The sequence below is a fragment of the Streptomyces sp. NBC_01506 genome (assembly GCF_045040295.1).
GTDB lineage: Bacteria > Actinomycetota > Actinomycetes > Streptomycetales > Streptomycetaceae > Streptomyces.
In genome coordinates this window covers 5,563,300-5,618,730 of the sequence record NZ_CP109422.1, presented here as the reverse complement: position 1 = coordinate 5,618,730, position 55,431 = coordinate 5,563,300, and the positions used below count along the sequence as shown (strand labels likewise).

Here is a 55,431-nt window from a genome sequence, read left to right as displayed (position 1 = left end):
AGATCGCAGCGTGCGCGCTTTTCATCGGCCCTCTCCAAGTAGCCGTCTCGACAACCACCAGGCTGATGCTGTCCAGGCGACTTGGTAGCCACCGGAAGAGGAAAACAGCAGCGTGTGGTGTCAGAGGCATCAGATGCACAGGAATTCCCTCCGCGATCGTGGAACGCCCAGCCCTGGCCGGGAACGGGGCTCGCGTTCCTCTGATACCGCCGATTACGCGCCTACCTAAAGGAAGGAAGGCATGGCCGCTTCGACGGCTGCGGCGTCAACTCCGTTAGGCAGGAAGGACCCTGGCTGATTCCGCTTCTTGACCGTACGGTCGGCGCAGATGGAGTAGGACTGACTGTGGGTACGCGTTAGTTAACCGAACGCATCGGGGAGCCTCATGACCAACAAGGCGCCTGCACGGCACAGGGCGGCCACCGGCATCGTCGCCGGGTTCGTGCTGCGCCTGGCCAGGGAGAGCATTCCTCGGACCCAGACCGACTTGGCCGAGGCCCTGAGGGTCGACCTGGCTACCGTCCAAGGGCGTGAGTCCGGACGTCGCCCTCTGGCCCACATGAAGGCAGGTGCGTTCCTGGACCTGCGTCGCCGGCTATTGGCGTTGGGCTCGGACCCCACCCTTCTCGGGCTTCTGGACGCTGCCATGGACGCGGATCGCATCCTTGGCGCAACGCTGGTGGCGTCAGCCGACACGCAGCGTCACCCCCTCGCCGACTGGGTACACACCCGAGACACCGCGCACATGATCGCGTGGGCACTGAACGGCACCCTTCCGCCCGCCCTTTCGGGCCGTCCGGCCAAAGCTCGCCGGGGGCCCGTGGCTCCCGCACCCCTCCTTCGCGCGCCGGATCGCAGTCTGTTCTTCTCACGCCTCCGGGACTCGGCCGAGTCCGCCGCACTTGCCGGCGGAGATGGACTACTGCTGCACCGACAGGCGCTCTACCTCAGTTCCTACGACAGGACTTCAGAAGCGACCTCGTGGACTGCGAATGCCGTGCACACGCGCCGTGACCTCCTTGGCGCACGTGGTTGGACACCCCACTGGGCGGCGGCCAGGTCCACCGCCACGGCATTAGCTCGCTTGGGTGACCGCCAGCCACTTCTTGACTTCATCGATCGAGCGGTGATCGATGACGACACAGCGGAGACCGCGAATCTCAACTACTGGGCCTACTGGTTCGGAGCATTGCGTCAACCGCAAGCGAACGACGCGTTCATGCGTCGCTGCGGCCCATCCGAATGGGAGCCGGTCGCTCTGCTGCGCAGCCTCGTGGATGGGCTTCATCGAGCCCCCGGCTACGTCGATCTTTATGCACACTCGCTGTGGGCCTTGCTGTCAGCTCATCCCTGGCTTCCGCTCGCGTCTCCCGATCTGGCCAACAGGCTCAGCGAGCGGACCGGACAACTCCTCGATGATCGCCTGATCTCCCCGCGATCACGGCAGGAACTGGCCGCCGTGTATTACGTTTTGCGAGGGAACCACACGTGACAGACCGGAGGACACACCACATGGCCGATGACACAGGGCAGGCGAAAGGCACCGCAGGCTTCCTGCTGGAAATGGGAATGCTCAAGCGGGCCAAGCGAAGCGGGTGGTGGATCACCGGAGTCAAGGACCCCGAGACGATCGCCGAACACAGCTTCCGCGTCGCCCTCATCGGCTCGGTGCTCGCCATGATGGAGGGGGCCGACCCGGCGAAGACTGCTCTCCTCGGCCTGTGGCACGACACCCAGGAGACCCGCATCAGCGATATCCCACACATCGGCCGCCGCTACCTGGACGCCGCCTCCAACGAAAAGGTCACAGCAGACCAGGTCTCCGCAGCCCACCCGGCAGTACGAGAAGGCGCCCAGCGCATCGTCGAGGAGTACGAAAACGGCGACTCGCTCGAAGTGATCTGCGCGCACGACGCCGACAAGCTCGAATGCCTCATCCAAGCCGTCGAGTACCGCGAGCAGGGCTACTCGAACGTCCAAGGCTGGATCGACAGCAGCCTCCAGAAACTCAAGACCGCATCCGCTCAAGCACTCGCCGAGGCCGCGTTGGACATGACGTCGGTGGAATGGCAGAACACCTACCTCCGCTGACGCAACCGCCGTCCCGCCCTGGACGCCTACGCGAAGCAGTCATGCCAGGCCACTCCGCGCGGCATGAGCCTCCAGACATCAGACCGCCGTTACAGGCCAAAGGCTCTGGAACTCGCAGACGCAGCCGCGGAGGCACGCACATCGGCGGGTACGACCAGGCTGCCTACCGGTTCCATGTCGCCCACGTGCTGTACGAGACCCACGACCTACCGGGCTCGATCGCGGCCCTGAAGACGGCGCTGCGGGCACAGCCGAAACAGGAACGCCAGGGGCGGGTGCACTTCAACGCGGTCATGGCCCAACGCCAGCACATCGCTCCGTACCAGAAGGTGCGAGCGGTACGGGAACTTGGCGCGCGGGCTCAGCGGGTCGCAGCGCAGGGGGGATGACGTGGCAGCGTGCCCACTTGCTGGCCGGTCGGGCGCGTTACAGACGGGGCGTTCCGCTCCCCCACCGACCGCACCCCGCCCCCGGCGACCTGGTTCGCCGGGGGCGGGGAGGGGATCGGGGGGAGTTACGGCGTGAGCACCTGGCCGATGCGCAGGCCCGCAGGGGCGCCCAGCGCCGTCGTGCCGTAGTAGAGGCCGGAGCTGGGGACGATGCCGCTCGTGCTGCTGTTGTCCAACTGGAGGATCGTGCCGTTGTTCGCGTCCTCGCCGTCCGCGCCGATCGCCAGGTCGGCCCGGCTGTAGCCCGACAGGTCGGTCAGTGAGACCGACGAGCCGAGGCGGTCGTCGGTCTCGGTGGCGCCCGGGACACCCGTGGTGTCCTGGTGGTACGCGGCCGAGCCGGTGGCCGTCGGGCCGGTTGACGAGCCGCGCAGGAGGATGACCTGGCCCGCGTTGGTGCGGGCGACCGCGCTGCGGGTGATGTCCTCGCCCGGCAGGCCGGTGAGGATGTCGTCGTAGCCGTCGAGGTTGACGTCGCCCACCGAGACGGACGCGCCCATGTCGTCGCCGGTCTCGCCGGTGTCCGGGACGCCGGTGGTGTCCTGGCCGAAGCTCTTGCGTCCGGTCGAGGTCAGGCCGGTCGACGAGCCGAAGACGGCCGTGACCGCGCCGCCCTTGAGGGTGTGCCCGGACTCCGTGGTGCTCGGCTGGCCGACCGCGAGGTCGGTGTAGCCGTCGCCGTTGAGGTCGCCCGCCGCGAGCGAGCGCCCGCCGCGAGCGTCCAGGACGCCGGCGCGCTGGAGCCCGGTCGCCGAGCCCTTGAGCCACAGCAGCCGGCCGACACCGCCCGGGTCGCGGAAGTTGATGGCGGCGTCCGCGTAGCCGTCCTTGTTGAAGTCACCGCTGACGGCCGAGGCGTAGCTGGTGGCGGCGGTGTACGCCGTGGAGTTCAGGTAACCGGACTTGGCCGCACCGGACTTGCCGTCCCACGCCCACCAGCGGCCCGGCTTGCCCGGGGCGACGGAGAGGATGTCCGCGTTGCCGTCGGCGTTGAAGTCACCGGAGGTGACGGTGGCGCCCAGCTTCTCACCGGCGGTACGGGTCGCGGCATCGGTCCAGTACCCCTTGCCGCTATTCAGGCCGGGGCCGTTGAGCACCGCCACCGTGCCGGTGTCGGTCTGGCCGGTCGTGCCGTTCTCGCCGGGCGAGCCGACGATCAGGTCGGCGTATCCGTCGCCGTTGACGTCGCCCCACGCGTTGGCGGAGCCGAAGAGGTCGCCGGCCTCGGAGTTGCCGGGGACGCCGGGGCTGCCCTGGTTGAGGGTCTTGCGCGCCGCCGAGCCCGGTCCGTCCGTCGTACCCGGCAGGATCGTGACGCTTCCGTCGCTGCTCGCGGCCCGGGGCAGTCCGGCCACCAGGTCGTTGATGCCGTCCCTGTTGAAGTCGGCGCTCGGGACGGCGGAGTTACGGCCCGGACCGGCGGCGAAATCGCGGATCGCGGGGAGCTTCGCGTACAGGTTCTTGCCCGGACACGCGGTCGCGAAGGCGTCGCGGTGGCCGGAGATCACGCTCATCGTGGCCTGCTGGCCCTCGGTGTACTTGCCGGTGTCGCCCTGCGCGACGAGTGTCACGGAACCCTTCGGGTTACCGCCGTACTGGCCCAGCTTCCAGGCCGCGAGGCGCGCGGCGGACTGCTGGGCGGCGGTGGTCGGCCGGCCCGCGGCCTTGCCGGTGGCGGTGTCGCCCTCGAAGTCGCCGAGCAGCGCGATGCCGGTGGAGTAGCTGTTGAAGCCGAAGGTGTGCGCGCCCTTGACCGGCAGGTCGACGCCGCCGCCGCGGCCCTCGAAGATCCGGCCGCACTTGTCGACCAGGAAGTTGTAGCCGAGGTCGTTCCAGCCCTCCGTCTTGACGTGGTACGTCATGATGCCGCGGATCACGGCTGCGGATTCGGCGCAACTGTAGTTGTTGGAGCCGACGGTGTGATGGATGTAGACCGCCTGCACCTTGTCGATGTACTCCGCCGGGTCGGCGACCATCGACTCGTCCGCGCCCCACTGGGCACGCTCGATGATCGGCGGGCGCTTCACCGTCGACGGCGGCGCGGTCGGCTTCGTGGGTGTCGGCGTGGGGTCCGGGCCGGGCGTCGCCGTGTCCGTCGGGGTGGGAGGGCCGGTGTCGGTCGGGGTCGGGGTCGGGCTGCTGGTCTCGGTCGACGTCGGCGTCGGCGAATCCGTCGGCTCCGCGAACGCGGCGTTGTCCAGGACCGGGTCCGCCGGGTTCTTGGCCTCCGCCGCGCTCACTCCGGGGTCGACTATGTGCAGCTTCAGGTTCTTGGGCAGCGTCCTGCCCGACTCCACCCGTACCCGCACCGCCGTGGACGGCCCGACCCACAGCGGCTCGGAGGCGCCGCGTGCCTTGCCCTCCGGGGTGTCCGGTCCGTGCGAGTCCAGTTCCAGGGTCTGCCAGGGGGACCACTTGCCGGACTTGGCCTCCCGGGTACGCACCTGAGCCGTGCCCTTGATGTCGGCCGTGGCGCTGTCCCAGCCGATACCCACCAGCGAGAACGGCTCCGTGCTGGTGCTCGGCAGCTCCCGCTCCGTGGCCCCGCCCTCGGACAGCGGGACCGTGTGAACCTCCGCCGCCCGCTTCTGGGGGCCGGACTTACCCGGGCTCTCGGGCGGATTGGCTATGGCGACCGTGACCACTCCGGCGCCCCCGAGGACGACGGCTCCGACGGTCAGCCACACCCGGCGTTTCATGCTCAGACTTCGGTACGCGTGCGACGTACGCGGGCTCAATTGCCCCACCCCTCTGGAAGTTCACTTGAGGCGCACCCGTCACATGAGCGGCCTGACCTACCCAGCGCACCCCACCCCCCAAACGTCACTCCCTCGAAATGTCATATGGTCACGAACCTGGGGTGAGAGACGGACCTGTGAGTGAAGGCGCTGTGACGCTTCACAGCCCGCGCACGCAGACGTAGGTGCTGGGCGGTACGGAATTGGCACTGAGAGGGAAGTGTGGGGGCGTACGACGCGGAACTCGGTGCTGCCGTCGAGCGGGCTCAGCAGGGGGACGCGGAAGGGTTCACGATCGCGTACCGACTGGTGCAGCCGGGCCTGATCGCGTACGTCCGGGGCCTCGTCGGGGACGATGCCGAGGACGTGGCCTCGGACTCCTGGCTGGAGATCTCGCGCGACCTGGGCCGCTTCCGGGGCGACGGCGCGGGATTCCGGGGCTGGACGGCGACCATCGCCCGGCACCGCGCCCTGGACCATCTGCGCAGGCAGAAGCGGCGTCCGCGTACCTCACTGCTGGAACAGGACATGCTGGAACTGCCCGGCGGCCACGACACCGCCGACGCCGCTCTCGAAACACTCTCCACCGAGCAGGCGCTCGAACTGATCGGCGGGCTGCCGCGCGACCAGGCGGAAGCCGTGCTGCTGCGCGTGGTCGTGGGGCTCGACGGGCCCGCGACCGCGCGGGTGCTGGGCAAGCGCCCCGGCGCCGTACGCACCGCCGCGCACCGGGGGCTGAAGGCACTGGCGGGTCGTCTCACCAGGGCCGGAGCGGACGGTGTGACGCCTGGGGCGGAGCGCACGCTGAAGGATGAGACATGAATCCCGAACGGGAAGACCCCCGTCCCCCCGAGCTTGAGGCGCTGCTCGAAGCGGCGCGCCGCCCCGGCGCGCTCGACGCGACCGCCGAGGAGCGGGCGCTCCGGTCCTTCCGTACGGTGCGCGACAGCGGCGAGCACCTGGCGCCGCCGCGCTGGCGGCGCCGGACGCGGGACGACTGGCGGCCCGCCGGTGAGCTTCGGCGGGCCCGGTCGCTCAAGGCCGTGCTGGCGGGTGTCCTCGCGGCGGCGGCGCTCGGCGGGGTCGCGGTGGCGGCGGGGAAGGGTGTCATCCCGTCGCCGTTCGGGAGCGGCGAAGCGGAGCCGAAGCCGGGGCGCAGCGCGCCCGAAGTACCCGGCGGGGGCGGGCGATCGGCCGATGACGGGCGTGGGGAGGGCACACCACGGCGTACGGCGGGGCCCGCCCCATCGGCCTCGAACGAGTACGACTCCGAGCACGAGTCCCCGAAGCAACGCCCGGGAACGGCGCGGGACACCGTCGCGCACTGCCGCGTCTACCTGAAGGCGGTGGAGCGGCGCGGCGAGGCGCCCGCGAGCGTGGCCATGGCCCGTATCGAGGAAGCGGCGGGCGGCCCGGAGGCCGTACCGGCCTACTGCGAGCGGCTGTTGGCCGCCGGGAGTGGGAAGGGGCCAGGCTCGAACCCGGCCTCGAAACCGGCCTCCACCCCGAATCCGGCCTCCACCTCGGCGGGGAAGACAAGCCCGGCGGATCGCGGAAAACCGGCGAAGAAGGACGCGCCGACGCAGGCCGCCCACCCGAGCGCGGCGCGAAACGCGTCGCGCGGCGCCTCTTGACTGTTTGCTATAGCAGGCGCATGGTTACGGCCATGAGTAAGGACGCTCTCGGCCCGATGGAGTCGACGTCGCTGGCCGACCAGGCCTACCGGCGGCTGCGCGACGCCATCCAGGCCGGCACCCTGCGGCCGGGCGAGAAGATCACCGAGCGCGATCTCGCCGGCCGTCTCGGCGTCAGCCCCACCCCGATCCGGGAGGCGCTGCGCCAGCTCGTCCACGACCGGGTGGTCGAGCGCGTCGGACCGCGCTCGCTGCGGATCGCGGACCACTCGGCGAGCGCCCGCTCGGAGATCGTGGAGGCCGAGATCCGGCTGTCCGCGCTCATGGCCCGCCTCGCGGCCCGCAACGCCACCGCCGCCCAGCTCACCGAACTCGTCAAGATCCTCGACCGGGGGGACCGGTTGGTCGGGGAGATCGAGCGGAGCGTGGCGGATCAGGGACTCGCCGCCGCGACACCGGAGCAGTTGACCGCCGTGTTCCGGGTGATGCGCGAGTTCCATCATCACGTCGAGGGCTGCGTCACCAATCCCGTACTGGAAGGGCTCCTGGAACAGGCCCGCGCCTTCAGTGACGAGGAGCGGCTGGACCTCACCATGAGGCTGGTCCCCGAGCGGGCCGAGGCGTTCCGGCGCCGCTATCACGAACACCGCGAGATCCTGGACGCCCTGCTCGAACGGGACGAGGAGCGCGCCGAGCGGTTGGCGATGCGGCACCACCGCGAAGCGCTCGCCCAACTGTCCGCCGGCTGAGCCCACTTCGGCCAGGTCCGCCTTGGCCGGGTCCGCCTCGGCCGAGTCCGCCTCGGCCGAGTCCGCCTCGGCCGAGTCCGCTTCATCCGCCCACCGGTGGCGGGTAGCCATCACCCCATTGCTATAGCATATGGCACAGGAGCCGCCATGCAGCAGCCCGAGCCCGACAACGCAGCCCTGCCCTCAGCACCCCGGCGGATGAACGGCGGCACCGTGCTGTGGGTGACACTCGCCGTCTTCGCCCAGGAGTCGGTCTGGAACTTCTACGACGCCCAAGTCCCCGCCCAGTTGCGCACGTACCTCACCTCCGCCGGACTGGTCGGCCTGCTCATGGGTATGGACAACGCCCTGGGCGTACTGGTCCAGCCGTGGACGGGCTACTTCTCCGACCGTCTCGTCGGCGGGCGCCGGGGCCGCTGGCCGATCATCCTCATCGGCGCGTGCGCGGCGACCGTGCCGTTCGCCCTGATCCCGTGGGCGGGCAGTCTCCCCGCACTCATCGCGTGCGTCGTCTGCTTCGCCCTGATCGCCAACGCGTTCAAGGGCGTCACCGAGACCCTGGTGTCCGACTACGTCGAGGCGGGCGACCGGGGGAAGGCACAGGGGTTCATCAAGGCCGGTGTCAGCCTCACCATCGTCGTGTCCTCCCTGGTCAGTCTGCTGGTGGTCGACCGCAGTCTGACGATCGCCTTCGCCATACCCCCGGTCCTGATGCTCCTCATGCTCGGTCTGTCCTGGACCTTCCTCGGACGCCACCACAGCCGGACCGCCCTGCCCATGCACACCCTGCCCGCGCACACCGCGCACACCGCGCCCGCGCCCGCGCACACCGGCACCCGACGCGAGTTCTCCTCACCCTGGGCCGTCGTCAAGGACCTTGTCGGTGATCCGACAGGGGCGCGCATGCTCCTGATGCTCGGCATCTTCTGCTTCGCCGGCATGTGGTCCGCGCTGCGCTCGCTGATGACCCCGTACGGCGGCGAAGTCCTCGGCCTCAGCCGTGGGCAGGCCGGCGGAATCGCCCTGCCCGGTGCCATCGCCTTCCTGATAGCCGTGGTGCCGATCGCGTACGCCTCCCGCCGTCTCGGCCAAGTGCGGGCCATCCGCTACGGCGTGGCCCTGTTCGTCGTCGGACTGCTGCTCGGCTTCGCCGCGCCCACCCCGTTCATGACGGTGGTGTCGATGGTGCTGACCTCGATCGGTTACGCGGTGTTCGCCGTCAACGCGCTGGTGGCGCTCTGGAATCTCGCCCCGCACGACGGTGTCCTCGGTACGTACACGGGCCTCTACACGGTCGCCTCCGCCTCCGGGATGGCGCTCGGTCCCGCCCTGCTCGGCTTCACCGTCGATCTGACCGGCTGGCGCTTCATGTTCTTCAACGCGGCGGTCTTCGGCGCGCTCACGTTCGCCGTCTTCACCCGCCTCGCGCGCCGCGCCACCGACCACCCCAGCGACCACCCCACTGACCATCCCACCGACAAGACCCCCGACCCGGCCCCCGACCAAGCCGCCGACTCGGCCCCCGCTTAACGAAAGAAAAAACTTCATGGAATTCCGCATCCTCGCCCCCACCGGGGCTCTCGGCGCCGGCTTCGACGCGGAGGCGTTCTGGCGCGGCGTCGCCGCCCGCCCCGACGTCATCGCCTGTGACGCCGGGTCCACCGACAGCGGCCCCGCCGCGCTCGGTTCCGGCATCCCCAAGCTCTCCGCCCAGGCCGTCACCCGCGATCTGCGCCTCATGCTCAGGGCCCGCGACGAACTCGGCGTACCGCTGATCATCGGTTCCTGCGGCACCAGCGGCCGGGACGTCGGCGTCGACCGGGTGGCCGGGCTCGTACGCGCCGTGGCGGCCGAGGAGAACCTGCGCCTCACGCTCGGTCTGATCTACGCCGACCAGCCGGCCGACCGTCTTCGGGCCCTGTACGACGAGGGCCGCGTCCGCGCCCTGCCCAACGCCCCGGCCATCGACCGCGATCTGTTCGCCGCCGGTCACACGGTGGCGATGATGGGCGTCGAGCCCATCCAGGAGGCCCTGTCGGCGGGCTGCCAGGTCATCCTCGCCGGGCGGGCCAGCGACACCGCCCTGTTCGCGGCCCTGCCTCATCTGCGCGGCGCCGACCCCGGTCTGACCTGGCACATGGCCAAGACCGTGGAATGCGGCGCCGCCTGCGCGATCCCGCCCTCCGCCAACGGACTGCTTGTCCATCTGCGCGAGGACCACTTCGACGTGACCACCCTGGCCACGGGCAGCCGTCTCACCCCGCGCTCGGTCGCGGCCCACACCCTGTACGAGAACGCCGACCCGTTCCACATCCTGGAGCCCTCCGGCACCCTGGACACAACAGACGCCACCTACACGGCCGTTGACGAGCGGACCGTACGGGTCGCCGGCGCCCGCTATCTGCCCGCCGAGGGATACACCAACAAGCTCGAAGGCGCCCAACTCGTCGGCTACCAGACCGTCATCATCGGCGGCGTCCGCGACAAGGTCGTCATCGAACGCCTCCCCGACCTGCTCCCGCTCGCGAAGAAGTACTTCGAGGCGAAGATCCTCGACGTCTTCGACGGCACGGTCGACCCGGCGGCCGTCGACATCGACTACCGCCTGTACGGGGCCGGAGCCGTACTCGCGGGCGGCGAACCCGCCCCCCTGCACCCGCAGGAAGTCGGAGTGCTGATCACCGTCACGGCGCCGGACCAGTCAACTGCCCACGCCGTGGCGACCTTTGTCGCGCACGCCTCCTCGCATCTGCCGATCCCCGAGTACGACGGACTGGTCTCCACCCTCGCCTACCCCTACTCGCCACCGGAGTTGGACCGCGGCCCCCTCTACCGCTTCACCCTCAATCACGTGGTCACCGGCGTCAGCCCCACCGAACTTTTCCGCACCACCATCGAGGAGCTGTAAGCACATGGCCACCCTGCTCGACTACTGCTCCCTGGTCCGCTCAAAGAACGCCGGACCCTTCACCCTCACCTTCGACTTCATGTGCCACGACGAGCGCACGTACCGGGCCCTCGTCGACACGCGGGTCCTGACCCCCGGACTCTTCGCGGGTCTCTTCGGCACCGACGAGAAGCGGATCCTCGTCGTCAACCACCCCCGCGCGCTCGCCGTCAAGGTCTCCCTCCCCCGCCCCACCGTCCAGGGCGACCTGCGCGACAGCGACTGCTACGGCGGCCAGCAGTACGCCCCGCTGATGACTCTGGAGCTGCCCGAACTGCCCGAGCCGCCCGAGCTGCCCGAGCCGCCCACCTGACCGGCCGGGCGTCGCTTCGTCGCCCTCACGCACCGTCCGGGGCTTCGATGCCCAGGGTGTGGCTGAAGATGTTCTTCGGGTCCCAGGTGGCCTTGACCCTTTGCAGACGTGGGTAGTTGCCCTTGTAGTAGAGGGTCGACCAGGGGACGCCCGAGGTGTTGACGGCGGGGTCCGCCATGTCGTCGTCCGGGTAGTTGATGTAGGCCCCGTCGCGCGGATCCGGCACACCCCGCGTGCCGGCGTAGATCTCGCGGTAGAGCCTTCGGAGCCAGTCGACGTAGCGGCCGTCCAGAGTGGGATCGGCCCACGCCGCCGTGTACTGGATCCGCATCACGGCGTCGCGATGCGGGAAGGCGGTCGCGTCGGTGGCCACGGTGTTGATCCGGCCGCCGTAACTGGCGAAGCCGACCGAGCCGAAAAGCAGGTCCGGGGCTGACGCCCGCTTCACGGCGCGCGGGCGAAATGAGTCCGGACACCGGCGGGCGCGGACCGTGGTCGCGCGCCCCAGCAGAATCGGTGTCGCGCCTGCGGCGACGGACAGTGACGCGATCGGACAGCGATGCGAATGGACAACGACAACGATGCGACAACAGTGATGGGAACTGCTACTGCGCCACGGACCCCAGTACCTGGACAGCAAGCCACTCACCCGCGATCGCCGAACACGACGTCAGCACTCGACACTCGCCCGGCCGCCACGGCATCGATCACAGCTTCTCTCGTCAACTTGTTCCACGAACAGTGAATTTCGGCCATACGTCGCGCGTATCCTCGCGGTTGCGCACGAGGACGCCGGGGTAATGTGCGGCAAGCAGGGGCGTGTCCCCCAGGCTCCTCACGAGGCTCCCGGCGGACGGCGCATCCACCTCGGGAAGGGACGTGCATGACCATCGACCGGCGCGGCCAGGGCGGTCTTCCGGCCGCTTTCATGGCCTCGGAAACCTCTTCCTTCCTGGACTTCCTGTCGGCACAGGCCCCGGATCTGCTGCCCGCCAATCGACGCCTGCCCGCCCTCCAGGGCCCGTTCGAGGCGCCGCACGGCACCACGATCGTGGCGGTCGAGTACGCGGACGGTGTGCTGCTGGCCGGGGACCGGCGGGTCACGATGGGCAACGTCATCGCCAACCGTGAGTACGAGAAAGTCTTCCCGGCCGACGAACACTCCGCCATCGGCATCGCCGGCACCGCGGGGCTCGCGGTGGAGCTGGTCAGGCTGTTCCAGTTGGAGCTGGAGCACTACGAGAAGATCGAGGGCACGGCCCTTTCCCTGGACGGCAAGGCGAACCGCCTCACCACGATGGTGCGGGGCAGCCTCGCCATGGCCATGCAGGGCCTCGCGGTGGTTCCGCTTTTCGCGGGTTACGACCTGGACAAGGGCGTGGGCCGCATCTACTCGTACGACGTCACGGGCGGCCGGACGAAGGAGAGCGGGTTCACCTCCATCGGCTCCGGTTCGGTCTTCGCCCGGGGCTCCCTGAAGAAGCTCTACCGGGACGGCATGTCGCAGCGCGAGGTCGTCACCGTGGCCGTACAGGCGCTGTACGACGCGGCGGACGACGACTCCGCCACGGGCGGTCCCGACCTGACCCGGCGGCTGTTCCCGCTCATCGCGCTCGTCACCGAAGAGGGCTATCAGCGGGTCCCCGACAGCGAAGTGGCCGAAATTGCTCAGTCGGTGGTCGACCAACGCTTCCAGATCCCCAACGGCCCGCAGGCGCCTCTCCTCTAACGGGTTCTAACGACTGCCCCACGGCGGCGCGAGATCCGTATCGCGCGTTACGGATAGCCGAACTACGCCGGGACCGACACCGGGCTGCCGGGTGCGGGGCACCGGGCTGCCGGGTGCCGGGTGCCGGGTGCCGGGTGGTGCGGCGGCTCGCAGCGCCGGTCAGTTCAGCCGACGTGCGCGAGTTCCAGGAACTCGTGCAGGTCGTAAGCGGCTTGCAGCGCGCACACGCCGCTCACCGCGACGAGTACGCCCGCAGCCAGCAGGAGATGGGCCGGGCTGTGCGGGGCGGGTTCGAGCAGCGCGGCGACCCGCCGGGGTACGACACCGGGGCCCGGCCCCCGGCCGCGGACACGCCCGAGGACACCGAGCGCGGCGTCGGGCAGGCGCCGGGCGCGGGTGCGGGTGCGTTTGCCGGCCACGGCGGCTCTGGCCACGGTTTCGGCGACGGCGCGGCGATCGCCGGTGCGCCGGGCGGCGTCCTCGTCGGCCCATCGCTCGACGGTGAACGCGACCGCCGTGGCCAGCGGCCGTAGCAGCGGGTTGGCGGCGGCGGACATCTGCGCGAGCGTGACGAACGCGTAGTGGTGGTGGTTCAGATGCGCCTTCTCGTGGGCCAGGATGATGTCGTGGCCGGCGGGGTCGAGTGCGTCGAGCATGCCGTGCGAGATCACGATGCGGCCGGGCAGGCCGGGCACCGTATAGGCGTCGGCGCTCCGGTCGTCGGTGACGACGACGGCGTCCGCCCCCGGCAGACATGCCGCGTCGAGTGCCGCCGACCACAGCGCCCCGGCCCGGCGTGCGGTGAAGCGGATGGTGGCCGAAGCCGCGAGGACCAGGAGAATCGCCCCCGCCACGGCCGCCGGCCAGGCTGCCGGATCCTCGTGGGCGATCACCTCCGGTGAGTAGCCCTTGAGACTGGAGACCAGCGGGACGCGTACCAGCCCCGCCAGTGCGAGCAGCCCCAGAACGACCGTGCTGGACATGGCGAGCACCAGTCCGGCGACGGTCAGCAGCCAGGTCGCCAGCCGCGGTTCCAGCCGGCGGGCCAGCGGGCCGGCGCTCACCGCGGCCAGCACGGGAAGCAGCAACGGCAGGTAGAGGGCCAGACGCATCGGTACGCGTCCCGCTACTCGTCGCTGCCGAGCAGGCGGCGCAGCAGGTCCTCGTCCGCGTCGGACAGATCGTCGACGAAACGGGTCAGGACCGAGGCGCGGTCGTTGCCGCCCTCCATCACCTGGTGCATCTGTCTGGCGGTCAGTCCCGACTCGTCGGTGACGGGGGTGTAGGCGTAGCCACGGCCCTGCGGTGTGCGGTTCAGCACACCACGGCTGTGCAGCCTGGCGAGCGTGGTGGACACGGTGGTGTGCGCGAGCGGGGTGGCCAGGCGTACGGCCACGTCCGCGGGCGTCAGGGCAGCGTCCGCGGCGTGCAGCAGAGCGAGGATCTCGGCCTCCAGCGCCCCGTTGGCCCGGCGTCCGCCGCCGCCGAGGCCGCCGACGCCGGCGCCCGGTGTCTGTGGCTCAGCGCCCACAGCCTGTCTCCTGCCTTCGTGGTCTACAGTCAGCAGTAGCTTCTATTCACGAATAGAAGCTACTGTGTCCGCCTGCCCCCGGCGGCCCCTGCTCACAGGATGCCTGATGTTCTCCTCGACCGGCCACAGCCCTCCTCGACGCACCATCGGGCAGCGCCGAACGGCTACTCGCGCCGTCATCCCCGCCGTCACCCCCGCCGTCACCCCACCCCCACCCCCGTCCCCGGACGAAAGGCGGCGCCCGTGAGTGCCATCAGCGTCGGCCAGGCCGCGATCCTCGGAGTGGTGGAGGGAGTGACGGAGTTCCTGCCCGTCTCCTCCACGGGCCATCTGAAGATCACGGAAGGGCTGATGCACATCCCGGTGGACGACCCGTCCGTCGTCGCGTTCACCGCGGTGATCCAGGTGGGGGCCATCGCCGCCGTTCTCCTCTACTTCGCCAAGGACATCGGCCGCATCATGGGTGCCTGGGGGCGCGGGCTGCGGCACCGGGACGAGCGTGCTCACCACGACTACAAATTCGCCTGGTGGGTCATCTACGCGACCATTCCCGTCGTCGTCGTGGGGCTGGCCGCCAAGCCCCTGATCGACGGCCCTCTCGGCTCGCTCTGGGTCGTCGCCGGTTCGCTCGTCGTCGGCAGCGGCCTGATGTGGGCCGCCGACCAGGTGGGCCGGCACCGGCGCGGCGAGGACGACACGACCCTCAAGGACGCCATGCTCGTGGGCTCCTCGCAGATCCTGGCTCTCCTCTTCCCCGGTTTCTCGCGGTCCGGCGCCACCATGTCCACCGGGCTCATCCTCGATCTGGACCGCGTCGCCGCCACCCGGCTCTCCTTCTTCCTCGGCATCCCGGCCCTGACCGGCGCGGGCGTGTACGAACTCAAGGACGCCGTCGGGGCCGGTACGGACACCGCCCCGCTGATCGTGGGCACGGCGGTGTCGTTCGCCGTCGCGTACGCCTCCATCGCCTGGCTGCTGAAGTTCATCGCCCGGCACAGCTTCAACGTGTTCGTCGTCTACCGGGTCGTCGTCGGTGTGCTCCTGTTCGCCCTGCTGGCGACCGGAACCCTTACCGCCTGACCCTCTCCCTCTCGCCCGCCTGACCCGCTCGCCCCGCCTGACCCGCTCGCCCCGCCCGCGCACAGGAGCATGACCATGAACCTGGCCCTCGGCCCGCAGTGGCTCGACCCCGACCATCTGATCTCGACGTTCGGCCTGATCGGCATCCTCGTCATCGTCTTCGCCGAATCCGGTCTCCTGATCGGTTTCTTCCTGCCCGGAGACTCCCTGCTGTTCACCACCGGACTTCTCGTCGCGGGGCACAAGTACCTCACCCAACCCCTGTGGCTGGTCTGCCTGCTCATCGTCCTGGCCGCCGTCCTGGGCGACCAGACCGGCTATCTCATCGGCCGAAAAGCAGGGCCCGCCCTTTTCCGGCGACCGAATTCGCGTCTGTTCAAACAGGAGAATGTGGAGAAGGCCAACGAGTTCTTCGAGAAGTACGGCCCGCGCTCGATCGTCCTGGCCCGCTTCGTTCCGATCGTGCGCACCTTCACACCGGTCATCGCCGGGGTCAGCGCCATGCACTACCGCACCTTTGTCGTGTTCAACGTCATCGGCGGAACGCTCTGGGGAGTGGGCGTCACCGTGCTCGGTTACTTCCTCGGCCAGATCGAGTTCGTCAAGGCGAACATCGAACTCATCCTGATCGGCATCGTCGTGGTGTCGGTGCTGCCGATCGCCTTCGAGTACGTCCGTGCCCGGCGTACACGAAGGCGATGACCGCGTCGTTCGGATCGGGCCGATCAGCCCGCGGTGGCGGGAAGCGCGGCGACTTCCCGGCGGCCGAGCGAGTGCGTGTAGCGGCGCAGGAGCAGGACGGCGGTGGTGGCGAGGCCGGTGAGCAGGCCGAGCCAGATGCCGAGGGTGTCGAGTCCGAAGGTGTGGGCGAGGAGCCAGGAGGCGGGCAGTCCGACGGCCCAGTAGCCGATGAGGGTGATACGGAAGCCGCTCCTGGTGTCGTCGAGACCGCGCAGCAGGCCGACGCCGATGTTCTGGGCGCAGTCGAAGAACTGGAGGATGGCGGTGACGACGAGGAGTTGGGTGGCGATGGCGAGGGCCCGGTCGGAGCCGGTGTCGAGGAACGGGGCGAGGATCAGGCGCGGAATGGTCACGTAGAGGACGCCGACGACGGCCATGACGGCGGCGGCGCAGGCCAGCGCGGTGTTCTTGATACGGCGGGCGGCGTCGAGGTCACCGAGGGCGAGTTCGCGGCTGACGTTGATGGACGCGGCGTGCGAGAGGCCCACGGCGACCTGGAAGACGATGTAGACGAGCTGGTTGACGGCGGTGTGCGCGGCGAGTGCGTCGGGGCCGAAGGAGCCCGCCATGAGGGCGGTGAGGGAGAAGAAGCCGGCCTCGGAGCCGTACGTCGCCGCGATCGGTATGCCGAGGCCGACCAGGCGCTTGACGACCTGCGGATCGGCCTTGGCGATGTTCAGGCTGAGCAGGGGCGCGAGTTCCTTGTCCCTCTTCGCCGAGAGGTAGAGGGCCGCGCAGGTCAGCAGGTAGACGGTGGAGGTGGCGGTACCGATGCCGAGCAGACCGAGCTCGGGCAGTCCGAAGGTGCCGTGGATGAGCACCCAGTTCAGGCCGGCGTTGACGGCGACCGAGGCGATGGTGATCCGCAGGAGGGCTTGCGGGCGGCGCATGCCGACGGTGAACTGCCGCAGCGCCTGGAACCACAGGCAGGGCAGCAGCCCGGGGGCGAGGACGTAGAGCAGGGTCCGTGCGAGGTCGACGACGGCCGGGTCCTGGCCCAGCCAGGGCAGTGCCTGGCCGATGAGGATCATCAGGACGGCGCCGACGACGCCCGCGAGGGTGGCCACGGCGAGAGCGGCCCGGACGATGGCCCGTACGTCGTCGTCCGGGCCGGTGGTGGTCTCCTTGGCCGCCCGCTGCTCGGCGCGGGCCGCGGCGGCGGCCGTCTGGTTGCCGACGGAGGTCACGAGCCCGACGCCCATGGTGCGTACCTGGTTGAAGATCACGATCGCCAGGCCGCCGGCGGCGAGTTCGGTGGTGCCGAGCAGACCCATCATCACCGTGTCGGTGGTGGTCAGGGCGACCTGGGCGAGCTGGGTGAGGACCAGGGGTACGGCGAGAACGCCGAGGGCCCGGCTGTCGCGCAGCAGGGTGGACGGCATGGGTCTGTCGGCTTCCGCGGGGTTCGGTGAGGAGCGCATCGATCTCCTGCTCGGTCAGGGCGACCATAGTGCCGCCCGGGTGCGGGGCGGACAGGCGGGTCGGTCGTCCGCCGCCCACGGATGTGTCGTCGATCACTCCTTTGACAGCTACGCGCTGCCGCGTAATCTCACCTCCCCACGCCGGTAGGCGAGTTGAGGACCCTTCGAAAGCGGCGGCCCGCCTTGATGCCTACGCCGGGCGGGTTGTGAAAGCGCGGAAAATTAGGATAGGTAAACCTAAGTAAATTCTCTGCTTCCGGAAACGAGGACGACGTGGGCGTCACCAGACGACAGTTGCTGTGGGCCGGAGCCGGGATCGGTGCGGCCGGTACGCTCGCGGCCTGCGGTGGTGGATCGGACGGCTCGAAGGGCGGCGGCGCCTCCGGTGCCTCCCAACAACCCCGCAGCGGCGGCACGTTGAAGGTCGGCGCGCTGGGCAAGGCGTCCTCGGTCACCCGTGACCCGCACGGCACGCAGTCCAACGAGAGCGACTACCTGATCCTCAGCCTCGTCCACGACACCCTGACGGTGCCCGGCGACAAGACCAACACCGCGCCGAGGCTCGCCGCGAGCTGGACGTCCTCCGAAGACCTCAAGACCTGGCGTTTCGTCATAGCCGACGGCGCGAAGTTCCACGACGGCACCCCGGTCACCGCCGAGGACGTCGTCTGGTCGCTGAAACGGCTGCGGGCCACCCCCGCCGGCGCCTCCCGCCTGCCGGGCATCAAGCCCGAGGGCATCACCGCCGATGACGCCAGGACGGTGGTCCTGGTCTCCGACTACGCCAACGCCGAACTGCCGCTGCTCACCCGGCTGACCACCTTCGTACTGAAGAAGGACACCAAGGACGACCAGCTCGCCGACGCACCGGGCACCGGCCCCTTCACACTCGACTGGTTCCGCGACGGCAACGCCCGTCTGGTCCGCAACGACGACTGGTACGGCGGCAAGGTGCTGCTGGACGCCATCGAGGTACTCATCTTCGAGAGCCCGCAGGCGATGTCGAACGCCCTGCTGGCCGGCCAGATCGACGTCGCCTCCAACGTGGGCGCCGTCGCGGCCCGTACCGCCGAGAACCGCGAGGACATCCAGATCCTGCGCAGGCCCAACGACATGGCGATGCCCATCGTCATGCGCACCGCCGACGGCCCGTTCGCGGACGAGCGGGTACGCGAGGCCCTGCGGCTCGCGGTGGACCGCGACGCCATGGTCAAGCAGGTCCTGTCCGGCTACGGCACCGTCGCCAACGACATCCTGGGGACCGGCGACCCGAAGTTCGCCAAGGACATCCCGCAGCGCGGGCGCGACCTCGCCAAGGCCAAGGAACTGCTCGCCGAGGCCGGGTTCGACACAGCCAAGACGTACGACCTGCTCACCAGCGAGGACATCTCCGGTCTCGCGGAGTCCGCGACGCTGTTCGCCACCCAGGTCCGCGAAGCCGGGGTGAAGATCAAGGTCGTGAAGCAGGACTCGAAGGTCTTCTGGGACGACACCTGGCTCAAGGCACCGCTGTACACCTCGTACTGGGGCACCAACGACTCCGTGATCTTCTTCGCCTCCAAGACCATGGTCTCCGAGGCCGGGCAGAACGAGGCGGGCTGGCAGGAGCCCACGTTCGACGCGGCCTACCGCGAGGCGATCGGGCACGCCGAGGAGTCCGGGCGGAGCGAGGCGCTGCACCGGTTGCAGGAGATCGAGTTCGCCAAGTCCGGGTATCTGCTGTGGGGCATGGCCGACGGCATCGACCTCGCGGGGACCGCCGTACGCGATCTGCCCAAGCTGCCCGGTTACGGTCGCGTCCAGCTTGAGAAGACCTGGCTGGCCCGTTGATCCCGGCCGCCGCCGACGACGACGACGTTACGAAGGACCGCTCCGGCCCGCCCGGTCCGCCTCGCCCGGCCCGCCCGGCCCGCCCTGTCCCCCGCCCGGCCCGCGTCGTCTCCGGCGCGGGCCGGGCCGCCCGGCTCGTGGTCCGCCGGCTGGGCATGCTCGCTCTGCTGCCCGCCGCGGTCTTCGCCGCGATCGAACTCCTGCCGGGCGACGCGGCCGACGCCACCTCCGAACGCGGCGAGAGCGCGGCCGACATGGCGCTGCGGCGGGCGGCGCTCGGTCTCGACCGGCCGGTGGCGGAACGGTTCTGGGACTGGATCAGCGGCCTGCCCACCGGCGACCTCGGCACCACCGCACACGGGCAGCCCGTCACCTCGGTGCTGTCCGGGCCCTTCCCGAACACCCTGCTGCTGGGCTCCCTCGCCCTCGCGCTGAGCATCATCGGGGCGCTCGCGCTGGGCAGTTGGGCCGCCCTGCGCCCCGGCGGCCGGGTGGACCGGGCCGTCGCCACCACCTCGACGGCCGCCTTCGCCCTGCCCGAATTCGTGGTCTCCGTCGCCCTGTTGCTGGTGTTCTCCCAGTGGGCCGGCTGGCTCCCGGCCGTCACCCTCACCGGCCCCGACGGCGCGCCCGCCTCATGGAACATGCTGGTGCTGCCCCTGCTGGCACTCGCGATCCCCCAGATCGGCTGGAACACCCGGATCGTACGAGGGGCGCTCGCCGACCAGGCCGGCCTCCCGCACGTCCAGGCCGCGATCATCGACGGCCTGCCCCGCCACCGCGTCCTCACCCACCACATGCTGCCCGGCGCCCTGCCCGCCGTCGCGGTCTCCACCGCCACCTCCGCGGGCATGCTGGTGGGCGGGGCGGTCGTCGTGGAGACCCTGTTCAACTACCCCGGCGTCGGAGCGGTCCTCGCCGGCGCCATCGCCGACCGGGACACCCCGCTGGTCGCCGGAGTCGTCGTCGCCACCGGCGCGGCGATCAGCACCCTTCTGCTCCTGGCCGACTTCGTACGCGAGCGCATCCTGGGAACGGACCGATGACCGCCACACCTCTGACAGCACGTCAGAAACCGTCCAGAGCAAGGGTGTTGTCCCGCGCACTGCCCGCACTGCTACTCCTTGTCCTCGCGCTGGCCGGCCCCCTGCTGGCACCCCACGCCATCGACCGGCCCCTGACCGCCCCGTACGGCCCGGCGGACGAGACCGCCGCGCTCGGCGGGGACCTGCTCGGCCGCGACGTACTGAGCCGGCTGCTGTCCGGCGGCGCCCCCCTGATCGCCACAGCCCTGGCCGTCGCCCTGGCCGTCACGGCCGCCGCCACCGCGCTCGGCATCCTCGCCGCACTGCGCCCGCGCCTCGGCCGCTGGGTCGAACGCGCCGCGGATCTCGCCATCCTGCTGCCGTCCGTCCTGGGCATCATGCTCATCGCCCTGGCCTGGCCCTCCGGCGGTCGCCTCGCCGTCGGGCTGGCCGCGACCGTCCTCGGCGTCCCGTACGCCGTACGGGTCGTGGCAGCCGCCGCCGCGCCCATCGCCGCCGCCGGGTACGTCGAAACCGCCTCCGCCGGGGGCGAACGGCTCTGGTACCTGATGGCCCGCGAAGTGCTGCCCAACCTCCGCTCCACACTGCTCGCGCTGTTCGGGCTGCGTTTCGTCGAAGGCGTCTACATCGTCTCCGTCGCCGCCTTCCTCCAACTCGGGCCCCAGCCCCCCGAAGCGGACTGGGCCCTGATGATCCGCGAGAACGCCCCCGGCATCCTGCTCAACCCCTGGGCCGTCGCCGCACCCTGTCTGGCCATCGGCCTGCTCGCCATCAGCGTCAACCTCGCCGCCGAAGCACTCGCGCCCGCCCGGCCCACCCCGGAGACACCCCTGTGAGCCACACCGCCGCAGCCGCCCGCGCCACCGCGCTGACCATCACGCTCCCCGACGGCACCCCCCTGCTCGACCACGCCACCCTCACCCTCGAACGAGGCCGCGTCCACGCCATCACCGGCCCCTCCGGCGCGGGCAAGACGACCCTGCTGCGCACGCTCGTCGGCGCCGTACCACCGGGCGCGGCCGTCACCGCCGGAACCGTCACCGTCCTCGGGCACGACATCCTCGCCCTGGCCCCCGAACGCCTGCGCCGTCTTCGCCGCGAAAACCTCGCCTACCTCGGCCAGGACCCCGCCTCCGGCCTCAACCCCCGGATGAGGACCGGCCGCCTGATCACCGAGACAGCCGCGGACAAATCCCGTACGGCCCTGCTCGGCCTCCTCGAACAGGTCCGGCTCCCCACCGACGAACAACTGGAACGCCGCCGCCCCGCCGCCCTGTCCGGCGGCCAGCAACGCCGCGTCGCCCTGGCCCGCGCCCTCGCCCGCCGCCCCGACATCCTGCTCCTCGACGAGCCCACCGCCGGACTCGACGCGGCGCTGCGCGACGAGATCGCCGACCTCCTGCGCGCCCTCGCGGACCACCAGGGAATCGCGATCGCGCTCGCCAGCCACGACCCGGAGTTCGTGGCCCGCTGCGCCGACGACACCCTCGCCCTCACCCTCGGCCCGGCCACCCCCCGTACACCCGCCCAGGAGGACTCCGCCCCCCACCCGCGCCACCAAGTCCGCGCGGGCGGCGCTGCTTTGACCGCGCGTTCCCTCACCGCCCACGTCGGAACAGGCTCCGGCCGCCGCCAGGTGCTCGCGGACCTCGACCTCGACATACGCCCCGGCGCCCTGACCGCGGTCGTCGGCCCCTCGGGCTGCGGCAAGACCACACTGGTGCACACCCTCGTGGGGCTCCACCCACCCACCGGCGGAACCCTCACCCTGCACGGCAGCCCACTCACCGCCACCCACCGGCACCGCACCCGCGACCAGCGCCGCCGCATCCAACTGGTCCCCCAGAACCCACTCGGCGCCCTCAACCCCGCCCGCACGGTGGGCGCCACCCTCAGCCGCCCCCTGAAACTCCACCTCGCCCTGCCCACCGCCCACCGGACGGCCCGGGTCGCGGAACTCCTGACCGCCGTCAACCTCCCCGCGGACTTCGCCACCCGCTACCCCCACGAACTCTCCGGCGGCCAGCGCCAACGGGTCTCCATCGCCCGCGCCCTGGCCGCCGAACCCGACGTCCTGCTGTGCGACGAAGTCACCTCCGCCCTCGACACGGACACCGCAGCCGACGTCATGGCACTGCTGCGGGACCTACGGACGACCCATGGCCTGGCCGTCGTCCTGGTCACCCACGACCTCACCCTCGTCGCACACCACGCCGACGACATCCTCACGCTCGAAGCCCACGACGGAACGGCCCGATCCACGTAACGCCCAGAATCGACCAAACACCCAGGTCATCACCACCCCACGGAACGAGCCAAGCCCGAGCATCACCCCGGCGACCACCTCGGGACGCCGAATCCGCTACGCTGTTTCAGGTCCAACCTGGGACTTCGCCCGCCTCCGTAGCTCAGGGGATAGAGCACCGCTCTCCTAAAGCGGGTGCCGCAGGTTCGAATCCTGCCGGGGGCACAGTAAAACGCCTGGTCAGAGGCCCTTCCGTCCTTCGGGCGGGAGGGCCTTCGTACTCGCGGCACACATATGGCACACATGGGGCTGCGGGCAGAGATGGGGAGCTGTGCGACATGCCCCCAAGCCGACCAAGGTGTCCGCTCAAGGGCTCTGGATCACCTCGACCACGCGGTGCTGCATCAGTGCACCCTGTACTCCGCGACAGCACCGGCCGCTCTCTACGTGGCCGGCATCCTCACCGACCCGCGTACCGCTGTGCCCGTCGGCGCAACACCCCGCACCATTCCGGGTCCGTTGCGCGCGGAACTGCTGGACTGGCTGGACTCGGCCGCCAACGAGGTCACCGACGAGGTCACCGACGAGGTCACCGACGAAGCCGAAGCGACCAGCCGACACTATGGATTCCCGCCCGAGGACTACCCGCCGTTCGTCCAGATCCGTGAAATCCGCCCCGCGATCTTCGCTGCGGTCTCCGACTGTCTCAACGACCCCGATCCGCATGTACGCGAAGCGGCCATCGCCGCCTGCATCCCCCTCCTCGGCGACCCACGCCTGTTCAATCATCGGAGAGACCTGGCGCCACTGCTGCGCAAGACTCTGGCCGTGAGTGCACGGTGGACCGTGAGGCCAGGGAATCCCGGCCGAAGGATTGGTGAGACATTCGCCGTAGGACGGGTACCGAGGAACTCACGGACTGCCGGACTGTGTGACGCTGTCCGCGAGTTGGCCCACGACGTTCAGGACGCCCTGGCCAAAGCTCGTCGGGGCGATCAGCACGCCGAACACCATCACGATAAGCACGGTCAGCTTCTCGTCCCTCCGGCTTCGGGACTGTGTACGCCGACGCAGTCGCAGAACGATGACGACAGCCAGCAGAAGAGCCACGTTGATCGTCAGAATCACCCGGTCAGTCCTCCCATCAGGTATGAACGGCCTGTCTTTCGGTGTCGCCCGAACTGGGCGACGCAGTGGTCCAGTTACCAGTGGCTGACGACAGAGCTCTCGTCTGAGGGCTTGGTCTCCGCAGGATCCGGATACGGGGCCCGCGGGTACCCCGTCGCACCCGTTCCCCTGTTCCACGGGGTCACGACAGGGCCGTCGGGCGGCGTGGCGGCGGGATGCGGTCCAGCAGATCCCACAGCGGCCGAGACCCTGCGGCCCACTCGCCAAGTACGCGGCGGTCGACGAGATGGATACGGTGCTCTCTGCCCCAGGGGACGGCCTTCGACGAGAAGCGGCCGTTGGTGAGCACGACCGCGATATCCGCCCCGTGGATCTGCCGTGCGGTGCCATTGACCTGCTGCAGCACACCGACGCCGACTGCCGACCCGTGGTCCCCGTCTCGGCGGTGCTTGCACTGGATGGCCCAGACCCGGCCGACCGGGTCGGTCGCCCGTACGTCGCAAGCGTTGTCGCCGGCACCGCCAAGCTGCTCGGCTTCGCAACCGTCCCGGCGCATCAGGTCCCGTATGGCGAACTCGAACGCACGGTGATCCAGCGAGTCAAGCTCGGCGATGCGCAACCGCAGGGCCCGGGCGCGTACGCGTTCCCACTCGGCGCGCTGCCGCGCCTGCTGGAGCCAGAGGCCGGCCGCGCCGGCGGCGATCAAGACGGCGAAGATGAGAACCCACCAGTGCGCGAGGAGCCATTGCACGACGGCGGCGACCAGGCCGACCGCCACGACTGCGGCCACCAGCAGGGCAACCTGCTCGTCCTGCTTCCTGGAACGGCGGACCGGACGACGCCGATACCTGCGCCGTACCGGGCGGCGGCTCATCGGACCCCGCCCAACGCAACAGGAGCGGTAGAAGCGGTGCCGCCCCGAACGTGCACCTTCACCTGTGCCGCCATGAAGTAACTCCCCTTTTGTTCCCTGTCGTTGGCGTATCGCCAGAAGGTTGTATGAGAGCACGCGCCACTGACACCAGGTATGCAAATGATCACTGAAAGTAATAGCTTTCCGGTCAGCCCAACGCGGCGCACAGGCACCCGCGCGTCGGCGAGCAGCGCGTTTCATAACTCGACCGATGGGCTTCAGCCGTTTCGCGCTATCCCTGAGTCGGTCATGTGGCTTGCTGGGTTGCGGACGATGGCCGCGACGATGCCTGGTGGCTCATCGGCTCTCGGCTGCGTTGCCTCCGCTTCTTCTGGGATTCGCGTGCCTGGTTTGTTGCTAGCGTCGTTCCGTCGCCAAGGAGGTCCAGTGCCGTCTTCTCTGTCCGCTACACCCCACGTCGACCTGCGAGTTGAGCCGGTCGATGACGTACTCAACGAGGTTGAGCGTGGCTTCCAGACTTCGCTGGATCGGGGGACGCTGGTACGTAAACGGCGCTCGCTCGGTGCGCGTACGGACCGTGGTACGTGGGTGCGGATCGAGCGGCGCCGTTTCGAGAAGATCGGTGGCCAGGGCTGGAACGGAATCGAATGCGCTGCCCTGCTGGATGGGGTGGCCAAGCCCCGGTGGCACCGGGGCACGGCTTGGCGTGAGCCCGATGACGCCGTGATGTGGCGGGCCGACGAGATGGACCTCCTGCCAGGAGCGCCGATCGGCAGCAGCGTTCTTGCCGCCGACCCCGACCTGCCGGACGACTGGTGGCAGGCGCTGAACGCGTCGCTGGACGCACTGGCCGTCCAGCACACGAGGCGCGTGGCCACCCCGGACACCGTCACAATCACCCAGAGCGGTGTTACGGAGGCGATCCAGCGGTTCCTTCGCGTCGGCGCCGACACGGCGTTGCGCCAGTGGCGGCCGGCACACGCCGACCTCAACTGGGCGAACCTGACCGGACCGCGGTTCTGTCTGTTCGACTGGGAGGACTGGGGCATGGCCCCTCAAGGTCTGGACGCGGCCTCGCTGTGGGGGAACTCGCTCGCCGTCCCGGCGTTGGCCGAGCGCGTCCGCCACGAACGGCGCCACGACCTGGAGAGCCGGGACGGCAAGCTGATGACCTTGTTCGTCTGCGCGAAGATCCTGGCCCCGGACGCTCACCCCGAGGACCCTCGCCTCGAACCGGCACGCGACATGGCGGCACGAGTCGCGGACGACCTTCAGAGGGGCTGACGGCCTGCCCGTTGGCGGAGGAGCCGCCGGTACATACGGACGTTCCCGATGTCAGCCTCGTACCGCAGGGCATCGATCAGTTCACGCAGGTGGGACGGGTTATCCGTACCGACGGCGACCCTTCCCACTCTCGGTAGCCAGTACGCGGCGCGGAACGCGGACTGTAGGGACGAGAGGGCGTCATCAGACTCCTGGATGAACACCTGTGGGTCGAGATTGCCCCACAGCGGGTCTGTGGCCCTGCCGCCGAACGGGCTCATAGCCCACAGTTGGTCCGTGCCGAGGTCCCATCGGGCTGCCAGGGATTCGGACGCTTCCAGGACCTCGATCCCTGCGAGGAGGCCCCCGCGGACCATGAGCACATCGGGCCTGGGCGTGGTGCCGACCGCCAGTTCAGGCAGCCGGCGGGGATCCCAGGAGGAGATGCCCCAGGCTCCGCACAACCCCGCTGCCGCGGCTGCCTCCAGGGCCGCGCACGCCATGTGCAGGGCATCCTGCTCGGCGTCCGGCGAGCCGGTGAGAGAGCGCTCGGGGTTGTGCAGGAATACCAGGTCCGGCGCGCGGCCCAGGTCGCGGTTCGTCTGCTCCATGGCTTCCCTGAGTCGGCCGGGGTCGAGGGAGTGCTCGGCCTGTCCGGCGGCCGGGAAGAAGCCGACCTTGGTGGAGAGCGTGAAGCGGGGAAGGAGATCGCTTGCGACCTCCGAAAGGGCGGAGTGGGCCGAGAAACCACGGTAGTTGAAGCTGGTGTCGATCGCGTCGATACCGAGTTCCAGCGCGCTGGTCAGGATCCGGCGCTCGTAACGAGATCGGTGTAGCCCAAGAACAATTCGGGGGTCAGACTCGCGCACAGCTCCTCCTCCACCAGGATCTTCGCCAGTGCCTCCACCTCGGCGCCCAGCGCGTGGGCGGCCTCGTCCAGTTGGACGGGGTGGCCGCTCAGGAGCATGCGGAGCCCCGGCAGTGCCCTGGCCGCGAACGTGAGCTTCTTGCCGGCTGCCACCACGACAACGGTCTCCCCGACCTCGCTGATCAGGGGTGGGAACTCGCTGACACACGCCACGGCCCTTAGAGGACCGAAGATCTCCAGGAAGGGAACGTGCCTGCCGGGAGAAGCATCCTGCTCGCGCAGCATGAGGAACTCCGCCGGGTCGCGGGCGTCGACGAGGTGAAATGCCTCGGTGGCCAGCAGCGAGCGCTGGGCCTGTTGTTCGTCGGGGCTGCCCCATCGGTCAAGGTCGTGGCGGAACACCTCCTCCTGGCGGGACCAGTCGGCGAGCCAGGTCAGCCAGCTCACCCCGGTGCGCTTGGCGAAGCCGAAGGTCACATGGGTGCTGTGGCCGCCGCCCTGGCCCACGCGGGTGGCCGCGTGCCAGTAGCCGCGGGGGATGTGCATCACGTCGCCGGCCTTCATGGTGCCGGTCCACACGATCTCTTCGCTGGGTGTGTTGTTCCGCTCGGCATCTCGGAACATGGGCACGGGCCGGGAGGTACCGCGTACCTCCCACTGCTTCTCGCCGGCCAACTGCACGATGAGGACGTCGTGGTCGTCCCAGTGCAGGTCGAAGCCGGACGCGTCGTTCGTGGTCAGGTAGACGTTCGCCTGGACGTGCTCCCGGGACCACCACTGCATTGCCCGGCAGGCCGCCTCCATCGTGGGATCGAAGACGTTCGACTGGTCCAGAACCAGCGTCGCGCCCTCGCGCAGCAGGCTGCCCAAACGGCGCATGTCCACCATCGGAATCGCCTGCCCCCGGGGTGTGACCTGACGGTCGAGGTACGCGTCCGGGTGCAGTTCCTCACCACCTTTGAAGAAACGGAACTGGGGGTTGGCGAGGCTCCGGCGCATGACCATGTCGAGCACGCGCGGAGGCGTGAGCAGCCGTGCCAGGACCTCGGGGTCCTTGATGCTTCCCCGGACGAACGCCTTACCGAGCGGGCTTGGACCATCCCACCCAAGTGCCTCTTCGACGGCACGAACCAATCGATGCTCCATGAGCTGTTCCCTTCCTTGTGCCGGATCGGATGTGGGAGGCGGAGGGACCGCGTGCGCGTGGTCCCTCCGCCAGAGAACTGGCGGCTACGCCGCGTGGTTCAGCCCGTCACCCCCGGGCCAGGGGCCGTCACCCGAGCCGCCCTGCCCCGGGTCGGAGGCGTTGCTGTCGTGGCGGTCGTGGACGCTCGCGAGGACTTCCACGGCGACCACCAGGCCCTCCTCGACGGAGGGTGTCTTGTCTCCCACTTCGTACTCCTTCCTCTACCTATCTCCCGCCGGTGTGGCGGGGAGTCCGTGGCGTGCGGAGGTGCTGGTACTGCGGTCGGGGGCCGCGGCTCAAGTGGTGTACGCACGGCGGCGGGAATGATGAGCCGGCTCATCGTCGTGTCGGAGGCGGCGCTCAGCGACGGCGCAGGAATCGGCCTGGCGCCCGGTGCCTGCCTCCGCGTCGTCCGGCGGACGACCCCGATTCGGAGGGACCAGCGGGTTGCGACGACCGAGTCGGCTCATCGTGGAGAAGGATGGATTGCCAGACCTGGTCGTGCAGTTCCCGGATGCAGGGGCCGCAGGCGTACATGGCAGCCGGGGCACCGGCCACGCTCACGGGACCGATCCACAGGACACGGGTCCATTCCTGGCCGCAGTAGAGCCAGCAGTATCCGTCTACCCACCTGTTGCCGTCGTCGGTGTCCGCGGGTGCCGGCAGGCCACCTCGGGCGAATGCGGCGATCCCAGGTATCAACCGGGGCGTCAGGGTCAGTTCAACATGCACGGGTCGGCCCTCAAGGTCATTCGCCCTGGACGGCCATCCGGGCCTGCCCCTTCTTATGGGCGTCGGCAAAAAGGAGGGTGGGCTCGGCCAGGATGTCGCGACCGGATTCGCTCTTGTAGATCTCGTCGACGCTGCCGAACCGGGCTTTCGCATAGTCGAGGTCGAGCAGAGGCGCTGCCTGCCGGATTGATGCCTCGTCGGGTCCTTCGATCTCGATGAACGTGGGGAGGTCCGGCCAGGTGTCGAAGTCGAAGGCGACCTCGCCCAGGCGCCACTCCTCGCGGTAGTTCTCCTGGTAGCGGACCTCGCGCAGGCCGATCGTACGGAGGATCTCGGCCATGGCGTGCAGATCCGAGACCTCGGTCTCGACCTCGGTGGTGCCGTCGATGGTGGTGGGGTCGGTGACCTGCTTCAACGTGAGCGTGGATCGAGTGGCCTCGTCCCTCAGACGGATCCAGGCGCCACCGTCAAGGGCGTCGTTCTCGAAGATTTTGCGGGTGAGGAGGGTACGCGGGAACGCTCGGATTGCGCCGAGGGCAGTCAGCCTGGCCTGGAGGTCGGCTACGTCGACGGCGAGGAACTTCGCCTCGTACTCGTGCTTCATGTGTCCTTCCTCCCTGTGTCTCTAGGAGGGGGTGCACGCACGGGCGGCAAGGAAAAGGCCCATGCGGTGGGTATGGTCCTGCAATTGCCCGACGTGGGCCCGCTCGGCGAACTCGTCTGTCCGCAGGGTGAGCAGGACGTCCCAGTCCCCCATGAAGTAGCGCCGGAGCCTCTCAGGCGACGTGTAGTGCTCAACCATGTGATGGCGCAGCTCGATGGGCATCATGAACTCCGCACCGAACAAACCACCGGGCCGGACCAGGCGCTGCATACGGTCGACGAACTCGCCAAGAGGGCGATGGTGGTTGGCACCGTAATGCCATGAACAGCTCGTCCAGACCGCGTCACTGATTGTGCTCAAGGGCTCGGATACGAGGAAGTCCTCCTCTACAACCTGCACTTGGTCGTTGAGCCCTTCGAGCCTCAGCCGCTCGATCAGCCCCATCGCATGGCCGGTGTTGTCACCCGGAAGTTGGACTTCGCCGCCGTGAAGGGCGATCGGATCGCGTTCGATGGCGACGACGCGATAGCCGGCGGAGACCGGCGGCAGGATGAGCCTGCCGTCGCTCGCGCCGATGACCGTAACGGTGGAGTCAGGCTCTGCGCGCTCCTTCAGAGCGGCGAGGAACTGTGGGAAGAAGGTGAGGGTGTGCCGCCACATGCTCGGTGTCCGCACTGGGCTGCTCTCCTTGGGCGTTGATGGCGAGGATTGGCCAGGCAGAAGGCGAAGTAGCTCTCCACGACGACGGGGGTGCCGACGGACAGGTACCGCTCAATACGGTCAGCCGCACTGAACAAGGCCGAGAGGTAGAAGGACATCCGGGCGTCGACATTCCCCCGGAGGTCCACCTCGTGCCGCAGTGCTTGATAGCTCGGCGGCACGGTGGGGACCAGCACGGCCCCGCGGGCTGCTGCGAGCATGGGCGCGAGGGTCGACTTGCCAGTGCCGCGGAGTCCTTCGAGACTCTCGAACGATGCCTGGTCAGACACGCCCGTACACCACATCCGGTACCGCGAGGGTGAGTTCGTCGCCGGCGGAGGGTCGATGGGTGATGTGGTCAGCGAGTTTGTCGTACCAGAAGGCGTGCGAGTCTTGGCCAACCGCCTTGCAGGACATGGTGAGTGCGCCGCGCGGATCGGCCTCGATCCGCTCGATCTGCGCCGGGCCGACTGCGGGCGCGCAGGTCTCCGGGGCGCCGTGCTCGGACAAGTCCTCGTCGACGATCACTTCGATGGTCAGCTCGGAGGTCTTGAGCTGTTCACGAAGGCGGATGTAGGCGGCGGAATCGGTGACGAGGAGTTCGGGGTGATCTGCCGCGTTGCCGACCGGCCGCAGGCAATGGAGCTTCAACTGCTCGACCCCATAGTGCTGCAGGATGCCCGCCAGAGGCAGCACCTCGTCGATGCTGCGAGCGGTGACCGTCAGGGTCGCACCGGTGCGGACACCGAGTCCCCGGGCGACGTCGAGTGCGCCCAGCGCGCTGCGGTAGCTCCCGAACTTGCGAATGAGGTCGTTGGCCGAGCCGATGCCCTCCAGCGATATCCGCAGCAGGTCCAGATCGGGAGCGATCTCGGTGAGCCGGCGCTCGATCCGATAGCCGTTGGTGCAGATCTCGACCCGCATGCCCAGTTCCTGCTTGGCGCACCGGACGACCTGGGCGAGGTCCTTGTAGACGAACGGCTCGCCGCCGAGCAGCGTGACAGCCTCAGTGCCGTATTGCTCACGCATGAGCGTGAGGAGGTTGATCGCCTCGTCTGCGGTGAAGGCATCGGCGTACTGGAGCCTCTTGCCATGGAAACAGTGCAGGCATTCGAAGTTGCAGCGATACAAAAGCTGCAGGTACAGCATCCGGATCCTGCGGATCCCGGTGACTTCCCCGATCACGTGGGTCTCCTTGGGGCAGTTGCCTGGTGGAAGACCTGATGCTCGCGGAATGAGGAAGGACCGCATCACCGCGTATCCGGACGCCACGGGGACGTCCTGGGACGTTTTCAGTGCGCCGAGAAGGTCTCCAGGATCTCGAGAACACGCGCGGTGTCCGTCAAGTCCGGTAGCACCACCTGGGCGCCGGCAGCGGCCAGCTCTTCGGCACGGTGGACACCGGAGGCGACCGCGATGATCCCGGAGCTCGTGGCAAGCGCGGCTTCAACATCCCTCGGGGTATCTCCTACGAGCACGACAGGGACGTCATCCCGTACGCCCCGCAGGCGTTGGGCACGCTCGCGGGCAACAGCCACCAAGCCCGGACGCTGGAGGGCGTCGGCCCCGTAAGCGCCAACCGACAGTTCCAGCAGGGGGTCAAGGCCGAAGGCCGCTACCTTCACGCGTGCGTTGGCCGCGATATTGCCGGTGAGAACCGAGGACACCCAGCCATCGTGTGCCGAGGATTCCTTCAAGACGTCACGCACGCCGGGCAGGGCCGTTCCGCGCCGGCTGAGATCGTGAAGACGCTCCTCCCCCGCGCCGGCGAGAGCAGCCTCGACAGCGCCCCAGCCTGGCTCGGCCAGACCGTTGCGCTGGAACATGTCGCGCATGATCAGGCGATCTGTACGGCCCTCCGTTCGCGCCGGTTCCGCCGGATCGGTTCCCGCCAGCGCCGCGAAGGCAGCCGCGTAGATCTCCTTGCTCACTCCGGCGTTCTCAATGAGCGTGTGGTCGATGTCCCACAGGACGATGAGCTCCATACGACCAGCGTAAATACCCTGGTCGGAGCTTCGGCTCCTGATGAACGTCCCGTAACGTCCTTGCCCGCTCCTGACCGCCTCGGCTTGTATAGCCTCTGTGAACGAGCGACTGCACTCCGTACTTGCTCAGCGCGGCGTCTCGCCGGAGTCACTCGCTGAAGTCTGCGAGGTAGACCCCAAGACCGTCGGCCGGTGGCTCGGTGGACGCGTTCCCCATCCGCGCCACCGATTCCGCGCCGCCCAGCACTTGCGGGTGGAGGAGCTATTCCTTTGGCCGGCCCCCGTGCCGACTGCCGGACAGCCCAGTTCCGGGTCAGGCTCGGAGCTGGTCGGGACCCACCAGAACCGGGCGAGCGTTCCACGGGACATGTGGCTCTCGCTGCTGGAGGGGGCCCAGGAGCAGATCAGTGTCCTCGTCTTCTCCGGCACCTTCGTCGCCCAGTCCAACCCCCACGTCGCCAAGATGCTTGCCGAGCGGGCGGCAAACGGGGTGCGAGTACGGCTCTGCTTCGGCGATTCGAGCGGCCGGGCTGTGGCCATCCGCGGCCACGAAGAGGGCATCGGCGACACGCTCGCCGCCAAGATCCGCGCCTCCCTGACCTACTACCGGCCCTTATTGTCCGAGGCGGGCTGTGAGGTCAGATTGCACGACACCACGCTGTACGCCTCCCTGTTCCGCTATGACGACGACCTTCTGGTCAACCCGCATGTCTGGGGTCAGCCGGCCAGTGCCAACCCTCTGCTCCATCTCAAGCGAGCTGACGCTGCCGGGTGGTTCGACAACTACGCTCAGAGTTTCGACGCTGTCTGGGCCACCGCGCGGCCCTGGACGCCAAATCAGGAGGGGCCCCCGCCACATGGGCAGGACTGAGTACTACAACGACCCCAAGGCCCCCAAGGCGAACACGCTCATTCCCGCCAACAACCTGCTCGTCGTCGACGACCGCGGCGCCATCCTGCTCCAGCGCCGTCGTGACACAGGCCAATGGGCCCTGCCGGGTGGCGCCCAGGACATCGGCGAGACAGCGGCACAATGCGCGGTGCGCGAATGCGAGGAAGAGACCGGCATCATCGCCGAGATCACAGGGTTCTTGGGGGTCTACACGAACCCCAACCACATCGTCGCCTACACCGACGGCGAGATCCGCCAGCAGTACGAGAACACCTACATCGGCCATCCCGTGGGCGGCGAACCCACCGTCAACGACGAAGCGGACGGCGTCCGTTACATCCAGCCATCCGACCTGGACCAGTACGACATCCACCCCAGCATGCGCCAACAGATCGGCGACTACCTCGCCGGCACATACCCCTACCTGGGCTGAGCCGCCAACGCCGATTCCACCCGCCCAACAGCGGCGAGGATCTCCGGCGCCGCCCGACGGATGAATCGCCCCACCAGGCTGTCGGAGCCGTAACGGGCGGTGATCTCGGCCAGCCGAGCATCGACAGAAGTGACCGCGCCATCGGGCGTGGTCGTCATATCGCAGTAGACGAGGGCGTCCACAAGGCGCTGGTCGTCGAGCAGCGGAAACTCGGCCTCCAGCACGTCCCGCAACCCGCGCTCCTCAGCTTCCAGCAACGCCAGCGAATGGTTCGCCACCAAGCGAACCAGCCGTTCATCCGCAGCATGGATGTCACGAAGAAACCGAGCGCCATCCAGCGGATGAAATCCGGTGACGGCCAGCCGCGGGGCGTAGCCCACATCGTGCAAGACGGCCGCAGAGATCAGCAGCTCCGCGTCGTCCTCCAGAACCCCAGCCACTTCGGCCGCGCGCTGAGCAACCCCTTGCGAGTGCGCCCATCGACGGGGAAGCGGCTCACTCAACTCCGCCTCGGCCACCGCGCGTGCCCACTTCGCCATTGCTCCGTTCACGGGTTGGTACGTGCCCAAGTTCCGCCCGGCACAGTCTCCGACGTACAGATCAGCACGTGCTCCCTCGCCTCCACTGATCCTGGAACGGGTCACTTTCTCGACCAGCTCCCTGGGAACGTGCGGATCGTTCATCCGTAGAACACGACACAGCGGTCATTGCGCGCGGCCCCGCCACAGGATGCCGCGCGAGCCAGTGGCACAGTGGGCGCATGCAGCCGCCTGCCTGGGCTGGGACCGTGGACACCCCGATATCCGCGCCCGACGCCTTCGACGTCCCCGTGTTTCTCTACCGCAGCTCCCCGCTGACCCCGGCGCCACGGCCCTCCCCTGCACAGGTTGCCTCGGCCCACCAGCCCTGGCCCAAGTGCACTGGTATCCCTGCAGACGGCGCGTATCTGGTCGGGACGACGTGGCGTGCCCTCCTCGACGCCACGACCACCGTAGGACGGGACATCGGCCCCTGGATCGCCGCCACCCCCCGTCTCGCACGTCGAGAGATCATGGCGCGCCGTTCCCCCCTCTCGGCCTACCTTGTCCGTGCTGGGCACGAGGTCATACCCAGCGTCGTCTACTCCCACGGAACGGAAAGTTCGACTCGTACCGCCTTCGGTTACCAAGTCGGCATGACGATGGCGGAGTGGGCTTGCCGGATGATGGGGCTCGGTCCCACCACGCACGCTGAGAGCGCGATACCGCAGGGTGCGGCGCCCGGCTGGGCCAAGACATCCAGTCTGCCGGACCTGTTCGGCACGCATCGGGCGACGTCCGAGCTCTGGCTGGTCGAGGCGAAAGGGGGCCGTCGGCTCGGCCTGGGTCGCCGAGTCACGGGAGCTAAGCAGCTGAATGTCGGTGCCCTTGTGCCCGTTCCGCACCAGAAGGTGCTGTGCGGCACCAGCTTGGAGCGGCGCCTGTTCATGATGATCGATGTCAAGGGCGCCCCGACGGCCGGAAGTCCCGGTGGCGGCCCGACGGGCGGAGGCCCCGGTGACGCCCCGATGGCCGGAAGTCCCGGTGACGCCTCTGCGGACAGCACGGATGAGGAGACGCTGGAACAGGACGACGAAGCGCTCCTGAATCTCGCTCGGTCGCGCATGCTGACGTATCTGGCGCTGGCATCGCTACCCCGTGACAGTTTACGCATCACGGCTGTCGGCAGGCCCGAGGAAGGACCAGTAGCAGCGCGAGGGGACCTGATCCGACTGCTGGAGAGCGACCGCGCGACGACCGAGCTGCGCCGCCGCGTCGCGCCGGATGCCGGGGACGAGGCCATCAGGCAACAGAACGGCCTGGACATGCTGGCGGGACGACTGCCGGGAACAGATCTCATGCTCGGGATGTCCCGGCGCCTATACAGCGCGTGCCGTGCGCTGGCCGACGCGGAGCGTCGCGTCGTCGCCCGGGTCCGGGAAGAGCGGCCCAAATATCTGGAGGGACTACCCCGCGAAGTTCAGCCCACGGAGGGCGCCGTCGCGCGGCTGCCCGAACGACAGATGAGCGATCGCGCATACGTGGAAAGGATCGCCGAGGTCCAGGAGTACGTGCGAGAAGTCCGAGAGGAACAGCGGGACGACCAACTCCGGTCCGTACGGGACGGTTTCACGATGGGAGGCAGCGGCTCCTGGATGCACCTCATCGATTTGGCTCCGCGCCTCGCCCTCCCCAGGGAGGAGGGATTCCTGGAGGCGGCGACCTCAGATACCTACCTCGCAGTCGAGGAGGAGGCGCTCGACCTGGAGGCCGAGATCAGATAGCGGCTGCTGGTCAAGACAGATTGGCCGCCGGGAAGGCGCTGACTACGCGCCGCACTTGGGGCGCCATGCCGCTCGTCGTGGCCCACCCCTGGGTGGGCCTGTCCAGCGGATCCCTCGACTCACTCATGGCGGCGCGGGCCGCATGTGCTGTTCAACCAGGACGTGAGCGATCAGCTGTGCCCCGAACCGTTGCCCGCTCCTGTGGCCCACGCTCCGCCGTGGTGGCCGTCTCCAGAGCTGACTGCTGTGTTGTAGATCGCCAATATCCCGCCCTTCGACGGAGTGCGGTGGCCCAATCTGGCAGCACGCTATCCCTTGCCGGAAGCCCTACGCCTCTGGTGACCAGGGGCTGATTCGACGATCCCTGCCTCGCCTCCGGAACGAACCGCGGTCTCAGTTCTGGTCTCATTCGCGTACGTCCGGGGCTGTTCAGAAACCCCGCTCGCCCCGACTGCACCGCAGGTCAGGACGTTCCCGTACGCCCCCGAACCCCCGGACGAACATTTGGAAAGCGTGTTGGGGGCAACCCTTCATCTGCTGGGGGCGGGACATGCGTGCTGCCGTATCTAAGAATCCACTTGCTGATCGAGCGCTGCTTCGTAGAAGGCATCCGCGAGGGCGACGATGATCGAGTTGATAGCTGGCCCGTCGGTGAAGAAGTAGTCAGCCATCGTGTTGTGGGCGTCCTGGTTGTCTGCGACCGCCTCCGAAACTGCTGCTTGGAAGTCTGGTGACTCCACGAACTGCTTCTTGGAGTTCACCCTGGTCTGGTTGATCAGATTCGGGTCGGCGAGCAACCGCTGGACGAGCCCCTGCACGAACTCCCGGACCTGGGACTCGGCGAACGATTCGGCGCCGAAGAGGTCGTTCATCTTGGCTATGACGACCTGGAGCGCGACGTACTTCGGATCCTTCTTCGTGCCCGTGCCGGCGGCGCTGATGCCCTTCAGCTGCCCGTCACCCACGAGCGAGATGTCGACCGCGATCGCCTTGCCGTGCTTGACCCCGACCAGCACCACGTCGGAGAGGTCGACGTCGGCCGTCCAGGCGGACTCGGCGATGACCTTCTCCAGCAGGCGCAGGAAGATCGAGAGCATCTCCATGTAGGGGTCGCCGTAGTCGACGATCTGCGACATGAAGTCATAGAGGCGTACGTAGGTGGAGACGTCTTTGCGGAAGAGGTCGAGCGCGTTGAGCGTGACCTTGTCCTCTTCCTCGATCGCCCGCGCGTAGCGGCGCCGGAAGTCGTGCTGCGCCGGACTGATCGCCGCCGAGAGCGCGTTGTTGCCCTTCCGGGTCACCCACAGCTCGGCGACCTTGCGGACATCGTCCTCGGTGTAGACTCCGGCCTGGGCGAGCTGATACAGGGCGGCATGAGCCGGATCAAGTGGCTCGCCGCGCAGTTCTGACCAGGGGAAACAGCACCGCGCGGCAGCGCCGGGCACCACCCGGCAAGGATTCGATCCCACTCCTAAAGCGGGTGCCGCAGGTTCGAATCCTGCCGGGGGCACAACGCATTGCCGCCCTGACCTGGGGTTTCTCTCCCGGGAAGGCGTTCTGCTCGGCCTCGGACTCCTCGTCCGGGGCCGTTTGCGTGGGCGGTCGGGCAGGTTCGCACCAACTGGGTCCGCGTGCCCCGGTTGTCCTGGGGTGTGGCGTCAACCTAGGACCAGTCGCCGACGAGTTCGAGGTAGGCGTGGCCGGTCACCCGCTGACCCAGGTACGTACCGGTCACCGTGGCCGCGCCCTCGTACTTGGTCAGGGAGGGCTCCTTGGACACGATCTCCTGTTCCTTGTACGGGACTTCGATGATCAGCTCGGTGCCGATCTGCGGGGCGCGCACAACGCATCGGGTCGGGTAGCTACGGCCGGTGCGAGGGCTGGTCCATGCGTCCGTGGCCTCGACCGGCAGCATCGTCGGCGCGACGACGTGCGTGCCGTCGGGATGGACCGCGGTGAGCGCGAGGAAGAGCATCTGTCCCTGGCCGTTCATCAGCAGAGGCGGGCCGGACGAAGTCGCTGTGAGGTCGATGCGCACGTCGTCGCCCTTGACGCTCAGCGTGTAGCCGTCGCGGTCGCCGGTCCACGTCAGCTCGGGGGTGCTCAGGCTGAAACGGTCCGTGCCCACCTGCACCTGGTCGAGGGGGTGGATGTACTCCGCGACGCGCGAGGTGCCGATGCTCTCGTTCACGACGACCACGTTGAGTTGCGCCATGTCGGTGCCGGCGGGGAGGCGTTGGACCAGGAAGTGGACCTGGAGCCCGATGCGCTGCCCGCCGGAGTTCAGATTGGCGACGACGAACCAGGACTCGTTGGGCCACCGACGGAGGCTTACGACGTGACCGAGCCGTCCCCCGCCAGGCGAATGGGCCGCCCGGCGACGGGCCAGGAAGTTGACCACTCCCTGCTGCTGCGGGGCGCCCTCGCCGCCTTCGCCGAGAACGGGTACGACGGCACATCCGTCCGGGAACTGAGCCGGCGCCTCGGAGTGAGTCACGCTCTGCTCACCGCCCGCTACGGGTCCAAGGAAGAGCTGTGGTTCGCGGCGATGGAGCACGTGCTGTCCCGGACGAAGAGTTCCTGGCGTCGGCTCGCCGAAGACCCCAACCTTGACGACCTCGACGTCCTGCGCCAGGGGATCATTCACCAGGTCGTGTTCTCGGCGGCACACCCCGAACTGGTGCGCATCATGACCCACGAAGGGGCCATCGAAAGCCCCCGCATGCACTACCTCTTCGAGTACGTCATCGGCCCCCTGCGCCTGCCGCTCGAACGCCGCCTGAACCGGCTCATCGCCGCCGGACGGATCCGCCCCGTGCCCTACACCACCCTCCACTACCTGGTGGTCCAGGGCAGCGGCGCCCTCTACGCCAGCCCCGTCGAATCCGCGCTCCTCGGCGCTCCCCAGCCGGCGGGAGCGGACGACGTACGACGCCACGCGGAAACAGTGGCCGACATCATCGTCACCGGCCTGTCCGCCCCCCACTGAGGGCAACGGACCCTCTCACCCGACGACAACGCCCCCTGCCACTCATCTCTACAGTCCTGTAGATTTCGATCGCGCCGCCCCAGCTCCGCCCCTCGCCAGAGCACTGCCACCCACTACAGGGAGAGCACAGATACCCATGTTCGGCATCAGCGAGATCGCCATCATCCTCATCGTCGTCATATTGATCTTCGGCGCCAAGAAACTTCCCGAACTGGCCCGTTCCGCCGGGAAGTCGGCACGCATCCTCAAGAGCGAAGCCAAGGCGATGAAATCCGACCGGACTTCGCCGGCCGTGGGCCACGTGGCGTCCGAGGACGGCACAGCTCCCCGCGTCATTCGAGTCGTCCCCGGCGAGGCGTCCGACCCGCGCCCCACCGCCCCTCCGGACAACGCCACGCCACGCTCGTAGTCCTCACCCGCGCCCCGTCGCCCCGTCGGACCGGCGTAAGTGAGCGGTCCGTTCGGGCATCGTGATGTCGCCCTCTTCCCTCGGGGGCGGATTCCAGGGCTCGTGCGGGCGCTCAGATGTCGCTCGTCGTGTCGCTCGTCGTGTCGCTCGTCGCGGGACCGACGAGTTCTTCCAGCAGGTCTTCCATGGTGACGAAGCCGAGGACGGTGCCCTTGTCGCCGGACACGGCCGCCAGGTGGGTTCCGGCGGATCGCATCGCGGTCATGGCGTCGTCGAGCGGTGTGTCGATCCCGACGCCGACGACCGGGCGCAGGGCGGCGGGTGCCAGGGGCAGATCGCGTTCCACCACCCCGAGGGTGTCCTTGATGTGCAGGTACCCCCGTACCTCGCCCCGTGGCCCGGTGACCGGCAGACGGGAGAATCCCGACGTGGCCGCGGCACGTTCCAGCCCGCGCGGTGTGATGTCGTGCCGGACCGTGACCGTCGCGCCGAGGGGCACCATCACCTCACCGACGGGCCGGGTGCCCAGCTCCAGCGCGTCGCGCAGCCGTTCCCCGTCGGCCGGGTCGATCAGGCCGGCGTCGCTGGAGCCCTTGACCATCCGTACGAGTTCGTCGTCGGTGAAGACCGAGGCGACCTCGTCCTTCGGCTCGACCTTCATCAGCCGCAGCAGCACGTTCGCGAAGGCGTTGACGCCGAAGATGACCGGTCGCAGGGCACGGGTCAGGGCGACCAGTGCCGGGGCCAGGATCAGCGCGGTCCGTGCCGGGGCTGCGAGCGCGATGTTCTTCGGGATCATCTCGCCGATCAGCATGTGCAGATAGGTGGCCAGGGTCAGCGCGATCACGAAGGCGATGGGATGGACCAGGCCGTCGGGCACGCCGATGGACTCGAACGGCGGCTCGAGGAGATGGGCGATGGCCGGCTCCGCCACGGCGCCGAGTACGAGGGAGGAGATGGTGATGCCGAGCTGGGCGGTGGCCATGGCCGCCGACATGTGCTCCAGCCCCCACAGGGTGTTCCTGGCCCTCCCGTTGCCCTGGAGAGCGGCCGGCTCGATCTGGCTGCGCCGTACGGAGATCAGGGCGAACTCGGCTCCGACGAAGAAGGCGTTGGTGAAAAGGGTGAAGGCACCGATGGCTAGCTGAAGGGCTGTCATGACGGCTCCGTGTCGTTCGGTGAAGCCGGGGGCGGCTGGGGGGCGGTGATACGGACCCGGTCCGCGCGGTGGTGCTCGATGTGGAGTACGGCGAGCTGCCAGCCCTGGACGTCGAGCCGGTCCTGGAGGGTGGGGATACGTTCCAGGCGGTCGGCGATCAGTCCGGCGAGGGTCTCGTAGGAGCCCCGGGGCGCCTGGAACCCGATGCGTTCGAGTTCGTCCAGGCGGAGGCCGCCGTCCGCCTCCCATACGGCACGTCCGTCCTCGGCGGGCGCACGCTCCACCAGGTCGGGGTTCTCGTGGAGGTCGTGCTCGTCGCGGACTTCGCCGATGACCTCCTCCACGATGTCCTCCACCGTGGCGATGCCCGCGGTACCGCCGTACTCGTCGATGACGACGGCCATCGTGCGGCCGCGCCTCAGTTGCCGCAGCAGCCGGTCCACGGGCAGGGAGTCGGGTACGCGCAGCGGCTCGCTCACCAGTGCCGTGACCGGGGTGCCGCCCCGTACCGTCTCATCCAGCGCCAGCACATCACGGATGTGTACGGTGCCCACGATCTCGTCCAGGCTGTCGCGGTGGACGGGGAATGAGGAGAATCCGGTCGCGACGGCCAGGTTCGCCACGTCGGCGGCGGTGGCGTGGGTGTGAAGGACCCGCATGTCGACGCGCGGCGTCATGACGTTCTCGGCGGTCAGCTCGCCCAGGTGGAGTGTGCGGACGAACAGTTCCGCGGAGTCCTTCTCGATGGCGCCCTCGCGGGCGGAGTGCCGTACGAGGGCGACGAGTTCCTCCGGCGTACGGGCCGAGGCCAGCTCCTCGGCGGGCTCCAGGCCGATGCGGCGTACGAGGCGGTTCGCGGTGTTGTTGAGGTGCCGGATCAGCGGGGCGAAGCAGGCGGTGAAACCTCGCTGAGGGGCCGCCACCACCTTCGCGACGGCCAGCGGACTGGAGATGGCCCAGTTCTTCGGCACGAGTTCGCCGATCACCATGAGCATCACGGTGGACAGCGCGACGCCGAGCAGGGTGGCGACGGTGGAGACCGCGCCCGAGGGCAGGCCGGTGGCCTCCAGCGGGCCGCGCAGCAGTACGGCCAGGGACGGCTCCGCCAGCATGCCGATCACCAACGAGGTCACGGTGATGCCCAGTTGGGCACCGGACAGTTGGAAGGTCAGCCGTTTCGCGGCCTTCAGGGCGCTGCCGGCACCCCGCTCCCCGGCCTGCCGGCGCGCTCCAACTCGCCGCGTTCGACGGTGGTCAGGGCGAATTCGGCGGCCACGAAGACGGCGCAGGCGAGAGTGAGTGCCAGGGCCAGAAGCAGCAGGAGTACGGCGCTCATCGTTCATCCATGACGGGAACACAGCTCTCTGTCGGGTCTCTGTCGGGTCGGGTCGGTGGTCGGCCGGCCCGTGGACGTATGTGATCGGATTCAGCGGACACCGTCGAAATCGCCGCCGACCGTCAGGGTCACTTCACCTTCGGTGGCTTCCGTGGCTTCCGTGTCCTTGGACGCCGTCGTTCCGGGCAGCCGCGAGGCGAGGGCACGCGCCTGAAGCTCCAGCCCGCCGGGGAACGTGACCGACGTATCGCCGGTGCCCTCGGGCGCGTTGCCCGTCCCCACGACGGTGAAGCCGGCCGCGCGCAGGAGTTCCGCGACCTTCGCCGCCTCGCCCGCCCGGCCCGTTCCGTTGAGTACGCGGACCCGGACCGCCGCCGCGTGGAGCGGGTTCTTCCCGGCGGCCTCGACCGACTTCTTGTCGACTTCGCGGTCCTTGGCCAGCGACGCGAACAGGTCGGCGGCCTGCGGGTACTGCCAGACCACATTCGCCTTGTCGGTGGGGACGTCGGCCTCGCGCGGGTAGTTGGGCACGGTCAGGAAGGTCAGCCGGTCGTCCGGGATTCCCTTGAGTTCGGAGGCGAGGGCCGTGAGGGGCTTGATGCCGGCCAGTTCCTTGTCCGTGGTGAGCGAATCGGTCGCCGAGTCGAGGAAGCCGTACAGGGCCGTCGGACTGGTCAGTTTCGTCTGCGCCTTGGCCGCGAGCGCCTCCATGAACTCCTGCTGACGGCCTATGCGGCCGATGTCGGACCCGTCGCCGACGCTGTAGCGGGTTCTGACGTAGCCGAGCGCCTTCTCGCCCTTGACCGTCTGGCACCCCGCGGCCAGGTCCAGATGTGCCTTCGTGTCGTGGATCGCCGTCTCGGGACACACCTCTATGCCGTCCAGGGCGTTCACCATGCCCTTGAACCCCTGGAAGTCGACCGACATGAAGTGGTCGATGCGCAGGCCGGTGTTCTCCTCGACCGTCTTGATGGTGCAGGCCGCCGCCCCGGCCACCTCACCGCCGGTGCCGCCGACCGCGAACGCCTCGTTGATCTTGAAGTGGTGGGCCGTCGACGTGGTGCCGTCGCCTCGGTCGCAGGCGGGTATCCGGACCCACGAATCGCGGGGCAGGGACACCACGGTGGCCCATTTCCGGTCGGCGGCCACATGCATGACCATCAGGGTGTCCGACTGCATGGTGGTCAGGCCCTTGCCGTACTCGCCGTTGTCGCCGTCGCGCGAGTCCGAGCCGACCACCAGGATGTTCTTCGATCCGGGGCCGGCGTTGGCGGGCCGGTCGTCGCCGAGCTTGCCGTCGATGTCCGCGGAGTGGATGTTCCCGTCCAGACTCTGGTACGCCCAGAGACCGGCACCGCCGGCGGCCAGCAGCAGAACGGCCAGCACGGCGCCGCCGCGTACGAGAATCCGGCCGGGCCGGGTGAGTCGCGCGGACCGCTCCGCGCCCGCGCCCGCGTCCCGTGCGGCGCGCCCCCGCGGCCTTCTGCGTTCCCCACCCATGCCGATCCTTCCGAGTCCGGTGCGGCACCGCACCCCTCACGGAACTCTACATATCTGTAGAGGAGGGTTCGTCGTCGGCCTCTCGCGGCTACAGGGAACAGGGAACAGGGGCTACAGAGGGGTCGCCGCCTTGAGTACGAGGAAGAGTGCGACCGCCGCGTTGAGCGCGGAGAGCGCGGACAGCGCCGTACCCGCCGCCGCGACATAGGCGGCGATGCCGGTCGGGGTCAGCGCCGGCGGCCAGCGCCGGTCCGGAGGTACGGGGCCCAGGAGCGCGGCCACCCTGCGCGGGACGGGCCCGGCCGCGAAGGCGGGCAGGGGCGGCACGGCGGCATGCCGGGAGACGAGCGCCGCCTTGCCCACGGCGCGGGCGGTCGTCCGCCGGTCGCCCGTGACCCGGGCGGCCTCCTCGTCCGCCCAGCGTTCGGTGCTGTAGGTGACGGCGGACATCAGCGGACGCAGCAACGGATTCGCGCAGCCCGCCAGCCGGACCGCGAGCAGCAGGCGGTGATGGCGGCCCGCGAGATGCGCGCGCTCGTGCGCGAGCAGCGCCTCGCGCTCCGCCGGGTCGAGGCACGCCAGCATGCCGGTGGACACCACGATCCGGCCCGGAGCGCCCGGCAGCGCGTACGCGTACGGGGACGTATCACGCAGGACCGCGACGTCGGACCGGGCCGGGGAGGAATCGAGCGCGCGATGCGCGAGCACGCGGAAACGGTGATGGCGCCGGACGAGGCGAACGCATGCCGCCGCCACCAGCACCAGCGCGACGATGGCCGCCTTGCCGAAGAACTGGTCGTGCGGCACGGCCTCCCGTACCTCCGGGTCCGACCAGCCGTCGGGCAGCGGATTGCCGGGGAGTTGCGCGGTGCCGACGACCACCAGCAGCCCCAGGCACAGCGTGCTGCACGAGGCGAGGATCGCCGCGACGGTCGTCAGCAGGCGGGCCGCGCGACGCGGGTGCAGATGCCGCTCGGCGAGGCGCGCGATGGGCAGCGCGGTCAGCGGAAGCACCAGGGGCAGAAAGACGAAGACGCCCATGGATCATTCGTCCGGTTCGGCGGGTTCGGGCGCCTGCGCGGCGGGTTCGGCCGTCGCCGCGGCGGGTTCGGGCGCCGGCGCGGCGGGTTCTGCTGCCGGCGCGGCGGGCGAACCGGGTCCGGCGTCGTTCAGCAGGGACCTCAGCAGGTCCTCGTCGTCGGAGGACAGCGCCGAGACGAAGCTGGACAGAACCGCGTCGCGGTTGTCCTGCCGGTCGAGCAGCCGGCGCATGCTCAGCGCGGTGAGATCGGCCTCGTCCACCGCGAGCGACTGCCACAGGACGGGCCGCCCGGGACCGGTGCGCGTCACGGCACCCTTCTCGTGCAGACGGGTCAGGATCGTGATGACCGTGCTGTACGAGAGGTCCTCCCCGAGCCGCCGCTGAACCCAGCCCACAGGGACCGGGGTGGTGGCGTCCCCCAGCGCCGACAGCACCATCGCTTCGAGCTCCCCCTGGCCCCGCCTCCGGGCGCGCGGCGTCCGCCCGTGATCGTCATGCTCTGCGGCCACGATGTGACCCCCTTCCTCGGCCCAGCCGTCCACTCTCGCCGATCGCGGCGAATCCCGCACCATTCCATCTCTACAGTGTTGTAGATTTCAGAGACCGGCCTTCAGAGACCGGCACAGAGCCTCCGGACGGTCGCCGTCCGGGACACGACGAGTGGAGAGCGGGAAACGCGATGGGTGTGAGCCTCGGCAAGGGCGGAAATGTCTCGCTGAGCAAGGAGGCCCCCGGCCTGGCCGCGGTCCTTGTCGGCCTCGGGTGGGACGTCAGGACCACCACCGGGGCCGACCACGACCTGGACGCGAGCGCGCTGCTCTGCGACCAGGCCGGCAAGGTGCTCTCCGACCAGCACTTCGTCTTCTACAACAACCTCCGCAGCCCGGACGGCACCGTCGAGCACACCGGCGACAACCTCACCGGCGAGGGCGAGGGCGACGACGAGACCGTGAAGGTCGACCTCGCCGCCGTACCCGCGAACGTCGCGAAGATCGTCTTCCCCGTGTCGATCCACGACGCGGACACCCGGGGCCAGAGCTTCGGCCAGGTACGCAACGCGTACATCCGCGTCGTCAACCAGGCGGGCGGGGCCGAGATAGCGCGCTACGACCTCAGCGAAGACGCTTCCACCGAGACCGCGATGGTCTTCGGCGAGCTGTACCGGCACGGCGCGGAGTGGAAATTCCGCGCGGTCGGGCAGGGCTACGCCTCCGGCTTGAGCGGCATCGTCAAGGACTTCGGCGTCAACCTCTGAGCAGCCCGACTGCCCGACTGCCCGGCTGCCCGGCTGCCCCCACCCCCCCCCACCCCCGCCGAGAACGGAATGACTCGTGACCGTCAATCTTTCCAAGGGCCAGCAGATCAGCCTCACCAAATCCGGCGGCGGTGAACTCACCGTCGTACGGATGGGACTCGGCTGGAAGTCCGCGCCCCGCAAGGGCTTCCTCGCCCGCCTGACCGCCCGCGAGATCGACCTGGACGCCTCGGCCGTCCTCTTCGCCGGCAAAGACGCCCAGGACGTCGTCTTCTTCCAGCACCTGACCAGCGACGACGGATCGGTGCGGCACACCGGCGACAACCGGGTGGGCGGCGCCGGGCAGGGCGGGGACGACGAGTCGATCGTCGTGGACCTGCAACGCGTCCCCGTACACGTCGACCAGATCGTGTTCACCGTCAACTCGTTCACCGGCCAGACCTTCGAAGAGGTCGACAACGCCTTCTGCCGTCTGGTCGACGAGACGACCGGGCAGGAACTGGCGCGCTACACCCTGACCGGAGGCGGACGCCACACCGCGCAGATCATGGCCAAAGTGCAACGCTCCGGCGCCGGTTGGCAGATGACGGCCATCGGCGCCCCCGCCGACGGCCGCACCTTCCAGGACCTGATGCCCGCCGTCGCCTCGCACCTCTGACGCACCGCTCTCCCTTCCCCCACTTCCCCCCGCTTCCCCCCGCCCACCGAAAGACAGGAGCGCACACATGGCACTGTGGGACCGCATCAAAGAATCCGCGTCAACCATGCAGACACAGCTCAACGCGAAGAAGAACGACCTCAAGAGCGGGGGATTCCGCGACGCGAGCATGGCCATGTGCGCCCTTGTCGCCGCGGCCGACGGCTCTATCGACGCCTCCGAGCGTCAGCGCGTCGCCGCTCTCATCATGGGCAACGACGTACTCCAGAATTTCCCCGCCGCCGATCTGCAACGCCGCTTCGACGACTACTGCCAGCAGTTGACGGCCGACTTCGACTTCGGGAAGGTCGGCGTTCTCCAGACCATCGGCAAGGTCGCCAAGAAACCGACCGAGGCCCGAGCCGTCATCCAGATCGGCATCGTCATCGGCGGCGCCGACGGCGACTTCGACAAGTCGGAACGCGCCGTGGTGCGCGAAGCCTGCTTCGCGGTCGGCATCTCGCCGGACGAATTCGACCTCTGATCCGGCGCGGCACGCGCCAACTCCGGGCCGGCCGCCGGTGTGTTCGCGGCTTCCGGCCCGGCGTCGGTGCGGTGTGTGCTGTCGTTATCCGGCGAGGCTGAACGCGTTGCCGGCGGCGATGAGCGAGATGCTGCTGAGGCTGTTGATGGGTGTGGTGAGGGCGGTGCGGTCGGTGGCGGTGCCGTCGCCGATCTGGCCGTTGTTGTTGTAGCCCACGGCGCTGACCTTGCCGTCACGGTCGAGGACGAGGGTGTGGTAGCCGCCGGCCGCGATGGCGCGGATGTTGGTGGCGCCGTCGAGGGTGATGGGGGCGGGACGGTTGGTGAGGGTGCCGTCGCCCTGCTGGCCCTGGGCGTTGTAGCCCCAGGTCTTGACGGTGCCGTCGGCGAGCCGGGCGACGCTGTGGTAGACACCCGCGCTGATGTCACGGGCGGAGCTGATGCCGTCGACCTTGACCGGAGTGAGGCGCTGGGTCAGGGAGTTGTCGCCGAGCTGACCTTCGGAACCGCGGCCCCAGGCCCAGACCGTGCCGTCGGCGAGACGGGCGAGGCTGTGTACGTTGCCGGCGGCGACGCTGCGGACATTGGCGAGACCGGTCACGGTGACCGGTGAGTTGCGCTGGGTGACGGTGTTGTCGCCGAGCTGGCCGTTGCCGTTGAGGCCCCATGCCTTGACGGTGCCATCGGTAAGGACGGCCAGGCTGTGGGCGCCGCCGGCGGCGATGGCCTCGACGTTGGTGAGGCCGGAGACGGTGACCGGGGTGGTGCGGGTGGCGACGCTGTTGTCGCCGAGCTGGCCGCTGGAGTTGAGACCCCACGCCTTGACGGTGCCATCGGCGAGGAGCGCCAGGCTGTGGTTGGCGCCCGCCGCGATCGCGACCACGCCGCGCAGCCCGGTGACGGTGGACGCCTGGTCCTGGTTGGTGACGGTGCCGATGCCGAGTTGTCCGCTGGTGTTGAGGCCCCAGCTTTCCACGGTCCCGTTGGAGAGCAGGGCGAGGCTGTGGCTGTTGCCGGCCGAGATGCTCTGGATGTCACCGCCGGTGAGCCCCGGTACGGTCACGGGGGTGTACTTGGCGTTGGTGACAACGCCGCCGAGCTGGTAACTCTCGTTGGCTCCCCAGCCCTTGAGCCGGCCCTCCTGTGCGGTGGCGGCGGAGGGCAGGGCCCACGCCGTGAGGATCGCCAGCAGCGCCAGCAGACCCAGGAGAACGGGGGAGCTGCGGTTGCTGCCGCGGGGCAGTGCGTTCATGTCGGTCCTTACCGGTCGGGCAGTGCGGGCAGAGCAACCGAAGCCACCCCGCCCATCACTCAAGGTGAAGAACGGTCGCCATGAGTGTCCAGCCGGATGGATCTTCACTGCCCCGGATGGCGGACGCTTCACCCGAAGTGATGGCACACCCGTCGGCGTGTCGCGCACGGCGTTGAGGCTGCGGAACTGGCGTTCGCGCCGGGAGTCACCCGTACGGGTGGGGACCGGGTTCCGCCCACCGTGCTGACCGCCGGAGCCTGAGGGTCAGATCTGGGTTTCGCTCCCGCCCGTGCGGCAGACTCAGCCGGCCGTCGGGGCCGGCGGCGCGACCGACTCACGCAGTTCGGCGGCGGTCTGGGCGACGAGCTCGGAGAGGGTCGCGTCCGGGTCGGCCAGCCAGCGGGACGTGGCGCGCCGGGAGACCGCGATCGCCACGTCGATGATGAAGCGCGCTTTGCCGGGCTCGACGCCGCGGCGCTCGAGCGCCCGCGCCAGCGCGTCGGCGATGTCGGCGAGCTTGGTCAGATCGCGCTCGGCCAGTGCCGGGCTGGTGGCGATGACCCTGACGCGGCGTAGCAGGAACTCGCGCGAGTGAAAGACCTCGTCGGCGGTCCCCAGCGCGGTCAGCAGCGCCTCGATCGGCGTGAGGCCGGGGTCGGCCGCCTCGACCCGGGCGGCCAGGTGGGCTTCGAGTTCGTTGCCGGCGAAGAGGACTTCCCGCTTGTCGGGGAAGTAGCGGTAGAACGAGCGCTCGGTCAGACCGGCGGTGCGCGCGATCTGCGCGACCGTCGTGCGCTCGAACCCCTGCGTCTCGAACAACTCGAGCGCCGCGCGCTCGAGCCGCCCCTGTGCGTCTGATTCCCATCTCGGCATGCCCGCCAGGATATGACAGCAGAAGCTGTCGTCGCGCCGCTATGATTAATGACAGCAGATGCTGTCATCACTAGGAGACTGTCATGAAGGCGCTTCAGTTCGACCGGTTCGGATCCCCGGACGTGATCGTGCTCCGCGAGGTCCCGAAGCCGGAGCCGGGACCCGGCCGGATCCGGATCGCCGTGCGGGCGTGCGGCCTGACGCCGGGCGACTGGGCGGTGGTCGACGGCCTGCTCGCCGACCGGTTGCCGCCGCTGCCGCGCGGGCTCGGCATCGAGGTCGCGGGCACCGTCGACGCGGTCGGTGAGGGCGTTACCGGCGTCGAGATCGGCGACCGGGTGTTCGGCCCGGCGGCCTTCGACGGCCCGACGGCCGGGGCCGCCGAGTACGCGCTGATGGCGGTCTGGGCTCACATTCCGGTGGGCGTCACCGCCGAGCAGGCCGCCGCGCTGCCGATGGCGGCCGAGACGGCATGGCACGCGCTCGACGACCTCGGTGTCCGGCCGGGTGAGCTGCTGCTCGTCCACGGCGCGGGCTCCACCGTGGGTGAGGCGGCGGTGCGCCTGGCGCTGCACCGGGGTGTCCGGGTGATCGCCACCGCCGGGCCGACGCGGGCGGCAGTCCTGGAAGAGATCGGCGCCCGGGTGACCGGCTACGGCGACGGCATGGCCGAACGCGTCGCCGCACTGGCCGCAGGCCGTATCGACCGCGCCCTGGACACGGTCCCGACCGGCGGCCGTATCGACCGCGCCCACCAGGCCGGCCCGGCCGGCGGCTCGCTGCCGAGCCTGATCGAGCTGACCGGGGACCCCGACCGCGTCCTCACCATCTCGGACTTCGCCGCCGCAGCCGAGCTGGGCACCCGGATCACCCAGATCGAGATGCGCTACGACCGGATGGACGAGTTCGCCCGGCTGGCCGGCGAAGGCGTTCTCGTCGTATCGGTCGCCCGCACCTACGCGCTCGATCAGATCCAGGAGGCGGCCAGGCTCAGCCGGTCCCGCCGACCCGGCGGCAAGCTCATGCTCGTCCTGTGATCGGGGCACCGGAGCACCAGGTCCTGCCCGACGACCCGCCACAGAAGTCAGAAACAGGCGCTTGGGCCATGCGCTCAGCGGGGAATTTCGGCCAGACGCCTCATTGGCGGCAGCAGCCAGGGGTCTGCTGGTCCAGCGCCAGGACACGGGTGCTCCGAGTTGGGGGCAGACCCTTGCAGTCGCCGGGCGGCAACCCGCAGGACCTGCTTGCTGAGCTGCGGCAGCTCTAGCGACCGGGCCGCGCCCCCTGTCACAACTTGCCGGTGACCACTCCGCGCCACGTCCATCCCGCGCCGAGGACGGTCTCTTGCAGGGGGGTCTTCAGCTCGGAGCTGTCGAAGCTCGACGTCTCGGTCAGCTCGACACCGCCGTCCTCGCTCCTGCCGGGCGTCCAGCGCTTCGAGACCGTGTGCACCTGGCCGCGCTGGACGTCGGCCGAGATGGTCAGGGTGGCGGTGTCGCCGACCCAGGTGACCTTGTACTCCTGGTCGAGAGAGCGCACTTCGTTCTTCTCCGGGACCAGGCGCATCCGGACCTGGAACACCCGGCTCACCCCTCGGGGGACGAAGAAGGTCCGCCAGGCCGCGTCCTGGATGCGCCACTCGGCCACCAGGTCGGCGCCCTCCTCGCGGCCGTCCCGGACGACGTACGGGACATCGGGGCGGTTGACACCCAGCAGCGCCGCGTGGACCTCGGCGGCGGAGCGCGGGGCGACACCGTCGGCGGGTCGCTTGGTTCCGGTCAGCTTGTCGAAGAGTCCCATGAACTCAACCTACGAGGAGTCGGTTTGCCGGTGCAAGGTCCGCCAGAGGTCCACCCGAGGTCCGCCCCTTCCGAGTGACGCGCCTACCCGGCCGGGTCGGTGACCGGGCGGACGGTGCGCACGAACTCCTGGAAGTCGTCCACGACGTCGGGGAGTTGGGACGCGGTGGCCGTCAGGACCAGCCGGGTCACCGCCCGTTTGCCCGGATCGGCGACGTCCAGCATGGACAGATACACCTGGGACTGGACGAGATCGCGGGGTACGCCGCCGACGACGGCCGAGACGGCCAGCGTCTGGGTGAAACCGGGCGCGTCCGTGGAGCCGACCTCGCGGTGTCCGGTGACCACGACCGACGTGGCGGCCTGGCTCAGGCGCTCCACGGACTCGTGGGCGATCTCGGGCAGCGTCGCCGCGTCGGGCCGGACCTCACCGTCGATCGTGATGTTCGCGGTGAATCCGGCGTCCGGGTGCGGATGCAGCGCGACGAACGCCGCGCCCGGTGCGCCGACTTCGTCCGGCGGTGCGGGGCGCCAGCCTTCCGGCAGTTCGAACTCGATCGGTACGGGCAGGGTCGTGGGCATCTCGGGCCCTCCTTACTACGGCGGTGGGTCTGCGGGAGCGTGCGTCAGAACAGGCTGCCGATTGCATCACCCGCAGAGCTGATCCCGTCGCCGATGGCGTTGACCCCGTCCCCGATGGCGTTGGCCGCGTCGCTCGCCGTGTCGCCGATCTTCCCCGGATCCACGGTGACCTCCCAGCCCAACTGGCCGCCCAGCCCGACCGCGACGCCCACCTTCGTACCGATGGTGAACTTTCCGTCCGCGCCCTTCTCGAACGTCGCGTCGGCCCCGGCCCCGATACCGGCCCATCCCTCGGCCGTCGCGCCCGCGCCGATGCCGCCGATGTCCGCGCCCGCGCCCGCGCCGGCCTTCGCGCCGGCGAACGCCTCCGCACCCGCGTGCACCCCGTCGACGGTGGCCCCGGCGCTGACGCCGGCCTCGGCGCCCGCCTTGGCCTCCGCCCGTCCGTACACCCCGACCGGGCCGGCGTCGGCGGTGCCCTTGGCCGAGGCCTCGGCGCCCGCGAAGGCGGTGGCCTCGCCCCTGATGCCCTCGTTGGTGATGCCGCCGGCCACGCCGGCCTTGGCACCCACATAGGCTTCGGCCTCACCCGCGAGCTTCATCGGGCCGTTGGTGAGCGAGCCCTGTGCGCTCGCGCGGCCGAGGTCGGCATGCGCCTCGGCCTCGGCCAGCTTGCCGGCCGCGGCGTTGGGCCCGGTGGCCGACGTCCCGGTGCCGGGGCCGGAGGCCTCGGACTCGCCCTCGGCGACCCATCCCTCGTCCTTCTTGCCCTTGGGTTCCGGCTTCCCCGCCTTCGCCAGGTCGCCCTCGGCGTGCGCGTTGAACCCGCCGATCCCGAAACCGTCCAGCGCCGTGTCGCTCGTCGCGCGGGACAGCGCCCGCTTCACGCTCTGGTCGGCCTCGTCGACGGCCTTGACCGCCTTGGCGATGCTGTCGGTCCAGCTCTGCGCGTTCTCCCGGGCCTGGGCCAGCAGGCGGGGGTAGTCGGGGTCGTGCTGGAGGGCGTACTTCTCCTGCCCGGAGAGGTTGTCGTACCCGATGTAGGTCGCCTTGCCGGAGCTGTCGACCTTGTACTTCTTCTCCTCGGCGTCCTGGACCAGGTCCTTGACCGCCTTCTGGAGACGGACCAACTCGGTGTGCGCGTCGGTGAGAAGACTGGCTATGGCCAGCGCCTCCGCCTTCGCCGCCCCGTACTCGAAACCCGTGGCCGCGGCGTAGTCCTGCTGGGCGCCGAAGGAGGCGCCCTGCCAGTTGCCGTTGGTGAGCACACCCTGCACGTTCGTCTCGTACGCGGTCTTCAGCTCACCGAAGCGGTCGCCCATCTTCTTCCACGCCCCGGACACGTCCGTGAGCGCGGACAGATCGGCGGTCATCACGTCCTGATAGTTCAGCGTCATCGTCGCTCCCCCGTCACATACCGTCGAAGCTGCTGGGGAGCCGTACGGAGTCCGCCTGCGCGCCTATCGCCGTGTCCTGGCCCTGGAGGGTGGTCTTCGTGCCCTGTAGCCCGGTCAGCTCATGCTGGAGACGTCCCACCAGCTTGCTCGCCTGCCCCTGCCAGACGGTCAGCGCGTCGGAGACACCCTGGTCCAGCGCCCAGCCGGCCAGCCCTTTCAAGCCGTTCTCCGCTTTCATCAGGGGACTCGCCGGGGCCGTCGGGGCGAGGAACAGCGGACGCGTCGCTCCCCCGCCGTCCGCCATGCGGGCGGCCACCTGGGTATCCGGTATCAGGTCGTCCGCCATGAAACTCGCCGCGCGCTTCTTGTCGCTCGCCGAGCTGGCGAGTGTCTGCTCGCCACCGCTTCCAGATCCCACGGCAACCCCCGTTGCATTTCACGCCTCATCCGTCCCACGCTCAACACGCGTACCACGGAGCCTTTTCGTGCACCCTATAGGCTGCTTCCAAGCCAACGCGGCCCGCCCTCCCCACCTCCGACCTGCACATACCATGCACAAATCGCGCACAAATGAGGGCTGTTGAGGGGGCGCGCGCCGCCGCTCCCCGCGATTTCCCGCCATTTCCAGCCAAGAACCCCACATCGGAGTCCACCATGACCACAGCCCGGTTGTCCGCGACCACTTCGATACTCTCGGCCGTCGCCGCCGGTGCGCTCCTCGTCGGCTGTTCGGGCTCGGTCGAGGTCGGAACGTCCACGCCGAAGCTGTCCGCGGACAAGCTGGCGACCACGGTCGCCGAAAAGCTGGCCGCCACGACGAACCAGCCGGAGCCGGACATCACCTGCCCCGAGGACCTCACCGGCAAGGTCGACACCACCACGCGGTGCACGCTCACGGCGGACGACGGCAGCACCCTGGGCGTCACGGTCACGGTGACCTCGGTCGACGGAGACCAGATCGACTTCGACATCAAGGCCGACGAGACGACTTCCCCGGCTCCGAACTGACCGCCGACCGCGCTCTTATCGCCTTACGGCCTTACCGCGCGGCGTCCTGGGCGGCCTGGAGCGTATCGCCGGTCAGGTCGGGGACGTGGGCGTGCGCGTGCCCCAACTCGTCAGCAGGCGAAGGCTGTCCGACGTCGGGGAGGAGGGGGGTGCGTGGTGGATCGTGAGCGTCTGCTCGGAGCCGTCCGGGAGTTGGAGGGTTTCGTACGACAGCGTCAGGGCGCCGGCCAGTGGGTGCTGGAGACGGGTCGTGCCGTGATGGTGTTCCGGGACGTCGTGGCGGGACCACAGGCGGCGGAAGTCCTCGCTCCTGGTGGCGAGTTCAGCCACCAGTGACAGCAGCCTCGGATCGTCCGGGCGGCAGCTCGCGTGCCGGCGCAGCGCGCCCACGGCGCCGGTCGCCTGTGTCTCCCAGTCCGTGAACAGACGGCGGGAGTCCGGCGACAGGAAGACGATTCGGGCCCAGTTCCGTTCACCCGGCGGCAGTCGGTCCCAGTCGCCGAAGACCGCCGCCGCCATGGCGTTCCACGCCAGCAGGTCCGAGCGCCAGCCCGTCACGTACGCCGGGACCCCGTCCATGGCGGTCAGCATCCGGCGCAGCGCCGGGCGCACCCGCTCCCGCGCGGGCAGGGGCGGCGCGTGTCTGTTCGTCCGGTGGCACTTGACCAGTTGGGTGAGGTGTTCGTGTTCGGCGGCCGTCAGGCGCAGGGCGCGGGAGAGCGCGCCCAGGACCTCCGCCGATACGTTGTGGCCCCGGCCCTGTTCGAGCCGGGTGAGGTACGCCATCGACACCCCGGCGAGCTGCGCCAGTTCCTCGCGCCGCAGGCCGGGGACCCGCCGGTACCTCCCGTACTCCGGCAGGCCCACGTCCCGCGGACTCAGCCGCGCGCGGCGGGTGCGCAGGAACGCGCCGATCTCGGCGTGAGGGTCGAATGCCCGGACGTTCATGGTGACGACGCTACGCCCGCCACGCGGTTTGATCCTGTCCCTGTCGGAAGCAGGAACAGCGCTGACCTGGCAGCTCCCCGGCCCCTCGGTGAGGCTCGCGGCATCCACCGCGAGTCATCCACCGCAAGTCATCCACTGTGAGGGGACACGTCTCATGTCAGGCACTTCGCGGCACCGGCCCGCGCGGCACTGGCCCGCCCGGCTCTGGGTCTCGCTGCTGATCTTCAGCGGGGTGATCCTGCTCGACGGTCTCGACATCTCGATGATCGTCGTCGCCCTCCCCGAAATCCAGAACGACCTCCATATGAGCACCGCCACCGCGCAGTGGCTGGTCGGCGCCTACATCCTGGCGTTCGGCAGCTTCCTGCTGCTCGGCGGGCGGGTCGCCGATCTGTTCGGCCGACGGCGGGTGCTGGTGCTCGCGATGGCCGCCTTCGCCGTCGTGTCGCTGTTCGGCGCGCTCGTCGACGACGGGGTGCCGCTGATCGTCTCGCGCTTCGTCAAGGGAATGGCGGCGGGCTTCGCCGCACCGGCCGCCATGTCGCTGCTCACCACGACCTTCGCCGAAGGCCCGGAGCGCAACAAGGCGTTCGGGATCTTCAACGTCTTCGAGGCGTCGGGCTACTCCTGCGGGCTGCTGGTCGGCGGGCTGCTCGCCGGGCTCGACTGGCGGGCCATTTTCGTCCTGCCCATCCCGCTCTCCGTACTCCTGCTGCTCGCCGCGCTGCGCTTCCTGCCGCCGGACCCGCCCCGTACCGAACGCCCACGGCTCGACATCGGCGGCGCCGTCACCCTGCTCGCCGGGATGCTGCTCCTCGTCTTCTCCGTGGTCTCGGCTGCCGAGGCCGGCTGGTCGTCGTGGCGCACGGTCGGCGGGATCGCCCTGTCCGGGCTGCTGCTGGCCGGATTCCTGGCGATCGAGCGCACGGTGAAGGAGCCGCTGATCCGGCTCGGCATCTTCCGCAACCGGGGGTTGGTGACCGCCAACATCAGCATCGCCCTGCTGTACGGGGGTGCCATGGGCTTCCAGTTCGTGCTGGCCCTGTACTTGCAGGACCTTCAGGGCTGGCGGCCGTGGCAGATGGCGCTCGTGCTGCTGCCGGCCGGGCTCATGGTGGTCGTCATCGGGCCCAAGCTCGGCGCGCTCATGAACAGATTCGGCGTACGGAAGGTGCTGCTGGCCGGGTTGGTG

Annotated in this window: 57 protein-coding genes, 1 tRNA gene and 2 pseudogenes (2 of these 60 cut by a window edge); 29 read left to right on the top strand and 31 right to left on the bottom strand. The window is 69.4% G+C overall.

Annotated elements, in window-relative coordinates:
* Positions 1 to 25: the start of an ATP-binding protein gene (locus OG329_RS24965; RefSeq protein ID WP_405798223.1), read on the bottom strand. 365 nt of this gene lie to the left of the window's left edge; 25 of the gene's 390 nt are visible here — the first part of the coding sequence; its start codon is at positions 23 to 25; its stop codon lies beyond the left edge, outside the window.
* A 360-nt stretch (positions 26 to 385) separates the two neighbouring features.
* Between OG329_RS24965 and OG329_RS24960 the strand changes: the two genes are divergently transcribed.
* From OG329_RS24960 to OG329_RS24950, 3 genes are all read left to right on the top strand, one after another.
* Positions 386 to 1,492: an XRE family transcriptional regulator gene (locus OG329_RS24960; RefSeq protein WP_405798221.1), complete on the top strand. Its 1,107-nt coding sequence runs from the start codon at positions 386 to 388 to the stop codon at positions 1,490 to 1,492.
* Between the two features lie 20 nt (positions 1,493 to 1,512).
* Positions 1,513 to 2,091, top strand: coding sequence for an HD family hydrolase (locus OG329_RS24955; protein WP_405798220.1), 579 nt, complete (start codon positions 1,513 to 1,515; stop codon positions 2,089 to 2,091).
* 185 nt (positions 2,092 to 2,276) lie between these two features.
* Complete coding sequence (locus OG329_RS24950) at positions 2,277 to 2,480, top strand: hypothetical protein (protein ID WP_405798219.1); 204 nt, start codon at positions 2,277 to 2,279, stop codon at positions 2,478 to 2,480.
* Between the two features lie 125 nt (positions 2,481 to 2,605).
* On the opposite strand, the gene OG329_RS24945 is transcribed toward OG329_RS24950, so the two are convergent.
* On the bottom strand, positions 2,606 to 5,239 hold the full coding sequence (locus OG329_RS24945; protein ID WP_405798217.1) for an FG-GAP-like repeat-containing protein: 2,634 nt from the start codon (positions 5,237 to 5,239) through the stop codon (positions 2,606 to 2,608).
* 261 nt (positions 5,240 to 5,500) lie between these two features.
* On the opposite strand from OG329_RS24945, the gene OG329_RS24940 reads away from it, so the two are divergent.
* The 6 genes from OG329_RS24940 (at position 5,501) to OG329_RS24915 (ending at position 10,921) form a co-directional block, all read left to right on the top strand.
* Entirely contained in the window at positions 5,501 to 6,100 is a 600-nt protein-coding gene (locus tag OG329_RS24940; protein WP_405798215.1) for an RNA polymerase sigma factor, read from the top strand.
* Entirely contained in the window at positions 6,097 to 6,912 is an 816-nt protein-coding gene (locus tag OG329_RS24935) for a hypothetical protein (protein ID WP_405798213.1), read from the top strand. The genes OG329_RS24940 and OG329_RS24935 overlap by 4 nt, the downstream gene beginning before the upstream one ends.
* Before the next feature lie 32 nt (positions 6,913 to 6,944).
* Positions 6,945 to 7,661, top strand: coding sequence for a GntR family transcriptional regulator (locus OG329_RS24930; RefSeq protein ID WP_405798211.1), 717 nt, complete (start codon positions 6,945 to 6,947; stop codon positions 7,659 to 7,661).
* A 147-nt stretch (positions 7,662 to 7,808) separates the two neighbouring features.
* Positions 7,809 to 9,191 (top strand): MFS transporter, encoded by a 1,383-nt coding sequence (locus OG329_RS24925; protein WP_405798210.1) that lies wholly within the window; start codon positions 7,809 to 7,811, stop codon positions 9,189 to 9,191.
* A gap of 16 nt (positions 9,192 to 9,207) precedes the next feature.
* The gene (locus OG329_RS24920) at positions 9,208 to 10,569 is read left to right on the top strand and encodes an acyclic terpene utilization AtuA family protein (RefSeq protein WP_405798208.1); all 1,362 of its coding nucleotides are present in this window, start codon (positions 9,208 to 9,210) and stop codon (positions 10,567 to 10,569) included.
* 4 nt (positions 10,570 to 10,573) lie between these two features.
* Positions 10,574 to 10,921, top strand: a complete 348-nt coding sequence (locus tag OG329_RS24915) for a DUF4387 domain-containing protein (RefSeq protein ID WP_405798207.1) — start codon at positions 10,574 to 10,576, stop codon at positions 10,919 to 10,921.
* A gap of 25 nt (positions 10,922 to 10,946) precedes the next feature.
* Here OG329_RS24915 and OG329_RS24910 read toward each other — a convergent pair whose 3' ends face one another.
* Positions 10,947 to 11,369, bottom strand: a complete 423-nt coding sequence (locus OG329_RS24910; RefSeq protein ID WP_405798205.1) for a BBE domain-containing protein — start codon at positions 11,367 to 11,369, stop codon at positions 10,947 to 10,949.
* A gap of 435 nt (positions 11,370 to 11,804) precedes the next feature.
* On the opposite strand from OG329_RS24910, the gene prcB reads away from it, so the two are divergent.
* Positions 11,805 to 12,650 (top strand): proteasome subunit beta, encoded by an 846-nt coding sequence (gene prcB / locus OG329_RS24905; protein WP_405798203.1) that lies wholly within the window; start codon positions 11,805 to 11,807, stop codon positions 12,648 to 12,650.
* 164 nt (positions 12,651 to 12,814) lie between these two features.
* On the opposite strand, the gene OG329_RS24900 is transcribed toward prcB, so the two are convergent.
* Together OG329_RS24900 and OG329_RS24895 are read right to left on the bottom strand one after the other, a co-directional pair.
* The gene (locus tag OG329_RS24900) at positions 12,815 to 13,762 is read right to left on the bottom strand and encodes a M56 family metallopeptidase (RefSeq protein WP_405798202.1); all 948 of its coding nucleotides are present in this window, start codon (positions 13,760 to 13,762) and stop codon (positions 12,815 to 12,817) included.
* A 14-nt stretch (positions 13,763 to 13,776) separates the two neighbouring features.
* A complete protein-coding gene (locus OG329_RS24895; RefSeq protein WP_405798201.1) occupies positions 13,777 to 14,181 on the bottom strand; it encodes a BlaI/MecI/CopY family transcriptional regulator in 405 nt (134 codons plus the stop codon).
* Positions 14,182 to 14,424: 243 nt separating this feature from the next.
* On the opposite strand from OG329_RS24895, the gene OG329_RS24890 reads away from it, so the two are divergent.
* Entirely contained in the window at positions 14,425 to 15,261 is an 837-nt protein-coding gene (locus tag OG329_RS24890; protein ID WP_405798200.1) for an undecaprenyl-diphosphate phosphatase, read from the top strand.
* Positions 15,262 to 15,336: 75 nt separating this feature from the next.
* A pseudogene (locus OG329_RS24885) lies at positions 15,337 to 15,960 on the top strand (DedA family protein); the annotation flags it as partial.
* A 26-nt stretch (positions 15,961 to 15,986) separates the two neighbouring features.
* On the opposite strand, the gene OG329_RS24880 reads toward OG329_RS24885, so the two are convergent.
* The gene (locus OG329_RS24880; RefSeq protein WP_405798199.1) at positions 15,987 to 17,384 is read right to left on the bottom strand and encodes an MATE family efflux transporter; all 1,398 of its coding nucleotides are present in this window, start codon (positions 17,382 to 17,384) and stop codon (positions 15,987 to 15,989) included.
* Between the two features lie 312 nt (positions 17,385 to 17,696).
* On the opposite strand from OG329_RS24880, the gene OG329_RS24875 reads away from it, so the two are divergent.
* The 5 genes from OG329_RS24875 (at position 17,697) to OG329_RS24855 (ending at position 22,769) form a co-directional block, all read left to right on the top strand.
* Entirely contained in the window at positions 17,697 to 19,253 is a 1,557-nt protein-coding gene (locus tag OG329_RS24875; RefSeq protein WP_405798198.1) for an ABC transporter substrate-binding protein, read from the top strand.
* The gene (locus OG329_RS24870; protein WP_405798196.1) at positions 19,250 to 20,299 is read left to right on the top strand and encodes an ABC transporter permease; all 1,050 of its coding nucleotides are present in this window, start codon (positions 19,250 to 19,252) and stop codon (positions 20,297 to 20,299) included. The genes OG329_RS24875 and OG329_RS24870 overlap by 4 nt, the downstream gene beginning before the upstream one ends.
* On the top strand, positions 20,296 to 21,135 hold the full coding sequence (locus tag OG329_RS24865; protein WP_405798194.1) for an ABC transporter permease subunit: 840 nt from the start codon (positions 20,296 to 20,298) through the stop codon (positions 21,133 to 21,135). Before OG329_RS24870 ends, OG329_RS24865 begins: the two co-directional genes overlap by 4 nt.
* On the top strand, positions 21,132 to 22,565 hold the full coding sequence (locus OG329_RS24860; RefSeq protein WP_405798192.1) for an ABC transporter ATP-binding protein: 1,434 nt from the start codon (positions 21,132 to 21,134) through the stop codon (positions 22,563 to 22,565). Before OG329_RS24865 ends, OG329_RS24860 begins: the two co-directional genes overlap by 4 nt.
* Before the next feature lie 131 nt (positions 22,566 to 22,696).
* Positions 22,697 to 22,769 (top strand) — tRNA-Arg (locus OG329_RS24855).
* 141 nt (positions 22,770 to 22,910) lie between these two features.
* On the opposite strand, the gene OG329_RS24850 is transcribed toward OG329_RS24855, so the two are convergent.
* The 3 genes from OG329_RS24850 to OG329_RS24840 form a co-directional block, all read right to left on the bottom strand.
* Positions 22,911 to 23,333, bottom strand: a complete 423-nt coding sequence (locus OG329_RS24850; protein ID WP_405798191.1) for a hypothetical protein — start codon at positions 23,331 to 23,333, stop codon at positions 22,911 to 22,913.
* Positions 23,334 to 23,456: 123 nt separating this feature from the next.
* Positions 23,457 to 23,672 (bottom strand): hypothetical protein, encoded by a 216-nt coding sequence (locus OG329_RS24845; protein ID WP_405798189.1) that lies wholly within the window; start codon positions 23,670 to 23,672, stop codon positions 23,457 to 23,459.
* A 181-nt stretch (positions 23,673 to 23,853) separates the two neighbouring features.
* On the bottom strand, positions 23,854 to 24,462 hold the full coding sequence (locus tag OG329_RS24840) for a restriction endonuclease (protein WP_405798187.1): 609 nt from the start codon (positions 24,460 to 24,462) through the stop codon (positions 23,854 to 23,856).
* 510 nt (positions 24,463 to 24,972) lie between these two features.
* On the opposite strand from OG329_RS24840, the gene OG329_RS24835 reads away from it, so the two are divergent.
* Complete coding sequence (locus OG329_RS24835; RefSeq protein ID WP_405798185.1) at positions 24,973 to 25,830, top strand: hypothetical protein; 858 nt, start codon at positions 24,973 to 24,975, stop codon at positions 25,828 to 25,830.
* Here the strand turns inward: OG329_RS24835 and OG329_RS24830 are convergent.
* The 7 genes from OG329_RS24830 to OG329_RS24800 all read right to left on the bottom strand — a co-directional run bounded on the left by OG329_RS24830 (position 25,818) and on the right by OG329_RS24800 (position 31,883).
* Positions 25,818 to 26,678 carry an aldo/keto reductase gene (locus OG329_RS24830; protein ID WP_405798183.1) on the bottom strand — a complete coding sequence of 287 codons (861 nt, stop codon included), beginning with the start codon at positions 26,676 to 26,678 and terminating at the stop codon, positions 25,818 to 25,820. The two genes, OG329_RS24835 and OG329_RS24830, sit on opposite strands and share 13 nt — an antisense overlap.
* Positions 26,612 to 27,823, bottom strand: a complete 1,212-nt coding sequence (locus OG329_RS24825) for a JmjC domain-containing protein (RefSeq protein WP_405798181.1) — start codon at positions 27,821 to 27,823, stop codon at positions 26,612 to 26,614. Before OG329_RS24825 ends, OG329_RS24830 begins: the two co-directional genes overlap by 67 nt.
* Positions 27,824 to 27,907: 84 nt before the next feature.
* Entirely contained in the window at positions 27,908 to 28,069 is a 162-nt protein-coding gene (locus tag OG329_RS24820; protein ID WP_401366043.1) for a hypothetical protein, read from the bottom strand.
* A gap of 542 nt (positions 28,070 to 28,611) precedes the next feature.
* Positions 28,612 to 29,199 carry a class IV adenylate cyclase gene (locus OG329_RS24815; protein WP_405798179.1) on the bottom strand — a complete coding sequence of 196 codons (588 nt, stop codon included), beginning with the start codon at positions 29,197 to 29,199 and terminating at the stop codon, positions 28,612 to 28,614.
* A gap of 21 nt (positions 29,200 to 29,220) precedes the next feature.
* Positions 29,221 to 29,874 (bottom strand): SAM-dependent methyltransferase, encoded by a 654-nt coding sequence (locus OG329_RS24810; RefSeq protein ID WP_405798178.1) that lies wholly within the window; start codon positions 29,872 to 29,874, stop codon positions 29,221 to 29,223.
* A 306-nt stretch (positions 29,875 to 30,180) separates the two neighbouring features.
* Positions 30,181 to 31,083, bottom strand: a complete 903-nt coding sequence (locus OG329_RS24805) for a radical SAM protein (RefSeq protein ID WP_405798176.1) — start codon at positions 31,081 to 31,083, stop codon at positions 30,181 to 30,183.
* 107 nt (positions 31,084 to 31,190) lie between these two features.
* Entirely contained in the window at positions 31,191 to 31,883 is a 693-nt protein-coding gene (locus OG329_RS24800) for an HAD family hydrolase (RefSeq protein ID WP_405798174.1), read from the bottom strand.
* Between the two features lie 97 nt (positions 31,884 to 31,980).
* Here OG329_RS24800 and OG329_RS24795 point away from each other — a divergent pair, with 97 nt between their 5' ends.
* Positions 31,981 to 32,754 carry an XRE family transcriptional regulator gene (locus OG329_RS24795; RefSeq protein ID WP_405798173.1) on the top strand — a complete coding sequence of 258 codons (774 nt, stop codon included), beginning with the start codon at positions 31,981 to 31,983 and terminating at the stop codon, positions 32,752 to 32,754.
* On the top strand, positions 32,741 to 33,208 hold the full coding sequence (locus OG329_RS24790) for an NUDIX hydrolase (RefSeq protein ID WP_405798172.1): 468 nt from the start codon (positions 32,741 to 32,743) through the stop codon (positions 33,206 to 33,208). Before OG329_RS24795 ends, OG329_RS24790 begins: the two co-directional genes overlap by 14 nt.
* Here the strand turns inward: OG329_RS24790 and OG329_RS24785 are convergent.
* Complete coding sequence (locus OG329_RS24785) at positions 33,196 to 33,747, bottom strand: HD domain-containing protein (RefSeq protein WP_405798170.1); 552 nt, start codon at positions 33,745 to 33,747, stop codon at positions 33,196 to 33,198. The genes OG329_RS24790 and OG329_RS24785 overlap by 13 nt on opposite strands.
* Positions 33,748 to 34,382: 635 nt before the next feature.
* On the opposite strand from OG329_RS24785, the gene OG329_RS24780 reads away from it, so the two are divergent.
* Complete coding sequence (locus OG329_RS24780) at positions 34,383 to 35,510, top strand: hypothetical protein (protein WP_405798168.1); 1,128 nt, start codon at positions 34,383 to 34,385, stop codon at positions 35,508 to 35,510.
* 566 nt (positions 35,511 to 36,076) lie between these two features.
* Here the strand turns inward: OG329_RS24780 and OG329_RS24775 are convergent.
* On the bottom strand, positions 36,077 to 36,979 hold the full coding sequence (locus OG329_RS24775; RefSeq protein ID WP_405798167.1) for a hypothetical protein: 903 nt from the start codon (positions 36,977 to 36,979) through the stop codon (positions 36,077 to 36,079).
* Between the two features lie 194 nt (positions 36,980 to 37,173).
* The gene (locus OG329_RS24770) at positions 37,174 to 38,007 is read right to left on the bottom strand and encodes a lipocalin family protein (protein WP_405798165.1); all 834 of its coding nucleotides are present in this window, start codon (positions 38,005 to 38,007) and stop codon (positions 37,174 to 37,176) included.
* On the opposite strand from OG329_RS24770, the gene OG329_RS24765 reads away from it, so the two are divergent.
* Both OG329_RS24765 and tatA read left to right on the top strand, forming a co-directional pair.
* Entirely contained in the window at positions 37,915 to 38,499 is a 585-nt protein-coding gene (locus OG329_RS24765; protein ID WP_405801993.1) for a TetR/AcrR family transcriptional regulator, read from the top strand. The two genes, OG329_RS24770 and OG329_RS24765, sit on opposite strands and share 93 nt — an antisense overlap.
* 136 nt (positions 38,500 to 38,635) lie before the next feature.
* Complete coding sequence (gene tatA / locus OG329_RS24760) at positions 38,636 to 38,908, top strand: Sec-independent protein translocase subunit TatA (RefSeq protein WP_405798163.1); 273 nt, start codon at positions 38,636 to 38,638, stop codon at positions 38,906 to 38,908.
* 112 nt (positions 38,909 to 39,020) lie between these two features.
* On the opposite strand, the gene OG329_RS24755 is transcribed toward tatA, so the two are convergent.
* The 5 genes and pseudogenes from OG329_RS24755 to OG329_RS24735 all read right to left on the bottom strand — a co-directional run bounded on the left by OG329_RS24755 (position 39,021) and on the right by OG329_RS24735 (position 44,454).
* Complete coding sequence (locus OG329_RS24755) at positions 39,021 to 40,067, bottom strand: hemolysin family protein (protein WP_405798162.1); 1,047 nt, start codon at positions 40,065 to 40,067, stop codon at positions 39,021 to 39,023.
* A pseudogene (locus OG329_RS24750) lies at positions 40,064 to 41,403 on the bottom strand (hemolysin family protein). Before OG329_RS24750 ends, OG329_RS24755 begins: the two are co-directional and overlap by 4 nt.
* Positions 41,404 to 41,493: 90 nt before the next feature.
* The gene (locus OG329_RS24745; protein ID WP_405798160.1) at positions 41,494 to 42,903 is read right to left on the bottom strand and encodes an LCP family protein; all 1,410 of its coding nucleotides are present in this window, start codon (positions 42,901 to 42,903) and stop codon (positions 41,494 to 41,496) included.
* Between the two features lie 111 nt (positions 42,904 to 43,014).
* On the bottom strand, positions 43,015 to 43,944 hold the full coding sequence (locus tag OG329_RS24740) for a M56 family metallopeptidase (protein WP_405798158.1): 930 nt from the start codon (positions 43,942 to 43,944) through the stop codon (positions 43,015 to 43,017).
* Between the two features lie 3 nt (positions 43,945 to 43,947).
* Positions 43,948 to 44,454, bottom strand: a complete 507-nt coding sequence (locus OG329_RS24735; protein WP_405798157.1) for a BlaI/MecI/CopY family transcriptional regulator — start codon at positions 44,452 to 44,454, stop codon at positions 43,948 to 43,950.
* 170 nt (positions 44,455 to 44,624) lie between these two features.
* Between OG329_RS24735 and OG329_RS24730 the strand changes: the two genes are divergently transcribed.
* From OG329_RS24730 to OG329_RS24720, 3 genes are all read left to right on the top strand, one after another.
* A complete protein-coding gene (locus tag OG329_RS24730; protein WP_405798156.1) occupies positions 44,625 to 45,200 on the top strand; it encodes a TerD family protein in 576 nt (191 codons plus the stop codon).
* A 76-nt stretch (positions 45,201 to 45,276) separates the two neighbouring features.
* Positions 45,277 to 45,858: a TerD family protein gene (locus OG329_RS24725; RefSeq protein WP_405798155.1), complete on the top strand. Its 582-nt coding sequence runs from the start codon at positions 45,277 to 45,279 to the stop codon at positions 45,856 to 45,858.
* A 67-nt stretch (positions 45,859 to 45,925) separates the two neighbouring features.
* Entirely contained in the window at positions 45,926 to 46,381 is a 456-nt protein-coding gene (locus OG329_RS24720) for a tellurite resistance TerB family protein (RefSeq protein WP_405798153.1), read from the top strand.
* Between the two features lie 84 nt (positions 46,382 to 46,465).
* On the opposite strand, the gene OG329_RS24715 is transcribed toward OG329_RS24720, so the two are convergent.
* Both OG329_RS24715 and OG329_RS24710 read right to left on the bottom strand, forming a co-directional pair.
* Positions 46,466 to 47,632, bottom strand: coding sequence for an RCC1 domain-containing protein (locus OG329_RS24715; RefSeq protein ID WP_405798152.1), 1,167 nt, complete (start codon positions 47,630 to 47,632; stop codon positions 46,466 to 46,468).
* Between the two features lie 300 nt (positions 47,633 to 47,932).
* Positions 47,933 to 48,505, bottom strand: a complete 573-nt coding sequence (locus tag OG329_RS24710) for a TetR/AcrR family transcriptional regulator (RefSeq protein ID WP_405798150.1) — start codon at positions 48,503 to 48,505, stop codon at positions 47,933 to 47,935.
* Between the two features lie 83 nt (positions 48,506 to 48,588).
* Here OG329_RS24710 and OG329_RS24705 point away from each other — a divergent pair, with 83 nt between their 5' ends.
* Complete coding sequence (locus OG329_RS24705) at positions 48,589 to 49,542, top strand: NADP-dependent oxidoreductase (RefSeq protein ID WP_405798148.1); 954 nt, start codon at positions 48,589 to 48,591, stop codon at positions 49,540 to 49,542.
* Positions 49,543 to 49,792: 250 nt separating this feature from the next.
* On the opposite strand, the gene OG329_RS24700 is transcribed toward OG329_RS24705, so the two are convergent.
* From OG329_RS24700 to OG329_RS24685, 4 genes are all read right to left on the bottom strand, one after another.
* Positions 49,793 to 50,305, bottom strand: coding sequence for a hypothetical protein (locus OG329_RS24700; protein WP_405798147.1), 513 nt, complete (start codon positions 50,303 to 50,305; stop codon positions 49,793 to 49,795).
* An 83-nt stretch (positions 50,306 to 50,388) separates the two neighbouring features.
* Positions 50,389 to 50,886 carry a hypothetical protein gene (locus OG329_RS24695; RefSeq protein ID WP_405798146.1) on the bottom strand — a complete coding sequence of 166 codons (498 nt, stop codon included), beginning with the start codon at positions 50,884 to 50,886 and terminating at the stop codon, positions 50,389 to 50,391.
* A gap of 44 nt (positions 50,887 to 50,930) precedes the next feature.
* Positions 50,931 to 52,283: a hypothetical protein gene (locus OG329_RS24690; protein ID WP_405798145.1), complete on the bottom strand. Its 1,353-nt coding sequence runs from the start codon at positions 52,281 to 52,283 to the stop codon at positions 50,931 to 50,933.
* A gap of 13 nt (positions 52,284 to 52,296) precedes the next feature.
* Positions 52,297 to 52,701, bottom strand: a complete 405-nt coding sequence (locus tag OG329_RS24685; protein ID WP_405798144.1) for a hypothetical protein — start codon at positions 52,699 to 52,701, stop codon at positions 52,297 to 52,299.
* A gap of 236 nt (positions 52,702 to 52,937) precedes the next feature.
* Here OG329_RS24685 and OG329_RS24680 point away from each other — a divergent pair, with 236 nt between their 5' ends.
* The gene (locus tag OG329_RS24680; protein WP_405798143.1) at positions 52,938 to 53,291 is read left to right on the top strand and encodes a DUF4333 domain-containing protein; all 354 of its coding nucleotides are present in this window, start codon (positions 52,938 to 52,940) and stop codon (positions 53,289 to 53,291) included.
* A 72-nt stretch (positions 53,292 to 53,363) separates the two neighbouring features.
* Here OG329_RS24680 and OG329_RS24675 read toward each other — a convergent pair whose 3' ends face one another.
* Complete coding sequence (locus tag OG329_RS24675) at positions 53,364 to 54,239, bottom strand: helix-turn-helix domain-containing protein (protein WP_405798142.1); 876 nt, start codon at positions 54,237 to 54,239, stop codon at positions 53,364 to 53,366.
* Positions 54,240 to 54,393: 154 nt separating this feature from the next.
* Between OG329_RS24675 and OG329_RS24670 the strand changes: the two genes are divergently transcribed.
* On the top strand, positions 54,394 to 55,431 hold the 5' portion of the coding sequence (locus OG329_RS24670) for an MFS transporter (RefSeq protein ID WP_405798140.1). 339 nt of this gene lie beyond the right edge of the window; 1,038 of the gene's 1,377 nt are visible here — the first part of the coding sequence; its start codon is at positions 54,394 to 54,396; its stop codon lies beyond the right edge, outside the window.

Bases quoted from the DNA above. Each gene is read 5' to 3' on its own strand.
- OG329_RS24710 (WP_405798150.1), bottom strand. From the start codon at position 48,505: ATGCCGAGATGGGAATCAGACGCACAGGGGCGGCTCGAGCGCGCGGCG.
- OG329_RS24730 (WP_405798156.1), top strand. From the start codon at position 44,625: ATGGGTGTGAGCCTCGGCAAGGGCGGAAATGTCTCGCTGAGCAAGGAG.
- OG329_RS24690 (WP_405798145.1), bottom strand. From the start codon at position 52,283: ATGACGCTGAACTATCAGGACGTGATGACCGCCGATCTGTCCGCGCTC.
- OG329_RS24745 (WP_405798160.1), bottom strand. From the start codon at position 42,903: ATGGGTGGGGAACGCAGAAGGCCGCGGGGGCGCGCCGCACGGGACGCG.
- OG329_RS24680 (WP_405798143.1), top strand. From the start codon at position 52,938: ATGACCACAGCCCGGTTGTCCGCGACCACTTCGATACTCTCGGCCGTC.
- OG329_RS24865 (WP_405798194.1), top strand. From the start codon at position 20,296: ATGACCGCCACACCTCTGACAGCACGTCAGAAACCGTCCAGAGCAAGG.
- OG329_RS24720 (WP_405798153.1), top strand. From the start codon at position 45,926: ATGGCACTGTGGGACCGCATCAAAGAATCCGCGTCAACCATGCAGACA.
- OG329_RS24815 (WP_405798179.1), bottom strand. From the start codon at position 29,199: ATGAAGCACGAGTACGAGGCGAAGTTCCTCGCCGTCGACGTAGCCGAC.
- OG329_RS24850 (WP_405798191.1), bottom strand. From the start codon at position 23,333: ATGATTGAACAGGCGTGGGTCGCCGAGGAGGGGGATGCAGGCGGCGAT.
- OG329_RS24780 (WP_405798168.1), top strand. From the start codon at position 34,383: ATGACGATGGCGGAGTGGGCTTGCCGGATGATGGGGCTCGGTCCCACC.
- OG329_RS24790 (WP_405798172.1), top strand. From the start codon at position 32,741: ATGGGCAGGACTGAGTACTACAACGACCCCAAGGCCCCCAAGGCGAAC.
- OG329_RS24715 (WP_405798152.1), bottom strand. From the start codon at position 47,632: ATGAACGCACTGCCCCGCGGCAGCAACCGCAGCTCCCCCGTTCTCCTG.
- prcB (WP_405798203.1), top strand. From the start codon at position 11,805: ATGACCATCGACCGGCGCGGCCAGGGCGGTCTTCCGGCCGCTTTCATG.
- OG329_RS24705 (WP_405798148.1), top strand. From the start codon at position 48,589: ATGAAGGCGCTTCAGTTCGACCGGTTCGGATCCCCGGACGTGATCGTG.
- OG329_RS24955 (WP_405798220.1), top strand. From the start codon at position 1,513: ATGGCCGATGACACAGGGCAGGCGAAAGGCACCGCAGGCTTCCTGCTG.
- OG329_RS24880 (WP_405798199.1), bottom strand. From the start codon at position 17,384: ATGCCGTCCACCCTGCTGCGCGACAGCCGGGCCCTCGGCGTTCTCGCC.
- OG329_RS24900 (WP_405798202.1), bottom strand. From the start codon at position 13,762: ATGCGTCTGGCCCTCTACCTGCCGTTGCTGCTTCCCGTGCTGGCCGCG.
- OG329_RS24945 (WP_405798217.1), bottom strand. From the start codon at position 5,239: ATGAAACGCCGGGTGTGGCTGACCGTCGGAGCCGTCGTCCTCGGGGGC.
- OG329_RS24920 (WP_405798208.1), top strand. From the start codon at position 9,208: ATGGAATTCCGCATCCTCGCCCCCACCGGGGCTCTCGGCGCCGGCTTC.
- OG329_RS24755 (WP_405798162.1), bottom strand. From the start codon at position 40,067: ATGACAGCCCTTCAGCTAGCCATCGGTGCCTTCACCCTTTTCACCAAC.
- OG329_RS24800 (WP_405798174.1), bottom strand. From the start codon at position 31,883: ATGGAGCTCATCGTCCTGTGGGACATCGACCACACGCTCATTGAGAAC.
- OG329_RS24825 (WP_405798181.1), bottom strand. From the start codon at position 27,823: ATGGAGCATCGATTGGTTCGTGCCGTCGAAGAGGCACTTGGGTGGGAT.
- OG329_RS24785 (WP_405798170.1), bottom strand. From the start codon at position 33,747: ATGGCGAAGTGGGCACGCGCGGTGGCCGAGGCGGAGTTGAGTGAGCCG.
- OG329_RS24960 (WP_405798221.1), top strand. From the start codon at position 386: ATGACCAACAAGGCGCCTGCACGGCACAGGGCGGCCACCGGCATCGTC.
- OG329_RS24935 (WP_405798213.1), top strand. From the start codon at position 6,097: ATGAATCCCGAACGGGAAGACCCCCGTCCCCCCGAGCTTGAGGCGCTG.
- OG329_RS24915 (WP_405798207.1), top strand. From the start codon at position 10,574: ATGGCCACCCTGCTCGACTACTGCTCCCTGGTCCGCTCAAAGAACGCC.
- OG329_RS24695 (WP_405798146.1), bottom strand. From the start codon at position 50,886: ATGCCCACGACCCTGCCCGTACCGATCGAGTTCGAACTGCCGGAAGGC.
- OG329_RS24925 (WP_405798210.1), top strand. From the start codon at position 7,809: ATGCAGCAGCCCGAGCCCGACAACGCAGCCCTGCCCTCAGCACCCCGG.
- OG329_RS24740 (WP_405798158.1), bottom strand. From the start codon at position 43,944: ATGGGCGTCTTCGTCTTTCTGCCCCTGGTGCTTCCGCTGACCGCGCTG.
- OG329_RS24700 (WP_405798147.1), bottom strand. From the start codon at position 50,305: ATGGGACTCTTCGACAAGCTGACCGGAACCAAGCGACCCGCCGACGGT.
- OG329_RS24675 (WP_405798142.1), bottom strand. From the start codon at position 54,239: ATGAACGTCCGGGCATTCGACCCTCACGCCGAGATCGGCGCGTTCCTG.
- tatA (WP_405798163.1), top strand. From the start codon at position 38,636: ATGTTCGGCATCAGCGAGATCGCCATCATCCTCATCGTCGTCATATTG.
- OG329_RS24930 (WP_405798211.1), top strand. From the start codon at position 6,945: ATGAGTAAGGACGCTCTCGGCCCGATGGAGTCGACGTCGCTGGCCGAC.